The organism is Paenarthrobacter sp. PAE-2 (assembly GCF_026013155.1).
In the GTDB taxonomy this organism is placed as follows: Bacteria; Actinomycetota; Actinomycetes; order Actinomycetales; family Micrococcaceae; genus Arthrobacter; species Arthrobacter ureafaciens.
The window spans coordinates 57672-113696 of the sequence record NZ_JAPDNV010000010.1; the positions used below are offsets into that span (position 1 = coordinate 57672).

Below are 56025 nucleotides of genomic sequence, written 5' to 3' on the forward strand. Positions count from 1 at the left end.
ATGGTGTTGCTCCCGCGCTCGTAGCCGGTGTCTGTTGCCGTGACCAGGTCCCGGGCCTTGAGGATCAGCCTGCCCTCCGGGTTCCACGGCATGCGGCGGCCCAAGGTGGTCTCGAAAATATCCAGGGTGTGCATGGCCACCCCGTAAACGTGCTGGGCCAGGAAGCGGGTGTCATCCAGGAGTTCGCGAAGGTCCGACGGCGGAGGCTGGGACAACAGCTGCCATGGATCGCCTTTGCTGGTCAGGGTCACCGGGGAAACGGTCGTGCCCCGCCATTTACGGATGTGGACGGCGTAGCGATTGCCTGTCGGACCGCGGCGAAGACGTTCTACGGGTATCCGGACCTGGGCGGTCAGCGGCGGCGATCCCGCTGCGCCTATGGGCCCTTCCGCGAGGACGGTCACTGAGACCGTCTGCCCCGCCTTGATGTCACCAGGGCTCTTCTTCGGAAATGCCACTGCCATCGCCGTCCCCATTGCGGACCCCACCGCAGCGGATACGCTGCTGAGGCAAGTATGGGCGTCCGCCCGCCTGTCAGGCAACCAGCTAGAGGGCGGCCCTCTGCAGTGAGCGGGCGGCGTCGATGGTTGCCTGTCCGAGAACGCGGCTGCCCTGGTACAGGACCACCGTCTGCCCGGGCGCGACTCCGCGCAAGGAATCGGTCAAGGTGACCACAAGTTCAGTCCGTTCAACACCGGCATCGTCCTGAACCGACTCGACCCGGGCCGTTGCCGAAACCGGATCACCGTGGGCCCTGACCTGGGCGTGGCACGGGAACTGCTCGCCTGTCGCGACCTCCGCGATCGGCAGGCCTGCCCACGACACCTTGATCCCCCGGATCTCATCGATGGCCAGCAACGCCTCCGGGCCAACCACAACCTTATTTTCCTTGGGGCGGATTTCAAGGACGAACCGCGGCTTGCCGTCGGCGGCCGGGGTACCCAGCTTCAAACCACGGCGCTGCCCCACTGTGAAGGCGTTGGCCCCCGGGTGCTCGCCGACCTTCTTGCCGGTTTCATCAACGATGTCTCCGGTGGTCATCTCGATTTTTTCGGCAAGCCAGCCCCGGGTGTCGCCGTCGGAGATGAAGCAGATGTCGTGGCTGTCCGGCTTGTTGGCCACGGAAAGGCCGCGCCGTTCCGCTTCGGCCCGCACCTCGGCCTTGGAGGGGGTGTCAGCCAGGGGGAACATGGAATGCTTCAACTGCTCATGGGTGAGGACGCCCAGGACGTAGCTCTGGTCCTTTGCCCAGTCCGCGGCACGATGCAACTCCCGGTTGCCGTCCGCGTCCTCAATGACCTTGGCATAATGGCCGGTGCACACGGCGTCAAAGCCCAGGGCGATGGCCTTCTCAAGGAGCGCAGCGAACTTGATGCGTTCGTTGCAGCGCATGCAGGGGTTCGGCGTCCGACCTGCCGCATACTCGTCAATGAAGTCCTGGACGACGTCTTCCTTGAAGCGTTCCGAGAAGTCCCAGACGTAGTACGGGATCCCCAGGACATCGCAGGCGCGCCAGGCATCGCGGGAGTCCTCGATGGTGCAGCAGCCACGGCTTCCCGTCCGGAGGGTTCCAGGCATGCGCGACAACGCCAGATGGACTCCGACGACGTCATGCCCGGCCTCGACTGCCCGGGCGGCTGCTACAGCGGAATCAACTCCGCCGCTCATTGCTGCAAGTACTCGCATGCTGGCTTTCTGTGATGGGGATTGGTGGCACGGATCCGGCTCAGGTCAGTCGGCGCGCCCATCTATTCTAGCCGATTCCCTTGAGCGGACAGTTTTCCTTGACTGCCGCCCCCAACGCTTCTAAAGTCAAAGAGACCAGTTTTAGAATCGGAGTTGACATGGCAACTGAACGAATGGTCATAGCCGGCGGAGGCCTGGCTGGCGCTACCGCCGCCAAGACACTGCGCGCCGAGGGGTTCGAAGGACCCATAACCCTCCTTGCGGCCGAATCCCGGAACCCCTACCTCCGCCCGCCGCTCTCCAAAGAGTTCCTCCTGGGAAAGGCCGATGAGGAATCGGTGCCGGTCATGCCCTCGCAGTGGTACGTGGAAAACGATGTGGAGCTCCTCACGGGCACTTCCGCGACAGCCATTGACACCAGGGAGCACTCGGTCGCCTTGGACGACGGGAGCTTCCGGCAGTACGCCAAGTTGCTGCTGGCAACAGGGGCCCAACCCCGTCGCATCCCCCTTCCGGGCTCAGAGCTTGAGGGGGTCATGACGTTCCGGACCTTCGACGACAGCATCCGCTTGCGTTCGCTCCTGGAGCAAGGCGGACGGCGGGTGGTCATGATCGGTTCAGGATGGGTCGGCATGGAACTCGCGGCGGCGGCACGCAGCTACGGCAACGAGGTCACCCTGCTTGGCCTGGAGGATATCCCGCTGGGCACAGCCATCGGCCCCGAACTGGGCACCTACTTCCGGAGGCTGCACGAGGACAACGGAGTCAGATTCCATCTGCCGGCCAGTGCGGTTTCCATCGAAGGACGCGGCGGGCACGCCTCGTCCGTCACCACCACCACCGGGGCTGAGATTCCAGCGGACCTGGCGATCATCGCCGTCGGCATCGTTCCCGACACGGCACTGGCCGAAGCGGCAGGCCTTAAGGTGCGCAACGGCGTCGTAGTGGATGCCTCACTGCGGACCAGCGCACCGGACGTCCTCGCAGCCGGAGACGTAGCCAATGCGCTGCACCCCTTTACCGGCGAGCACCACCGGAGCGAGCACTGGGCCAATGCCCTCAACGGCGGAAAGGTGGCGGCCAAGTCCATGCTGGGCCAGGACGCCGTCCTCGACGCGGTCCCGTACTTCTATACGGACCAGTTCACCCTCAGCATGGAATACTCCGGTTTTCCGTCGCTCACTACCGGCATCGAGCCCGCCATCAGGGGCTCAATGGAGGACGGGAGCTTTACGGCATTCTGGATCCGGAACGCCCAGGACGGCACGGGTCAGGTGGTCGCAGGGATGAGCGTTAACCAGAGGCGGGTCCAGAAACCGATCAAGGCGTTGATTTCAGGGCGCGTCCCCGTGGACGTATCGCGACTCCTGGATCCGGCCAACCCCTTGGAGGAGTTTGCGGCTGCTGCATAGCAGGAGATCCCGCAACCCATCCGCAGACCGCCCAAGCTAGGCCCGGATACCGTTCCGGGCTTCGGTGGCGGCCGTCTGGATGCTCGATTCATGGCCGGCCATACCCGCCTGGCGTGCCCGCGCGTACGCATCCGGCAGTGCTTTCAATAGGGCTTCCACGTCAGCGTCTGTGGACGAATGGCCCAGAGTGAACCGCTGCGCGCCCCGGGCGGTGTCTTCGTCCATGCCCATGGCGAGCAGGACATGGGAGGGCCGGGGAACTCCCGCGGTGCAGGCAGAACCGGTGGAGGACTCGACTCCGGCCAGGTCAAGCAGGAACAGCAACGAATCACCTTCGCAGCCGGGGAACGTGAAGTGGGCATTGCCGGGCAAGCGACCTTGAGCCGGAGCGCCGCGCAGCACTGCCTCAGGAATTGCCTTCTGCACGCCGGCAATGAGGCGGTCACGCAACGAGCTGAGCCGCCCGGCTTCGCCGTCCAGATTGGCGACGGCGGCCTCAGCGGCAGCAGCGAAGGCCGCGATGGCCGGGGTGTCCAGCGTCCCGGAGCGCACGTCGCGCTCCTGGCCGCCGCCGTGCTGCACGGGCGTCAGGGAGACGGCCCGGCCCAGGAAAAGGGCGCCCACACCTACGGGTCCGCCGATCTTGTGGCCGGAGACCGACATGGCGGCCAGGCCGGAGGAGCGAAAGTCCAAAGGCACGGCGCCGAACGCCTGGACGGCATCCGAATGAACCGGAATTCCGTGGCGGGCCGCGAGCCGGACGACGTCCGGGATGGGCTGGATGGACCCTACCTCGTTGTTGGCCCACATGACGGTCATCAAGGCCACAGAGCCGGGATCACGCTCAATTTCGCTCTCAACGGCGTCCAACCGGATCACGCCTTGAGCGTCAACCGGAAGCCAGGCAACCTCGGCACCTTCGTGCCGCTCGAGCCATTCCACCGCGTCCATGACGGCGTGATGCTCGACGGCGGAGCAGAGTATCCGTGTCCGCTTCGGGTCCGCGTCCCGCCGGGACCAATACAAGCCCTTGACGGCCAGGTTGTCGGCCTCCGTACCGCCGGAGGTGAAGATGACTTCTGAAGGATGCGCACCCGCGGCAGCGGCAAGCGTTTCACGGGCCTCTTCCACCGTCCGTCGCGCCCGGCGTCCCGCACTGTGCAGGGAGGAAGGATTTCCCGTCCGGGCAAGTTCGCGGGTCATGACGGCGAGCGCTTCGGCCGACATGCTGGTGGTGGCGGCGTGGTCAAGGTATACGGGCACCCTGCAATTCTATCGAGCTGCGGTGATGCGGGCGCAGCAGTGGCCGGGCCCCGGATCGGGCACCACGGAGTCAGCCGGCAGCCCGGACGACTCCGCCGCCCCTTTGAGCAACGCTCCGTTCATGGCACACACCACGTCCGCATGGTCGCGGGACAGCCGATGAAAGGGACAATTGAGCAGCCTGTATCCACCGCTGCCGTCCTCCACGGGTTCGTACCCAAGATCGGCCAGGACGGCTGAAAATTCTCCGGGCCGTCCGGATTCGCGTCCCTTGCCGTGGGCAGCCGCCTCAAGAGCCTCCGCAACGGACCCGCCGTTGCCAAGAGATGTGGAGATGGCACGCGCCATGACGTCGCCGGCAAGGTCATAGTGCCGGTCCGGAACCGAAGCGCCCACTTCATCCACGGACGTCCGGTAGAACTTCGAAGGCCGCCCGGAACCCGGACCGCTTTTGGCCGAGGTTTTCCGGAACTCAACCTGCAGCACTCCGTCACGGACCAATCGATCCAGGTGGAAGGACGCGGTACTGCGCGGAATACCCAGTGCTTCTGCCGCCTGGTCCCGCCCCACTGCATCGGCCGCGTCGCCGACGTACCTGAAGAGGGCACGGCGGTTCGCGTCGTCCATGGACGCCAGCGCCGCAATCCTGGCCAGCCACGGGGCCTTCTGCTTGCTCATGGTTCAAGGCTATCTCTAAAAACAACATTCGTTGATTAATCATCCCGGCGATTCTAAAATCAAGATACCTATTTATAGAAGGGAGCATCGCCATGGAACCTTCAACTGCACACGCCGTCTCCACCACCACGGTGTTGAAGGACCGCACATCCCGTCAGGCGTTCGTCCTGCTGCGCACCATCTTTACGGTGGCGCCCATCCTGTTCGGCGTGGACAAGTTCACCAACCTGCTCACGGACTGGACCGCTTATCTGGCGCCCGCGGCGACCACCGTCATCCCGGTTCCGGCCCAGACCTTCATGTATGGCGTGGGCATCATCGAGGTCATTGCCGGCATCATTGTCGCCCTGCGGCCACGGATCGGTTCGGTCATTGTGGCCTTGTGGCTTCTGGGGATCATCGTCAACCTGCTGGTGTTGGGCAGCTTCTTCGACGTCGCCCTGCGGGACTTCGGCCTCCTGGTTGGCGCCCTGGCCTTGAACCGGCTTGCTTCAAGGCACGGGAAGTAGGCCGGCAGCTGCTCAGGCGGGTGGTACCAGTACCACGCCGGTTTCGACGTCGGCCCTCGCCTTGGCCAGGGCGGCGTCATCGGGGCACGTGATGGACACGTAAACGGACGCGGCCGGGCCGCTGAACAACCGACCCAAAACCACTGCGGAAGCAGCACCATTTGCCGCTGAGGATTCCAGCGCCAGCAGTTCCACTTTCCTCAGCGGCTTGTCCGTATCCTGCCCCCAACGAAGTGTCACAGGCGTCAGCCGGCCGGGGTCGATCGCGGGATTCATGTACTGGAACATGGCCTTTGTGGAGGCCTCGTCATTTCCGGCTTCGACAAGGGGCCCTTGATTGATCGAGACGCGGGTGACCGCCACGCAACCATCGGACTTCTTATATTCGTCCTCGCCCTGCTTGGCTGCATGGACCAATGACCACCCCGGGACTTCCTGCAACTTGGACTCCATGGTCACCGGATCCCCCGGTACCAGGCTGGCCCCGGCGCTCAACGGCAGATCCTTCGCCGCGACAGCAGCTGCATCGTGGCCGGGCGTAATAGTCGGTGTCGATAACGTGGATTCCACCGGCGACGGCTTCGGAGCGGCCGGGTCAGGCACGTTGACGCTACAGGCGCCGAGGACTGCGGCTGATGCCACGGCACCCAAGCCAAGCAGCCGTCGTCGAACATTGCGTACCACTGTTGCTCCTCACTCGCCGTCCTGCCCGACTGAGTCTAGCCGCCCGGCCGGGAACCGGAGCCACCACTGCGAACGTTCAACTGTTGGCTGGATAAACTGGCCGGAACCGCGCCCCTCCCCTGTGGATGCAAAGAGGGACGCACCAGACTAGAGAAGGGCCCGTGCTTGGCCGACGGCAACAGTTCGCATTACCAGGTCCTTCGCGTGTCCGTCACCGCGACGGACAAGGAGATCAAACAGGCCTACCGCAAGGCCGCCAGGAAGGCACACCCGGACCATGGCGGAGACGCTGAGATCTTCCGCCGGGTTACCTTGGCCTACGAAACCCTGATCGACCCGCGCCGCCGGGCGGAGTACGACCGCAGGTACGCCGCCAATACCCCGGCCCCGGGCCGCTCCGGAGCAGCAGCTTACGAGGGACCTGCCAGCGGGTCCACCACTTCCGCAGGAGTCAGGCGCCCGCAGTCCCCCCGCAACACCGCCGGGGACGCCCCGGTGTACGTTCCCGCGTTCGATGACCCCAACGAAGTTCCCCTCATTTCCCGGGCAGAGGCCGTGCAGCAAATGCATGGCATGCCCCGCAGGCGGGGCATCTTCGGGGCAGAAGCCCGTATCCAGCGGGAAACGCGGACAGTCCAGCTCATCAGCAAACAGGTCCTGTCAGCTATTCCTGCGGCCAGGCTCATCAACGGGCTGCGGTCCCCGTCGGACAACAACCACATTGACCACGCCGTGCTGTCCGGATACCGGCTCGCCCTGGTCGGCTCGATGCTGCTCCCCAAGGGTGCCTATGCCTGGGACGGCCAATCGTTACGCCACGGCGGCCGCTCCATCGCTCCCCCGCAACTGGCCCACATCGTCAGGCACATGCAGGACCTTTTTCCCGAGCTCAACGTCACCGGGTGGGTTGTCCTGCACAGCCCCGACGGCAATCTGCACGAGCCCGTGATCGACCACTACGGCAAATCCCGTTCCGGAGGTGGAGTGGAAATAGTCAACGGTGCAGGCCTGGCCCGGGGGCTCAAGCAGTTCCTCAGTTCCGGGCCCGCGCCGAACACCGTGGTTGTGCCGGTCCTGGCACGCTTGCTGCGGGGCATGCACTGACCTGCAGCCGCTCCAGGCATCGCTAGGATGGGACGGTGTTCCGCATCCTCTTCCACACTCCCGAAATTCCCGGCAATACCGGAAATGCCATCCGCCTTGCCGCCATCACCGGCGCTGAGCTCCACCTGGTTGAGCCGCTGGGCTTCGACTTCTCGGACGCAAAACTTCGCCGTGCCGGCCTCGATTACCATGACCTCGCCGTCGTGACCGTTCATCAGGACATTGACGCCGCTTGGGCGGCACTCCAGCCGCAACGCGTCTTCGCATTCACGTCCGACGGCGACACCACCTACACCGATATCGCCTACCAAGAGGGCGACGTACTGCTCTTCGGGCCCGAATCCGTCGGCTTGCCTGAGTGGTTGAAGCAGGACCCGCACGTCACCGCACGCGTCCGGCTGCCCATGCTTCCTTCCCTGCGCTCACTCAACCTGGCCAACGCAGCGTCCATCGCCGTGTTCGAGGCATGGCGCCAGAACGGCTTCGCCGGAGCCAAACTGTAGCCATCCGGACCGGCTGCGGCTCCGAATACCTGATGCGGGAAAGAGCCGCCGAAGGCCGGGAAGGAGACGCATGTGAGTACGCTGGAGAGGGGCATGCCGCCACGCAATGTTCCAGCGACAGTATCTGGGCCCGGTTGGCCTGCACGTCAGCCCCTGGACAACATATGCTGGACAGTGATGGACACCCCCAACAACCCCGCTCCCCCGGTTTTTGAAACCGCCCCGGCAACTGACGTGGGTTCGCAGCTGGCCGGTTTGCTTGAGTTGGTTGCCAACGGCGACCAGCAGGCCTTTGCGGATTTTTACCGGCTCACCTCCCGACGCGTTTACGGGATGGCCAAACGCGTCCTGATCGACCCGGACCTCAGCGAGGATGCCACCCAGGAAGTTTTCATGCAGGTGTGGCAGGGCGCTGCCAAGTTCGATTCCTCGGCGGGAAGCCCCATGGCCTGGCTGATGACCATCGCCCACCGCCGGGCCATTGACCGCGTTCGGGCGGTCCAGGCCGCCTCGGACCGCGAAGCCAGGTACGGTGCGGCAAGCCAGGATCCCGACCATGACGTCGTGGCCGAGGAAGTTGGAACCAACCTCGAAGCCGAAGCTGTGAGCCGCTGCCTGGGAACACTGACCGAAACCCAGCAGGAGTCTGTCCGGCTGGCCTATTACGGCGGCCTCACGTATCGGGAAGTCGCAGAAAAACTCGGCGCAGCCGTGCCGACCATCAAGTCCCGGATCCGGGACGGCCTCCTGCGCCTCAAGACGTGCTTGGGGGTGGGCTGACTTGAGCGAAAGCAGTGGAGGATTCATCCGCAAAATGTTCGCGAACGACATCGCAACCGACCTGGCCGAAGGCCGCGTCCTGGAGTTGGCAGAACTCTATGCCCTGGACGCCGTTACCGATTCCGAACGTGCCTTGATCGATGACTACATCAAGGACGCTCCCGAAGGACCTGAGTTCCTTGAGCGCGTCCGGCAGGCCCGGGAAACATTGGCCATCAGTTTTACCGCCGAAGAAGAGCCCCCGGCCCGCCTGTTCCACGACTTGATGGAGAAGATCGCCCACGAGCCCCGCGCCCAGGGAGTTGACGCCGAACAGGGGCCGGGCGCACCTGTGGTGGCTGACAAACCTGCAGCACCGGCCGCCGTCGCGGATCTTGACGGAGCACGGACCAAACGCGCCGAAAGGCGTCGCCTTGGCGGTGCCCGTGGCTGGTTGATCGGAGCTGCGGCCGCCGCCGTCATCGCCGTGGCCGGCGTCGGCATCGGCGGCTACATGGCAGGCCAGAACGATCCCGTCGCCCAGGTCCTCCAAGCCCAGGACGTGCGGAAGAAGACGGCCGACGTTCCCGGCGGCGGCACCGCCACGATCTCGGCGTCGTCGGCGAAGGACTCGTTCGTGGTCCTTATGGACGGCGTAGCCCCTGCCCCATCAGGCAAGGTGTATCAGCTGTGGACCCTCCCCAAGGACGGTTCGGCACCTGTCCCGCAAGGCACCATGGATGCCGAAACCCTCTCAAAGCCTGCTGTGGTGAAGGGACTGTCCGCGGCGTCTTCCGTGGCAATTACGGTGGAGCCCACCGGCGGATCGCAGGCCCCCACCAGCGACCCTGTCCTGGTGGTACCGCTCGGCTCCGCTTGATGGCAGGCACCCGCCCGGGTCAGCCCGCGCCGGCGCCAACCGGGTGGAGACCAAGGCGTTCGATGACCTCGTCCGCCTCTTCGGCGGGCGAGGCCGAAACACACAGCGAAACGTAGTTCTCGTCCTCGGTCGGTTCTTCGAGCGCTTCGAACTGCGACTCAAGGAGGGACGCCGGCATGAAGTGACCGTGCCGGGAAGCAAGCCGGTCCGAGATCCTGTCCTTGCTGCCTTGCAGGAAGACGAAGACCACGCCCTCGCCCCGGAGGACGTCCCGGTACTTCTTCTTCAGGGCGGAGCACGTAATGATGGCCGGAGTGCCTGCGGCAGTGTGCGCTTTGATCCAGTCCGCGATGGTGCCGAGCCACGGCCAGCGGTCCTCATCGGTGAGCGCCTGTCCCGCGTGCATCTTTGCCACATTTGCTTCCGGATGCAGGTCGTCGCCCTCGGCCAGGTCCCAGCCAAGCTTGCCTGCGAGTACGCCCGCTACCGTCGACTTGCCGGAACCGGAGACCCCCATGATCACCAGAACGGGCTGTTGTGCAGTCTTCGCCATCAAAGTCCGCCTTCCTCAAATAAATATGATTTAACCGAGGTCAAGCATATGGCAGGGGTTACATCAGGGCAATATCAGAACCCTGCTATGGTGCTGTTTCCGTTGACGGCCACCACGTGGAACGCCTCAGCACTCCGGCCTTCAGGGAAGCCCGCGCGTCCTCCGTTCGCGATCAGGTTGTTCCGCACCACGCGTTCCATGTGCGCCACGTCGGGATGCTGGCTCGCATGGATCCGGATGGCCGCCAGCTTCGAGTCCACGTGGTCCGTGACGTCAACAAAGTGGTTTTCCAGTGATCCGGGGCTGGAGATGAACCATAGCCAGGGCAGCTTGTAAGCCTGAAGGCCGGCCTCGGCGAGTTCCGGGTAGGCGAACGGGTTCTCTACTGCAGGATAGATTGCCCGTGTCACGGCCTCACCCGCTGCCAGATGGTCGGGGTGGCTTTTCTGGATCCGGTCCCAGTTCCGTTCAGGGTGCATCGTCAGGACAATCTGGGGACGGATCCGGCGGATCAGTTCCACCACCCGCTTGATGACCTCGTGTGTCGGCTCCAAGTACCCGTCGCGCTCATGCAGGTAGTGGATATCCTGCACTCCCACCAGGGAAGCCGCGTGCCGTTGTTCCTCGGCCCGGAGCTCAATGATGCGCTCACGGTCCACGGGATCAAACCCGCCGGCGTCACCGTCGGTCATGATGCAGTAACTTACCTGGACGCCCGCAGCGGTCCAGGCAGCAATGGTGCCGGCAGCACCGAAGTCGATGTCGTCCGGGTGGGCAGTAAAACAAAGCACCCGCTCAACGCGCTCCGTGGAGGCATTGAACGGGCTCTTCGATGACGAAACGTCAAAAGCCAAGGAACTAGCCCTTCCGCTTCTTGATCTCGGCTGTAGCCTGGGGCAGGACCTTGAAGAGGTCTCCAACGATCCCGAAGTCGGCGATCTCGAACACCGGAGATTCGGCATCCTTGTTGATGGCCACGATCACCTTGGAGGTCTGCATGCCGGCCTTCTGCTGGATCGCTCCGGAAATACCCGCAGAGATGTAGAGCTGTGGCGAGACGGTGACGCCGGTCTGGCCCACTTGGGCGTCGTGGCCGATCCAACCGGCATCCGTTGCGGCTCGTGAAGCGCCAACGGCAGCCCCCAGGACGTCCGCCAGTTCCTCCAGCGGTCCGAAGTCGCCATCAACACCGCGGCCACCTGCCACCACGATCCGGGCCTCGCTCAGGTCCGGACGGCCGGAGGCAGGCTTGGCCTCGCGGGATGAGATGCGCGCTGCCGCCGCGGTAGCGTCGGCCGGAACTTCCACCTTGGCAACCTCCGGCGTGGTAGCGGTATCTGCAGGCTGCGGTTCAATCAAGTTCGCCTTGACAGTCAGCACGGCAACTGGCGTCGTGGCCTTGGCGGAGGTGTTGTACGAGCCGGCGAGGACAGACTTATGGGCTGTCCCATCGGCTTCCACCCCAACAACATCCGTGATGACTCCGGCGCTGAGCTTGATGCCCAGCCGCCCGGCGATCTCCTTGCCCTCGGGCGAGTTTTCGAGGAGCACGCGGGTTGCTCCCGAGGCCGCCACAGCGGCGGCAAGGTAAGCGGCCTTGGGCCCCACAAGGTAATCGCCCAGATCGTTCGACGACGGCTGGTACACGGCAGTGACGCCATAGGCGCCCAGGGTCGCCGCGGCGTCGTCGTTCAGTTCACCGTTGACCGCCACGGCGGTCTCCCCCAGCTGGCGGGCGAGGGTCAGGAGTTCCAGGCTGCTCTTCTTGAGCGATGCTCCCGGGTTGTCAATGAAAACAAGTGCGTTTGCCATGTGTGCAGTCCTCTTAGAGCAGCTTCTGTGCGGCCAGGAAGTCGACCAGCTTGATGCCGGCGTCGCCTTCGTCATTGATGATGGTGCCTGCTGTCCGCGGCGGCCGGGCCTCTGCCGTTTCCACCACGGTCCAGGATCCGGCGAGACCCACCTGGGAGGCATCAACTCCAACGTCGGCCAGCGTCAGGGACGCGATCTTCTTCTTCTTGGCTGCCAGGATGCCCTTGAAGTTGGGGTACCGGGGCTCGTTGATCTGATCGGTGACAGAGACGAGCGCGGGCAGCTGCGCTTCCACTGTTTCCGAGTGCGTCCCCGCATCCCGGCGTGCCACGGCAGTGCGGCCGTTGACCTCCAATGTGGAGGCGAAGGTGAGCTGCGGGAGGCCGAGGCGCTCGGCCAGCTGCGCGGGAACCAAGGACGTCTCCCCGTCCGTGGAAGCCATGCCCGTCAGGACCAGGTCCACGGGACGTCCGTCGGAGGAGATGTGGCGGATGGCGGCGGCAAGGGCCAAGGACGTGGCAGCGGCGTCGGATCCTGCCAACGCGTCATCGCTCAGGTGCACTCCGGAGTAGGCACCGATCTGCAGCGACTTCTTGACCGAGTTCACGGCCCCGGAGGGACCCATGCTCAGTGCGATGACCTCGTTGCCGGCCTTGGCGCCGCCGCGTTCTTCAGCAAGTTGCAGCGCGGCCTCGAGGGCGTATTCATCCAGTTCGGACAAGATACTTTCGTCACGGTCCGTGGTGTTGCCCGGTCCTGTGATGTGCCGGTCGAACTGGGCGTCCGGGACGTGCTTGACCAGAACGACAATCTTCAATGTCTCTTCCACTGTCTTCGAAGCAGCCTTCCATGCTTGTGGACGGCCAACCGCAGTAAACGTGGCCGTGAAACGCCCAACGCGTGGGCTCCCCCTAGCTAAGCATATTGCCCGCAAAAAACCATTGCGGGGTTAACTCCTGTTTCAGGATCGGTCCTCGCCCGCGGCGGACGCCCGACGGCGGGAGGGCACCATGGGTTGGTTGCCAACCGCAGGTGCCTCCCGCCGTCGTACTTTACGTTGGGTCCAGCTTTACGTTGGGTCCGGCCTACTTGGCGGCGTCGAGCGTGACGTCGACTTCCTGTGACTGGCCGTTGCGTTCGATGGTGACCTTGACCTTGGCACCGGCAGGCTGTTCGCGGACGGCGGCAGTCAACTGGTTGGGGTCGCTGATGGCGTAGTCGCCGAACTTGGTGACGACGTCCCCTACCTTGATGCCGGCCTTGGCGGCCGCCGAGTCCGCTGTCACTGACGCGACTTCAGCGCCCACCGAGAAACCGGAATTGCCGCCCGTGGACGACTTTGACCTGACCGACACGCCAAACTGTCCGTGGCTGGCCTTCCCGTTGTCGATGATTTCCTGGGCAATCCGCTTCGCGTGGTTGATCGGCACACTGAACCCAACGCCGATGTTGCCGGTCGAAGAATCGGAATTGCCGCTGCCAGCCGAGGCGATGGCGACGTTGACGCCGATGATCTCGCCCTTGCTGTTGACCAAGGCGCCGCCGGAGTTGCCCGGATTGATGGCGGCGTCCGTCTGGATCACGTTGATGGCAATCGATCCCTCGTTCGCCGAGCGCTGGCTCTGGCCGCCGTTCGGCGGAGCGAACTGGAAGCCCTCGTCGTTGCCCTGGCTGTTGTCCGGCCCATCCTCGGGAACGGCTGACGAGGCAACGCTGATGGTCCGGTTGAGCGTTGAGACAATACCGTCGGTCACCGTGCCGGTGAGTCCAAGCGGCGAACCGATCGCGACGGCGGTGTCCCCCACGTTGATCTTGGAGGAATCACCCAGCGTGGCCGGCACCAGCCCGGAGGCGTCGGATACCTTGATGACCGCGAGATCGGACAGCGGGTCAGTGCCCACGATCGTGGCCTTCATGACCTTGCCGTCACTGGTACGGACTTCGATCGCGGCGTTGGACGTAGCGCCGTCCAGCGTCACCACGTGGGTGTTGGTCAGGATGTGGCCTTGGTCATCAATGATGATGCCTGAGCCCGTGCCACCTTCACTTCCGCTGGTGGCCTTGATGGTGACAACGCTGGGTGACGCCTTTGCGGCAGCAGCCGTAATGACGTTGACGTCGTCCTTGTTGTTCACGATCAGGGTGCTGGACTGGCCGCTGCTGGAGGACGCCGTGGCAGGCTCATCCATCAGCGCACTGGTACCAGCCACCACTCCGCCGCCCACGAGGCCCGCTGCCAGGATGCTGGCAACCAGTGTCCCGACGCCGAAGACCGGCTTGGCCTTCGTTTTCCCGGAGGGCTGCTGGCCGGGGGCGTGGTAAGTGCCTTGGCCCTGCCGTGCGTGGCTGCTGTTCGGGTCGTGGCCGCCGGTGGATTGTGCGCCGTAGAACGGGTGGCGCTGGGGGTACTCCGGCCGCTGCCCGGCAGCTGGGTAGCCTCCGCCGTACGGGGCCCGGTCCGGCTGCTGGTAGCCTCCGGGCTGCGCTTGGCCGTGTTGGGGTTGGCCGGGCTGTGACTGGCTTGTTTGGGGCTGGCTGTGCTGAGCCTGTCCGTATTGGGGTTGGGCGAACTGCGGGCCTACGGCGGGGCGGCCTCCCTCGGCGCCCGGCTGGAACGCCGGCAAGGGGGCAGTGGGCTGGGCAGGAGCTCCGTAGCCGGAGCCGGCTGCGGGTTGCTGCCGGGTGGGGTTGGCATCGGAAGTGCCCGTACCGTCCCGTGGCGCCGAAGGCTCGCGGTTCTCCGGTGCATTTCCCTGAGCTGGGTTCTCCGTCATGGGGGTGTCCTTTCGTTCTGACCTACCTCAACTATGGACCCGTTGACTGGAACAATTTCGGACGTTTGCTGGGAGCTTACTGAAAGGCCCCTTTCCTGCCCGGGAACACGCTGTCCCCACCGGCGCTGAAGGCTTCAACGCGCGGAACTTCGGGGTTTCTCCTGTATTTCGCTGGTGGCATATTCAGCCCTGTGGACGGGGTATGGGGTGCACCATAGAATCAAGAGGAATTGCCACAGCGACCTGCGGCTTTACACCATGCGTGGGGGCGCTGAGCATTCTGTGACGATTGGTTCGCCCTGTTCCAGTCGCAGACGTGCTGAAGGGTTGCACATGCGGTCAATAGTGAAACGTGTACTCGCCGTGATTGGCGTGGCTGGAGTGCTGGCCCTCCCGGCCGGCTCGGCCTGGGCTGCGGACCCGGTCACCATTCCATCCGGCACAAACATCGTCGATGACGCCAACGTCCTTGGCAGCCGGAAGGGCGAGGTCCAGGACGCCATTCAGAAGACGCTCAAGGACCACAAGTACAACCTCTACGTGGTGACGGTTAACTCCTTCGAGAACCCCTCCGATCCCAAGGCTTGGGGCGAGGCCGTGGCCGAGAAGAAGCAGATGGGCAAGGCGGACGTCATCCTGGCGATATCGACTGCCGGCCAGTACTACTTCGCCCCGAATTCCCAGAGCTCTATCTACTCCAAGCGCACCAACATCACACAGAATGCCATTGTCGCGAACCTTGCCGGCGGCAAGAAGGACTACGCCCAGGCAGCCATTGACACCGCAGCCGCCATTGGCGACGCCGCCGGCGGCGGAAGCGGCACCGTACCCAGTGGCAACAGCGGAGCCGGCGTCCTGGTGGGAGTCGGCGCTGTGGCCGTCGCCGGTGCTGGAACCTACCTGTTCCTGCGGAATCGGCGCAAGAAGGCCGGCCAGACTTCCGACGCCGGGTATGGTCCCCAGAGCGGGCAGCTGGACCCCTTGGCCGGCCTCAGCATTCCCGAGCTTCGCCAAAGGAGCGGATCGCTGCTGATCGAGGCGGATGACGCCATCAAGTCCAGCGAGCAGGAACTCGGTTTCGCGCAGGCACAGTACGGCGATGCAGCCATCGGCAACTTCACCAAGGCCTTGCAGGAAGCCAAGAACCACATGACGGAGTCGTTCAAGCTGCAGCAGCAGCTCGACGACCATATCCCCGACACCGAGGAACAGCAGCGGAGCTGGCTCGGCGAGATCATCCGTCGTTCCGAGGCCGCGCTGGCCTCCCTCCGTGACCAGAAAGCCGATTTCGATTCACTGCGCGAACTGGAGAAGAACGCTCCCCAGGCACTCGCGGCAGTAACGAACGGGGCACGGGAAGCGGACGCACGAATTGCCAGCGCCGAACAGTCTCTCGAGGCTCTTCGGACAAAGTACGCGGACTCCGCGTCGGCGCAGGTTTCCGACAACATCCTGCAGGCCAAGGAGCGGCTCGCGTTCGTCCAGAACGCGGCGGCAACAGCCCGGGAGAAACTCGCTTCCGGCGAAAACAGCCTTGCTGCTGTTGCGGTGCGCGCCGCCGAAGAGAGCCTTCATCAGACCAACGTGCTGATCGACGCGATCTCCAAGACCGCCGGCAGCCTGGACGAAGCCCGGAACTCGCTCGAAAGCGCCGTGGCCGAAACCAGCCAGGACCTGGCGCAGGCAAGGGCAATGATCCAGTCCGGACAGCACCCCGAGCTCGCCGGACCGGTAGCTGGCGTTGAAGCAGCCCTGGCGCAGGTCAAGAATGAAATCAGCAGCGGAAAGATCGATCCCATCGCAACCCTGACGCGGGTGGAAACGGCGCATCAGGCCCTGGACCAGGCCCTCTCCGGCATCCGGGACCAACAGGAACAGGCGCGCCGCGCACAGTCCTCGTTGCAGCAGACCATCATGGCTGCCCAAGCCCAGATCAGTGCAACCAGCGACTACATCACCGCACGCCGCGGTGGGGTTGGCACCGAGGCACGCACCCGGCTGGCAGAGGCCCAACGGAACCTGGATTACGCATTGTCCATCTCCCGCAATGATCCCGTCACTGCACTGACCTACGCACAGCAGGCACACTCGCTCGCGGCGCAGGCGGCACAGTTGGCACAGGCCGACGTCGACCACTTCGGCTACGCCGACCAGGGCTATGGCCGTGGCGGCATGTTCGGAGGCGGCGGAGGCGGCGGCGGACTTGGCGGCGCCATCCTGGGTGGCATCCTGATCAACTCCATCCTCAACGGCGGAGGCGGCGGATGGGGCGGTGGCCACAGCGACGGCGGCGGAGGAGGCTTCTTCGGTGGCGACTCCGGCGGCGGATGGGGCGGCGGAGGCGACTTCGGCGGTGGCGACTTTGGCGGAGGCGACTCCGGCAGCTTCTAGGCAACACAAACTGGTTCCCGCCACCACGAACCAGGTGGGCCCCTGGCCCCATTCACCTAAGCGGTACAACAACTGATCACTGATTTCAGTGGCTTCCACTGAGCAGGACGAAAGGCAACACCATGGTTAAGCAGTCCATTTTCGGTCGGATCGCACAGCTCGCGAAGGCAAACATCAACTCTTTGCTGGACCAGGCCGAGGATCCGCAGAAAATGCTGGACCAGATGGTCCGCGACTACACGAACAATATTGCCGAGGCCGAGTCCGCAGTGGCACAAACCATCGGCAATCTCCGGATGCTGCAGGCCGACTACAACGAGGACGTCAAGAACGCCCAGGACTGGGGCAACAAGGCGCTGGCTGCCTCCCGCAAGGCCGACGAATACCGCGCTTCCGGTGACACCGTGGATGCCGAGAAGTTTGACAACCTCGCCAAGGTTGCCATCCAGCGTCAGATGGCAGCCGAGTCCGAGGCCAAGGCAGCGGAGCCGAGCATCGCTTCGCAGACCGAAGTGGTGGACAAGCTCAAGAGCGGCCTTGACCAGATGAAGAACAAGCTGAACCAGCTCACCGCCAAGCGCAACGAGTTGGTAGCCCGCTCCAAAACCGCAGCTGCACAGTCCCAGGTCCACGACGCCCTCAAGAGCATCGACATCATGGACCCCACCAGCGAAGTGGGCCGTTTCGAAGAGAAGATCCGCCGCGAAGAGGCCAAGGTCCTCGGCCAGCAGGAACTGGCTGCCTCCAGCCTCGACGCACAGTTCAACCAGCTCGAAGATCTGGGCGAGCAGACGGAGATTGAAGCACGCCTGGCAGCCCTCAAGTCCGGTGGCAGCAAGCCTGCCATTGGAAGCGGCGCCCCCGCCTCCAGCGGTGTAACCATCGACGAAGCAGATTTCGACAAGCTCTGATCACTGCCTCGGGTCACTGATCACTGAGTCGAGTAACTGGCCGGTCCTCCAAGGGCCGGCCAGTTTTGCTTAACGCCGGGATGATTGGGCTCCCTACCCGCCGCGCCTGCTCAGGGAACCGGAAACGCTGCCGGGTCCGTCGTGGGCCGGGCCGGAGCCGCTTCGGTGGCCACCTCGGCCCGGATCTCAAAACCGTTGGGATGGAAGTACGTCACAGTGCACTCCAGGACTTCGTCATCGGCACCCAGGGTGGTCCTCTCAAGCCGCGGCACTACCGGGAACTCCCGCACATTCAGGGCGTCAGCAAGGTGCTCAGGCGGTGCGTGCATGGTCACGGTAATCTCGGCCCGTTGCAGGGGTTTCAAGGTCCTGTCCTGGATCACCTGGTAGATGGAGTTCCGTTCTGCGTCAGCAAGGCTGATGTGCCGGCCGATATGGGACGGGATGAAGATTTCCGCTATGGCGTAGGGCCATCCTCCGCTGGAGTAGGAACGGCGGATGACCAGGACAAGGTTGTCCGCGGAAACGAGCTTGGCAGGGACGGTGTTGTCTTTTTCCATCCACTTGTACTCGATCAACCCCTTGACCGTTTTCATCCCGGCAGCCGTGAAGGTCTCCATGAAGGGGGCCAGCCGGTTGAGCATGCGGGCAGGGCGCTGCGCCATGACGAATGTTCCCTTGCCTTGGCGGCGCACAAGGAGCCCCTTGGCTACGAGGGTTTCCATGGCCTTCCTGACGGTGGTGCGGCTGATTCCGTACTCTTCCATCAGCGACTCCTCCGTGGGAATCCTCGCACCCGGTTCCAGGCGGCTGACGTGGTCCGCCAGGACATCGGCCACCTGTTGGTACACGGCCACGGGACTGTTCCGCTGCAGGACCTGGCCCTCAAGCTTTTGTGTGAAGTCTTCTTCGACCATTGGCCCTTCCCGGCGATCGGCGTGCCCAGCTGTTCGGGAATCGATGCTAGCACCGCATCAGGACGGTGCTGGATACGCATAAACAAAAGATCCGGACCAGTGATTACTGATCCGGATCTTTTCTCCAGTTGCGGGGACAGGATTTGAACCTGTGACCTCTGGGTTATGAGCCCAGCGAGCTACCGAACTGCTCCACCCCGCGTCGCTCCAACAACATTACCGTCCGCGGACCGGCAGTCCAAATCCTGGAGCCGTGATGTGCGTCTCCCCTGACCGGGAGCCCAGCGCCGGCCTCCTGTAAAGGCTTCGGCACCGGCTTCCTTAAGAATCGGCACAGGCTTCCTTAAAAAGCGGTGCCCGCTCCTGGTGGGAGCGGGCACCGGCCTTGCTATAAGGACTAGCTACTTGGGGAGGGCGACGGCGTAGCGCTGGGCGTCGCCGCCGGTGCGGGAGTTGCTCCCAGCCTGGCCTCGGCGTCGAGTGCCTTCTTCAAGGCCTCCGACAACTTGGTCTGCTGGGTTCCGTAAGCGGCGAAGTCGCCCTTGGCGAGAGCGGCCTGGCCGTCCGTGATGGCCTTGTTGGCTTCATCCAGTGCCGCCTTGAGTTCGGCCTTGGCGTCCGCCGGAGCCTCAGGCGTGGTGGTACCCGGCGGAGTTGCAGGAGTCTGGCCATTGTTATCGGAGTCCCCGGCCTTCGCACCGGAATTGCCGCCGAACAATTGGTCCAGCGCCTCATCCAGCGTTGGCGCGAAGCCGATCTTGTCGCCGAAGGCCACCAGGACGCGCTGCAGCGTCGGGTACGACGTCTCACCCGTCGACTTCAGGTAGACCGGCTGCACATACAGCAGGCCACCGCCCACGGGGAGCGTCAGCAGGTTGCCGTTCAATACATCCGAGGCTCCTTGTCGCAGGAGGTTCAATGCCTGGGACACGGTGGGATCGGAGTTGAACTTGTTCTGCGCCTGGCCGGGGCCCGGCACCTGCGTGTCAGTGGGAAGTTGCAACAGCCTCAACTTGCCGTAGCTGTCCGCCTTCACACCCTTGACGTTGCCGGCGTCGGAATCAGCAGCCAGGAAGCCATACAGGATGTTCCTCGCATTTCCGTTGACGGTCTGCGGAATGAAGGACGAGGTGAGCTGGAACGCTGGCTTGTCCTGATCGGGCATTTGCAGCGACATGTAGAACGGCGGCTGCTTGACCGGCTCCGAGACCGTTGGATCGTTCGGAACGCTCCAGGCATCGTTGTTCTGGTAGAAGCTGTCAGCGTCGGTCACGTGGTAACGGCCCAGGAGTTCACGCTGGACCTTGAACAGGTCCTCCGGGTAGCGGACGTGGCTCATAAGGTCACCGGACATCTCCGTGTACGGCTTCAGCGTGGTCGGGAAGACCTTCTGCCATGCCTTCAGGAGCGGATCCTGTTCATCCCATGCGTAGAGAGTCACCGAGCCGTCGTAGGCATCAACAGTCGCCTTGACCGAGTTACGGATGTAGTTGACCGAGCTGTTTGGCAAGGCAACCGTTCGTCCGGCAGTCGTTTGGGAGTCGGCGGTGGCGTTCTGCAGCTGCTGCGGCTGGGAATACGGGAAGTACTGGCTCGTGGTGTAACCGTCCACGATCCACTTCACGCGACCATCCACCACAGCCGGGTAGGCATTGCCGTCCACCGTGAGGTAAGGCGCCAGCTTCTCTACACGTTCGCGCGGGTTGCGGTCGTACAGGATCTGGGATTTCTCGTTGACGCCGTCGGACAGAAGCAGGTCCGAGGACTGGAACTTGATGGAGTAGAGAATCCGGTTAAGCCAGTTGCCAACATTCGGTCCACCGTTTCCAGTGAAGGTGTACTGGGTTTCCCCGGTGCCTTCACGCCCGGCCGGCCGGTCCTGCTCACGGTGGGGTGAGCCCTCCGGAGCGCCCACAATGGAGTATTCAGGCGAATTCTCGCCGAAATAGATGCGCGGCTGGTAGGAAGTGTCGTTGCCGAGGACACCACTGGACGGGATACCGGACTGCAGGAACTCCGGCTTGCCGTCGACCGTGAACTTGTTGCCCTTGGCTGCTACTACGCCGTAACCGTGGGTGTAGACGATGTGCCGGTTCACCCAGGTTTGCTGGTTGGCGCTGAGACCATCGGGGTTGAGTTCGCGCACGGCAATCACCGTGTCCTGAACCTTTCCGTCCACCGTGTAACGGTCCACGTTCAACGTCTGCGGGAACTGGTAATACGGACGGTACTGTTCCAGCTGGGAGAACGCCGAGGACACAAGGTTGGGGTCCAGGAGGCGGATGTTCGCGGCCGTTTGGGCGTCCTTGGCAAGCGCACCGCTCTGCGCCGTCGTCGTGGCATTGTAGGCCGATACCTCGATCTTGTCCAGACCGTAGGCGGAACGGGTCATATTGATATTGCGGGAAATGAATTCCCGTTCCAGCGTGTTCTCCGACGGGCGTACCTGGAACTGCTGGATCACCCAAGGGTAGACGCCGCCGGCCAGGATCGCGGTGATGATCAGCATGGCGGTGCCGATGACCGGCAGGCGCCAACGGCCGATGACTGCGGCGACGATGAACAGGATAGCTACCAGGCCTGCCGCCACGGCCAGGATGGCCTTGGTTGGCACCACGGCGTTGACGTCCGTGTAGAGCGCACCGGCCCAACGGCCGGAGGCACTCTGAACCGTCGTGTAACGGTCCAGCCAGAAGTTGACACCAAGCAGCAGCAGGAACAGTGCGCCTGTGACGGCGATGTGGATCTGGGCTGCACGGCTGGTGAAGACCCCACGCTCCATGAGCCGGATGCTGCCGTAGAGGTAATGGGTCAGGATGCCGGCAATACCCGCAACTACGGCGATGCTGATCAGGAATCCCGTGACGAAACCAAGGAATGGCAATGACATCAGGTAGAAGCTGATGTCAAGGTTAAACAGGGGATCCGCCTGTCCGAAGGGTTCCTGGTTGAAGAACAGAAGAATCTTCTGCCACTGGCTGGCGGCAGCGCTGCCGGCGAAGAGCCCAAAAAGGATAGGCAGGCCGACCATGACCACCCGGCGCACAGGTTCCAGCTGCGCCTGGTAGCGGTTGAGGTTGTCGCGGGCTTCGGCGTCCGGGGCATACACCGGCCTGGACCGGTAGGCGATCCGGATTGCGAAGAAGACGGCGGCGAACATCATGGCAAAGCCGACGATGAACGTGATGATCCTGGCGAGGTTCTCGCGGATGTAGACCTCGAAGAAGCCCAACTGCTGATACCACAGGACATCTGTCCACACATTGGCGAAGAAAATGAACCCGACGACCGCCACGGCCACGACAATGAGCGTCGGGGTCAGGGCACCTCGTCTCAGCGGCGATCTTCCGGGTGGGCTGGAGCTGGCGGGACGGGACAAACTCTGTACCTCATTGGTCGTCAGTTAAAAGTCGGTATGCGGGTGTCGACGGCCGTCCCAGCTGGGTGCAGGTGAAGCCGTCATATATGCCACGAGTGGCGGCGGAGCTAAGTTCCACGGCCAGTCTAGTTGTTTGCGCAGGTGGGGAGGCCCGATGTGTCCTGGCCCGAGCCGAGCCGCTCCACGGCGGCCTTGGCATCCGCCAAGGTCTCCACCTTCACCACTTGAAGACCATCCGGGACGTTTCCCACGACGTCTGCACAGTTCGCTGCGGGGGCGAGGAACATCGTCGCTCCATGCTGCCTGGCCCCGATCATCTTCTGCGCTACTCCCCCGATGGGCCCCACAGCCCCGTCCGCAGTGATGGTGCCGGTTCCGGCCACATGCCGTCCGCCGGTGAGGTCACCGGGAGTAAGGGTGTCGACGATGCCCAGTGCGAACATCATGCCCGCGCTGGGGCCACCCACGTTGTCCAGGGAAATCTTCACGTCGAAAGGGAAGGTGAAATCGCTGGACAGCAAAATTCCCAGGACGTAACGGTCGTTGGCATTCTTGGTTGGCGTCACCGTGACCGACGTCGTGGATCCGTTCCTGTCTATCCCGACGACCACCGGTGCCCCGGCCCCGGCGGAGAGTTCGGCCTGGACCACGCTCATGGACGTGATGGCTTTGCCATTGATGGCAAGGAGGCGATCGCCCTCCTGCAGTTTGCCTGATGAAGGAGAATCATCGGAGAGCCCCGCGACCGTCAACCGTTGCTCAAAGGGAATGTCCAGCTCACGCAGTGCCGCCGCAACAGCATTCTCCTGCGAAGTTTCCATAGCGATCTCGCCCTGCTGAACGGTTTGTTCCGCGGTGGTGCCCTTGGGATAAATCAGTTCTTCCGGATAGACAGCCTTCGATTTATCCAGCCAGGCACGGAAAAGATCGTAGATGCTTGCCGGGCTCTTCGGACCACCGGCCATCAGGACAGTGGTCAGATCGAGGTTGCCTTTGGCCGGGTAGGTTTCATGGCCGGACACAGTGATGACAGGTTTATCGCCGTCCTGGCCAAGGGTATTGAACGTCGGGCCTGCGGACTCCACCACGTAAGGAACCGGAAGGGCAGCGGCTCCCAGGCCGAGGCCCAGCGCAACCAGGCCCGAAACAACCATCATCATGTATCGGCTGGAGCCGCCCGGAGGCGCGGGCGCCGCGGACGTGGGATCGGCGTCGGGCGTTTGACGCGGGTCAACCGAACCTTCGGGGCTGGGCGAAGTAAGCATTGGTGCCTCTCTATGCCGCCACTGCCTGACGGCCAATTTTCTCTCCTGCCGCTACGGCGGCAGAGGGAACATACCAAGCATCCACACTACGCGTTCGTAAAGCCGGAAGGCCTCTTTGCCTACAGCGAACGGCGCACCACGCAGGCAGACAGCCCCTCCGGCGCGCGGTACGGTGAAAGTGATCACCAGCCAGTTCGACGATCGGCGGCACCATGTCTTCAAACCCCAGCAATCCGTCAAACGACGACGAAACCCCCAAGGATCCGCTAGCGGAAATGTTGCAGAACCTGATGGGCGGCCAGGGAATGGGAAACATCGATCCGGCCGAACTGGCAAAGGCCGCCGGGCTGCCCAACGACCCCAACCTGCTGCAGCAGATGTTTGCACAGGTCCAGGCCATGATGAGTTCCACCTCGGACGGTCCTGTCAACTGGCAACTCGCCCACGATAATGCCCGGCGGGTGGCGGCTGCCGGCGGCGATCCGTCGGTGAACTCCCAGCAGGCGCGCGAGATCGATGAAGCCCTCCGACTGGCGGAACTGTGGCTGGATCCCGTGACCGACCTTCCCTCAACCGGACTGATCGGCCGCGCGTGGTCCCGTGCCGAATGGGTCGAGGCGACGTTGGGGACGTGGAAGCGCCTTACGGAACCTGTTGCCAACAGCGTCGCAAACGCCCTGTCGAACGCCCTCAGCCAGCAAATGCCCGAGGAAATGAAGTCAATGATGGGCGGCGCTTCCTCGATGCTGCAGAACATGGGTGGAGCGATCTTCGGCATGCAGCTTGGACAGGCAATCGGCGCGCTCTCCGCCGAAGTCGTCAGCTCAACGGACATCGGCGTTCCTTTGGCGGACCTGGAAATGGCGCTCCTGCCTGCCAACGTAGCGAAGTTCGGCGAAGGACTGAGCCTGCCGGAGAACGACATCCGGCTGTTCCTCGCCGTCCGCGAAGCTGCCCACGCCCGGCTCTTCGTCCAGGTACCGTGGCTTCGCGGACACCTCTTGGGGGCCATCGAGGCCTACGCCCGCGGCATCCACATTGACATGTCCCGGGTCGAAGACCTCGCCAGGGACTTGGATCCGAGCAACCCGGAGGGTATCCAGGAAGCCCTGTCGCAAGGCGTCTTCACTCCCGAACGGACCCCGGCGCAGACGGCAGCCCTGGAGAAACTGGAAACCGCACTGGCGTTGGTCGAGGGCTGGGTGGACGAGCTCACCGCCGAGGCCACAGAGAAGGTCCTGCCTTCAGCGACGGCGCTGCGCGAGATGGTTCGGCGACGCCGCGCAACCGGCGGCCCTGCCGAACACGCCTTCTCTTCCCTTGTGGGGCTGGAGCTGCGGCCCCGGCGTCTTCGGGATGCCGCAACGCTGTGGGCAACCCTCAAGCAAGAGCGCGGCATCGAGGGCCGGGACGCCATCTGGCACCACCCGGACCTCCTGCCCACCGGCGAGGACCTGGACGATCCCAATGGGTTCTCCGAACGGCGCCGGCTTGCTGAGGCAAGCGACAGCGAAGTGGACGATGCCCTGCAGAAACTGCTCAGCGGCGGCTACGACACCCCGGATGATGCCGCGGCCCCGGACGAGCCCAAGGCCCCTGAGGATGCCCCGGACGAGCCCAAGGCCCCAGAGGATGGAGACCCGGACTCCGAATCCGGACCAACGAAGTAACGGCTCCGCGAAGAAACCCCTGAGCCAACAGCTACGGCAGTGGCCGCCTACGTAGGCGGCCACTGCTTTTGCTTGTCCGGCGTCGGGACTCTTTAGATCACTCCGGGTTCAAGCCACGCGAGGTGGCAAAGGCGACTCCTTCGAGAAAACCCTTGGCTTGCTGGGTTTGCGGATAGGCTTCCAGGAGACGCCAGAAATCCGCCGTGTGCCCGGCCACCAAGAGGTGCGCCAGCTCGTGAAGCAGGACGTAATCGATGACCCACTGGGGCATGGGCTGCAACTTGTGGGAAAGGCGGATGGTTCCATCGGCCGGCGTCGCCGATCCCCACCGGGAGTTCTGGTTGGTAACCCAGCGGACCGACGTCGGGACTGCCCTGCCGTCCAGGTAGGTCCGGGATAGATAGTCCGCCTGCTGGGCAAGCGCCTCATCGGTGGCCGGACGGCGTTTGCCCGAGCCGCCCGCACGGCGCTCCCCCTGCGTCTTCAACTTGGCCAGCATGCGGCGCACCCACTCACGTTCCTGGGCTTTGCTGAAGGAGGCGGGAATGGCCACCACCGCATTGCCGTCTTCCCAGAACGCCGCTACGGTCCTTCGCCGACGTGCGGAGCGCCTCACGAGCACCGGGGCGCCTTCCTCTGTGCGCAGCGGGATGTCGTCAGCCATCAGTGTCCGGAACTCTGTTCAATAACCTGCAGTACTGCTTCCCCATACCGCTCCAGCTTCGATGGCCCCACGCCTGCCAGCCCGGCCAACTGCTCCAAGGACCCGGGCCGGGCCTCGGCGATAGCTGTCAAGGTGGCGTCGGTGAAGACGACGTATGCAGGCACATCGGCTGATTGTGCCTCCTCGCGGCGCCACTGGCGCAATGCTTCGAAGGTCTGTTCCTCGTACGACGGCGGGCACTGGTTGCAGCGTCCGACCTTCCGTTCCGCCCCGGTTGCAAGCATGCTGCCGCAAACCCTGCACGACGCCGGGGCAGCCGCTTTTCGCCGCGGCTTACCGGCGCTGCTCCGGGCGTTGGCAGTTGACACCGAGTCAGGACGAAGGCCGTCAAGGAACCGCGACGGCTTGCGGTTTGCCCTGCCGCCGGGCGTCCGGGCAGTGGACCAGGACAAGTTGAGGTGTTCGCGGGCCCGGGTGATCCCGACATACAGCAGCCGGCGTTCCTCGTCCACGTCCTCAGGTGAATCGGCAAAAGAAATGGGCATGAGGCCTTCACTAAGCCCTACCAGGAAAACGGCATCCCATTCCAAGCCTTTCGCGGCATGCAGGGAGGCAAGGGTGACGCCCTGCACCGTGGGAGCGTGTTGGGCCACGGAACGTTCCTGGAGCTCATTGACAAACTCAGCGAGGGTGAAGCTCTCTCCCCTGGTGGCGGAAAGCTCATCCGCCAATGCCACCAGCGCCGCCAAGGACTCCCACCGTTCGCGCAACGCCCCTCCGCTGTGCGGGGCATTCTCCGTATAACCCAGGGAAGCGATGATGTCCCGCACAACTTGGCCGAGGGACTCCTGCGGGCCTTCCGCCACTGCCCGGGTAGCCGCCCTCAACTGGAGGATGGCGTCGCGGACTTCCTTGCGTGCAAAGAACCGCTCTCCGCCGCGCAGTTGATAGCCGATTCCTGCGGAGGCCAACGCTTGTTCATAGGCTTCGGATTGGCCGTTGGTGCGGAACAGGATAGCGATCTCGCTGGCCTTGACTCCGGCGTTGAGCAGCTCCTGGATCTTCCCTGCCACGACTGCTGCTTCTGCCTCGTCATCAGGGCACTCCACGAACCGGGGATCGGGTCCGGCAGGCCGCTGGGCCACAAGTTTGAGCGGCGGTGCCCAGGCTGCATCGGCTGCCGGGCCACCGCTGCGGCGCGAGCCAAGGAGGTCATTGGCCAGCTTGACCACTTGGGGCGTTGACCGGTAGTCGCGGATGAGCTTGACCACCGTGGCTTTGGGGTACCGCGCCTTGAAGCCCAGGAGGTGCTGGGGGGAAGCACCGGTGAAGGAGTAGATGGTCTGGCTGGCATCGCCCACCACGCACAGTTCGTCGCGTTCGCCGAGCCAGAGATCCAGAAGCCGTTGTTGCAGCGGTGAGACGTCCTGGTACTCATCCACCACGAAGTGGCGGTACTGTTCCCGCACCGTAGCGGCCACCTTGGGATCTTCCTGCAGGATCCCAACGGTAATCAGCAGGACGTCCTCGAAGTCAATGACGTTCCGGTCCGTTTTGATGTCCTCATAGGCCTGGAACACGCGCGAGACGGCCGTGAGGTCCATGCCGCCCGGAGTACCGCGGCCCTGCGCGTTTTCCAGGTAATTGGCTGGCGTCAGCATGGAGACCTTCGCCCATTCGATTTCCGCGGCGATGTCCCTGATGGATGCGCGGTCGGTGCTCAGGCGAAGGCGGCGGGAGGCCTCCGCAATCATGTTCGCCTTGTGGTCGAGGAGGCTGGGCAGCGTGCCCCCGATGGCTTGTGGCCAAAAGAACTGAAGCTGCCGCAGCGCCGCAGCGTGGAACGTGCGTGCCTGTACGTTGGGTACGCCAAGGTCCCTGAGCCTGCTGCGCATTTCAGCAGCAGCGCGGGCGGTGAAGGTGACAGCCAGCAGCCGCTGTGGTGAGTAGACGCCCGAATGCACCCCGTACGCGATGCGGTGCGTAATGGCACGGGTCTTTCCGGTGCCGGCGCCGGCCAGGACACAGAGCGGCCCCGTCAGGGTGCTGGCTACCTCGCGTTGTTCCTCGTCCAGGCCGCCAAGGATTCTGTCCTCAAGTGTCCCGTCGGCCGGCGTCATTCCTTCGATCACGGTTGGAGGTCTTCGATCACTCCGCCGTACCAGTGCTCTATCAGGGAACGGGCAATGGACAGCCGCGTGGAAATGGTGATCTCGCCGCGCAGCACGGCATCCTGCAGTTCTTCGCGACTGAACCAGCGGGCGCGGGTAACCTCAACGCCGTCGGGCCGGGCAACGGCGTCGTCCGTGGTGGCAGTGAACCCCAGCATCAAGGACGCCGGGAACGGCCATGACTGCGACCCCAGGTACTGGCAGGCGGTGACCCGGACGCCAACCTCTTCGCCGATCTCCCGGACAACCGCCTGTTCCAACGACTCACCCGGTTCAACGAAACCGGCCAAGGTTGAATAGTTCTTTGCATCCGCCGGACCGCCGCCGCCCAGGAGCAAGCGGCCATCAGGCCCGACCACCGTGACAATGATCGCCGGATCCGTACGCGGGTAGTGTTCCGAGTTATCGGCGGGGCAACGCCTGACCCAACCGCCGGCCTCAACGTCGGTGGGTGTGCCGCACTGCGGACAATGCGTATGCGTAGCATGCCAGTTGCTGATGGCACTGGCCTCAACAAAAAGCGCGGTGTCGCTTGCATCCAGCCGTCCTGCGACATCCCGGAAACCTGCCCACTGCGTATCCGCCGGAGCCAGTGAACCGAGGGTCAGCTGTTCACGCACGGAGAAGAGGACAACGGGGGTGCCTTCCGGAACCGACGACGGGCCCAAGGTGGTGCCCAGGTAGATCGGGAGGACGTTCCCCGGCCCGGACTGGTTCAACCCCTGCCATAGAGTGAGGGCATGGCCGAACCACAAGCCTTGGCCGTTTACCAAGGCTTGGCGTTGTGAAATCACTATGGCCTTGGCCGTCCCCGAGGCAATAAGCTCCTCCACCATTCCCGGCTTGAGCCGGGCTGCGGAGCCGCGATCCACCAGGGCAGGGCGCACCGGAAGAACAGTGTCCATAAGGTGGTTGGCCAGGGCTGGAGACTCCGTATAGCTCATGTATCTACCGTACTGACTCGCACCGACAAATAACATTTCAAGCATCCCGATGTGGACGCCCGACGGACGCAGCCCGCGTACGGCCCCGATTCGTCGTTGATTTCCGGAAGATCTGGAGACTCGCCGCAGTGCATCATGGCCATGGGCGCGACTCAATCTACCGTTGAAGACGTGAGAAGAACACCGCTTGAATTGGCCGCCATTGCAACCGCGGCGGTGCCCGGGCTGGCGCCGACGGCCACAGCCCCCTCCCCTGACGACGCCGACTTCGACTCCGCGTTGCTGATGGATGGCGAGGGCAAGCGCTGGCGCGTCAGGTGTCCCCGCCACCCGGAGGCCAGCACGCGGCTCGAGACGGAGTTCATGATCCTGCGCGCTTTCGCGCCTGCCATCCGGGCCGAGCTGCCGTTCCATGTGCCTACCGTGGCAGGGACGGTCCGCCAAGGCGACCTCACGACCTTCGTTTATGCGCATTTGCAGGGTTCCACCCTCTCCATCGAGGAACTCTCCGAAGGCAGTCCGGACCTGGCACGCGAGATCGGTTCGGCACTTGCGGCGATCCACGATCTTCCCTTGGCGCTGGTCACCAATGCCGACCTCCCCAGCTATTCGGCCAATGAGTTCCGGCAACGCAAACTCAACGAACTGGACCAGGCGGCGACGACGGGAAAGATTCCGGCCGTCCTCCTGCGGCGTTGGGAACATGCGCTCGAAGACGTGGCATTGTGGCGGTTCAATACCTCGGTGGTGCACGGCGATCTCCACGAAGACAACCTCATGGTGCAGCACGACGCCGTCACTGCTGTCACCGGGTGGACCGACCTCCGCATCGGCGACCCCGCCGACGACTTCGCCTGGTTGGTTGCTTCCAATGAGGCATCGTTCATTGATGCGGTTCTGGCCCGGTACACGCAGGTCCGCCGCGAGAATCCTGATCCCCACCTGCTTCGGCGGGCGGCTCTCCTGGCCGAATTCGCCCTTGCGCAGTACTTGGTCAAGGCGATGGCCGTCGGGCACCAGAACATGACGGCGGAAGCCGAATCCATGCTGCAATCGCTCGCCGATGACATCGAAGAGCAAGCACGGAAGGATGAAGCAGCCCGCGCCGAGGAAGGCACCGCGGACGAGCGCGTGGATGCCGCTGCTCCGGCGGACGCCGGCACAAGTGCAGGGGCCGCTCAGCTGCAGGGACCGGCGCTTCCCGCCGTGAGTGTGGCGGCCATCCCTGACGCCGAAGCAGAGGCCGCTTCATCCGGTGCCGGGGACGTCGAGTCCGAACAGGACCCCGATGCCACGGGGACAATCCCCGTTGTCGCAGCAGGGCCTGCCACCGGGACCTCGGAGCAGGAAGACACCTCCACTACGGCCATCAACGTCGTCAAGCTGGCGCCGGTGCACGCGGCGGACAGGGCCTAAGCCCCACCGCCACGATTATTGCCCTCTCCCGCCACCGTTGTGGAGCAGGGCCTTGGCGATGATGCCTTCAAGCTCTTCAGCCGTTCCGAGGTCATGCGGACGCACAACGGCGTCCTCAGCGACGTAATAAAAGGCAGCGCTGACATCCTCCAGCGGAACCTGCTGGAGCCTCGCCCAGGCCAGGCGGTAAACAGCCAACTGGACCGCCCGTGCCTCCAATTGCTTTCCTGAGGGGCGCCGACCCGTTTTCCAGTCAATCAACTGCCAGCGGCCGTCTGCGTCGCGGAAGACGGCGTCGATCCTGCCGCGAACTACGACGTCCCCGATCTTCGTCTCCACGGGTACTTCCACGAAGGCAGGTGCCCTGTGTGCCCACTCAGACTGTTTAAAGGCGTCAGCCATTTCCTTGAGCCCGTAGGCGTCGTCGATGTGGGCGTCCGCTCCCGGGGCCTCGTCGAGGTCCAGCATTCCGGTGGTTCCGAAGTACTCTTCCACCCAGGCGTGGAAGGCAGTTCCCTTCCGTGCGGACATTCCCGGTTCCCGTGGCACGGGTCTACGCAACTGTGCCAGAACTGCCGCGGGATTGGTTCCCAAGTCGACAAACAGCGAGGCCGAGATATGGCTGGGCAGATGGACGGCTTGCTCCGAAGAGTGCCGGCCATGGCGCGCGAGCAGAAGTGCGGCTTCTTCCGACCATCGCAGGAACCGCCCGTGCGTCGCTGTGTTTTCCTGTGGCAAGGGTGGCTCTGACCCGTGATCCCCGATGAACCCGCGAACCAGTTCCGCTGCCCTGTCCATTGCCGCACGACGACCGGGGGCCAACCGCAGGCGGTTGCCGTTCCGGGGATCCGACGGCCCTTCCAAGGGATCATAAGGAAAGAGCGCTACCTCAACTGTGGTTGTCAGCGGACTCGACTGCGGCAGTGCTTCCTCGGACACTGATTCCGGGTGGATCCCCGCTGCGCCGTGGTCTGCGAGTTGGGCCAATTCCGATAAGAAGGGCGACATCTCTGCAATACCCGCCCTGGAACCGTTCCAGGCGGCGCTTGAGACCCACAGCACGAACTTTGCCCGCGTGTAGGCAACATAGGCGAGGCGCCGCTCCTCGGCCTCGCCATGGTGCTGAACGTCGGCTTTGAAGGCCTTCTCTGCGTCGAGCCATCCCTTCTGGTCAGGCTGGTCAAGATCCCACTGTGGAAGGTCCGCGTGGTCCCCCCGCAGCGGCCACGGCAGGGCGGACGAGCCACTGCTCCAGCGCGAGTCACGGTTGCTGGGGAAAGACCCGGAATTCAGGCCCGGCACGAAGACCACGTCCCACTCCAGGCCCTTGGAAGCATGGACTGTCAGCAGCTGTATCGCTTCCCGGTTCGCCTCTACCGGAGCTGCATCCAAGCCGCCTTCCTCCGAGGCCGCGGCTTCCAACCACGACAGGAAAGCCAGCAGATCGATCCGCTGCGACGTCTGCAGGAATCCTGCGGCGGCGTCCTGGAACGCGTCCAGGTTGCGCCGGGCCTGATGAATGCTGACGCCCGGCTTGGCCGCTACTTCGATGTCCAGGAGCATGGCCCGTTCCACCTCACCCAAAAGCGTCGTGAGGTCGTCACCGATGTAGCTGCGCAGCACACGCAACTCCGCGGACAGCTTTGCGAGGCGGCCCAGGGCCTCCCCGCTGATAGTCCTTCCCTGCGCCGAGGTCCACCCGGCCTGAGGCAGGTAGTCCAGGGCTTCGACGAGACTGGCCGAGTCCGTGAGATCGCTCTCCACCACGACGGCCTGCGGGTCCTCATGGTCATCAGGGAAGGCCGTCTGCACCCCGGGGGTTGACCGGCGACGCGCCAGGTAGCGTGACCAGTCACCGAATGCCATGAGGTCTGCCGGACCGATCCGCCAGCGTGCCCCCGCCAACAACCGCATCAATGCATCGGAGCGTCCGGGATCGGCCAGTACGCGGAGCGTAGCCACCAGGTCCACGATCTCCGGTGTATCAAGCAGGCCTCCGAGGCCCACGATCTGGTAATCGATGCCCTGGACCTCGAACTCCCGGCGCAGGCACTCCATCTGGGCTCGACGACGGCAAAGTACTGCCATGGTGGGCCTGACCGGCGTTCCGTCTTTCTCCTCCTCAAAGATGGTTCGCTGGTACCGGCGGACATCCCTGGCCAAGGCTGCGGCCTCCTGTTCGTCCGTCTGGAAACGGCCCATGACGACAGCGCCCTCCACCGCCGCCGGGCTGGGGACCAACGGCGGCACCTGCACTCCGCCGGACCTGGTACGGTCACCGGCCGGGCCGTCGGTGGAGGCTTCCTGATTCAACGGTGCGGCAATGGTGTTGGCAGCCGTGAGGATGTTCCGACCATTCCGCCACGCCGTAGTGAGGTAGGAGGTGGGCGCCGGAGCCAAGCCAGGCTCTCCGCGTCCCGGGCCTGTGAGGCGCACCGGGAACTCGTGCACGAAATGGAACAACTGCCCGGCCGAAGCTCCCCGGAACCCGTAAATGGACTGGTTGGGATCGCCCACGGCGGTCACGGCATGGCCGTCCCCGAAAAGCCGGGAGAAGAGCACCAATTGGGCGTGTGAGGTGTCCTGGAACTCGTCCAGGAGGACCACCTTGTACCGTGCCCGTTCAGTGGCCGCTGCCAACGGAATATCGCGGGCAATCCGTGCGGCCAGCGCTACGAGGTCCCCGAAGTCCAGGACGCCCCTCTGCCGCTTGGCTTCCTGGTAGCGGACCACCATATCAGCCACGCTGGCCCGCGTGCGCAGCATCGCTGCCATGTCCAAGGCGCCTTGGGTTGGATTCTTTTTGGAACCGGCAACGTAAGGCAACCGGGTCAGGACCCCGACCTTTTCCAGGATCCATTCCCGCACCGCGTCCGGCTCCCGGAGATGCTCGGCACATTCACCCGCGAGCTGGATGACGGCATTGACAAGAGTGGACTTAGCGGCCGTGAAATGCTCGAAGGTACCGTCGTAAGCCTCAACGATCTGGCTGGCCAATTGCCACGACTGGGCGCTCCCCAGCAGGACGACGTCCCGTTCGATGCCCAGGCGCAATCCGTAATCGGACACGATGCTGCTCGCATAAGAGTGGTAGGTGGATACCTTGGGCTCGAGGTCGTCGGCGTTGGCCAGGCTCTCCGGAAAGCCAAGCCGGCCATCATCTTCGGCAGCAATGCGTTGAAGCGTAGCGAGCTTGGCCCGGATCCGGCTGGCCAACTCACCGGCAGCCTTGCGGGTAAACGTAACCCCCAAAACCTCTTCAGGACGCACCCAGCCGTTGGCGACCAGCCACACCACCCGGTCCGCCATGGTGGCGGTCTTGCCGGAACCCGCGCCGGCGATGACCAGCCGGGGAGTCAGCGGGGATTCAATGATGCTTGCTTGTTCCGGAGTTGGCCTGTTCTTTTCGCCAAGGATGCCCGCAAGCTCAGAAGGCGTAAACCGGACCGGGAGCGGTTCATGGGAGCGGGGATCGGTTGCAGCAGTTGTGCCCATCCCGTCCAGAAGATCGATCGTCATTCCGTGACCTGCTTTCCTCTGGCACACAACGGGCAAACATCGGGCAGGCGGCAGCCGTGTCCGCCGAACCCGCTCTTGCCGGGATCGTGCCGGGCTTCGAATGTTGCTCCTGCCATCAAACGTGCGGCTTCGTTGACAAGGGGCCCAGCCCAATTGTCCTCTGCCTCCAGCGCATCCTGTTGTTGAATGACGGGCGTTTTGGTCTTGGTTCCCAACTGGGCGAGGGCGGCGCCCCCCGGGGCGCGGGCGGATGCAGCATCCGTGGAGGAGCCGGCGTCGACATTCGGTCCAACCACGCCGGCATCCTCAAATGCCCCTTCGAGGACGGCGACCTGGTAAGCCCCGAGCTGCGGGTGGCGGGCAACGTCCGCCTTGCCGGGCTGGCGCTTGCCGGTTTTGAGGTCCACGATCACCAATCTCCCTTCGGCATCAATTTCCAAGCGGTCCACCTGTCCGCGCAGGACTGCGTGGCGGGCGCCGTCGTCGGTTCCGGACTCACCGTGTTCGAGGTCCGGGAGGCGGACTTCGAAATCGTGTTCCACTGCCAACAGGCTTCGGCCTTCGCTGCGCATCTCCACTACGTACTGGGCCAGCTTGCGGACCATCAGTTCAGCACGCTGGAAATCGAGCTTGCCTTCCCAGTTGTCCTTCATGCCCAAGGTGGGCCAGCGCTTGACGAGTTCGGCAACATACTCGGCTCCCGAGGCCTCCGGCAACTCCTGGGCAATGCCGTGGACCAGGGTCCCCAGGCTTCGGGCAAAGTCCGTTGCTGCTTCTCCGCCGGCGGCCTGGACAAACCAATCAAGAGGCGATTTGTGAACGGTCTCCACCTTGGACGGCGACACGCTGACCGTTCCGCCGGGCGGTACGATGGCGGCCTCCGAACTCAGGGGCGCCAACCCCCACCAGGAGTCCGGGTGGGCTCCGGGAACGGGTGGCTCGGCCATGGCGAGGCGGGCAAGCACACGCGCTGCAACGGCCGCGACATCGGGTTCTCCCGGAGCTGCCGGCTCTCCGGACTGTGCATGCTGACGGAGCTCGGCAACCAACGCACGCAGCGTCATGGGCCGGTCCACGGGGGTGTACTCCCGCTGGTACTCCCCCGGCGGCAAAGGTGCCGCATAGTCCAGGAACGAGGAGGGCTGTTCGTCCTCGGACGATACTGCCGTGCAGATCAGCACCTCGCGGGCCCGCGAAACCGCCGTGGAAAAGCTACGGAGCTCGTCATAACGGATGTCCCTCAGGCGGCTCAGTGGTCCGCGCCCCAGCGCGTATTCCACGCCATGCTCTACGGCATCGGCGAACAGGGTGCTTCCCAGCAACTCACCGCGAAGCCGGGTGTTGGGCCAGACCCCTTCCTGGAGCCCGGCTACTATGACGACGGGCCACTCCCGGCCTGCCGCGCTGGCGGGCGTCATCAGTTCGACGCATTCTTCCAGTTGTGCCCGCGCCGCCAGGGTGTCCATGGGAAGTTCCTGGTTCAGCAGGTACTCCAGGAATTGCTCGGGCCCGGAGCCCGGCAACTGGTCCACGTAGCGTTCGGCCGTATGGAACAGGGCCATCATCGCATCAAGGTCGCGGTCGGCCCGCGCACCCGCATTGCCGCCTTCGAGGGCTGCTTCCGCCCACCGTGATGCCAGTCCGGTGGCGTTCCAGAGCGCCCAAAGGACCGATTCGGCGTTGGCCCCGGGCTCATTCGCAGCTGCGGAGCCGGCCGCAAGCATTCGGGAAAGCCTCCGTGCAGCGCTTCCCTCGATACCCAGGGTTGCAAGGGCACCAGGCTGCAGGAGCGCTTCTACCAGGAGGGCATCACTGGACCTGCCTCCGCCTCCTTGGAGCTCCTCGCGCCGCAGGGATTGCCGCAGCCTGCGCAGTTCAATGGCCGATGCGCCACCAATCCGCGAAGTCAGGAGGGAGACTGCGGTTTCCGGTGTGAGTTTCTCCGGATCGAGGACGACCGCGAAAGCCTCCAGCAGGGGCCGAACTGCTACCTCGTCCCGGACTGCGGAGTCGGCAACGGGAACGCGGACGGGAATTCCTTGGCCGCTCAGGTACCGCTCCAATTGGGAAATCTGGCCACCGTTGCGGACGATGACGGCGATCTCGCTGAGTTCCCGGCCCTCCCGTAGCTGCGCCAGGAGGATGCGCTGCGCTATGTAGCGCATCTCGTGGACGGAAGAGGGCAGTATGTGGCCCTCAGCCGTACCCTGCACGCCGGGGACGGAATGGCCGTTGCGCGGCTTGCCTGTTTCCGGCTGCGCTGGAACATCCGGCTGCGCAAGTACATCCGGCTGCGCCAGTACTTCCGGCGGCGCTAAAACACGGGCCAGCTGTCCGCCCGCACGTTGCGAAATCCGTGACGCCACCCTGGTCCACGCCTCGGCGACCTGCGGAGCGTGGCGATGCGTGACTGACAACGGGCGGACGAGGACATCTTCCTCCCGCCCGCCCCGCAGCAGGGATGGAAGGTCCGCCACCAAGTCCGGGCGCGCGCCCCGGAAGCCCTGGACTACGGTGTCCGGCGAGTATGTGACCAGGACATCCTTGCCTTCGGCAATGTCTGCCAACAGTTCAAAGATGGCCGGGTTTGATTCCTGTGCATCATCAACCAGGATCAATTGAAGCCGTTCCCGTTCGGATGCCAGGAAGGCCGGCGAATCCTGGAAGATCTGGCGGGCCGTGGTAAGGATTCCGGCGGGATCGAAGGCCTCCGGCATACGCAGGTCCAGGACGTCCCTGTACTCACGGTAGAGCTCGGCCGCAGCCATCCAGTCCGGCCGCCCGCATTCCCACGCGAGCGCCACCAGGTCCTCGGCCGTGCGTCCGGATTCGATAATACGGTCGAACAACTGACGGATCTCGTGCCGGAAACCCCGGGTGGGCAGAGCCGCCGACAGATCGTCAGGCCACGGCAACTCGAAGCCCGGCGCGGCGTGGCCCTCCAACAGTTCCTTGATGATGAGGTCCTGCTCAGGTCCGGAAAGCAGTTTGGGTGGCCGCGGCAGCGGCAGGACGCCTTCTGCCTTGGCACGCCGGATGACATCGAAAGCGTACGACGCCCAGGTGCGTGCCGGCGTCGTACTCAAGCTCCTGTCCAACCGCCCTGTGAAGGTGTCCCGCAAAGCAGCTGCGGCGTGGCGGCCAGGGGCAAGGATTAGGATATTCTCCGGATCCACTCCGCCCCCGGTGACGCGGCGTACGGCCGATTCAACCAGGACAGTTGACTTGCCCGTGCCCGGCCCGCCAGGGATCAGAACCGGGCCGCTGCCCTGCCCAAGGGTCACGATTGCTTCCTGGTCCGGCGACAACACGGGTGCCTCGTAATGCGTTTCCTTCGGAGGAAGCAGGCGCAGCGCGGCCGGGGCTTGGCGGTTCTTGGCGGCAGTTACGGTCACACAGTCATTTCATCATCGGGCACTGACAAAATATGGAGCTGACGCTCCAACTGGTCGGAGATCACATCCAGTTGGTCAAATTCCTCGTCCGAAGGTGCCCAACGGGCAGACACCAGGTCCACCCTCCAGCGCCCCTCCCCCGTTCGCAGGAAAGCGTCATACGCACCGTGGAGCGGCGTCTCTTCCTGGAGGTAGTGCCGCAATGCTTCGGCTTCATGCCCGGGCGGCGCTTCGCCGCTGGCACGGAGGACGCGCCACCAGGGAACAGCGCTGCCATAGTGGCTCATCACGGAGCCGACCTGCCTCGGTCCGCCGGAGCCAAGGAGCTCCGCAACGTCGCCATAGGACACCGCGGCGCCCGACGGGATGAGGTCAACAACGGCCAGCACCGCAGTTACATACTCCATCCGCATGTGATCAGCGTAGCTGCAGAGTGTCGCTCCCAATAGTGTCGGTGCCGGCCGGTAGCTTGAAACCATGAGTTCCTGGAATACCCTTCCCCGTGCTGCCTTCGACCTCGAGACCACCGGAAAGAATTCCCGCTCCGCCCGGATAGTCACGGCGTCAATCACTGTTGTGGACTCCCGCGGCGAGCTGGTCCAGGAACATGAATGGCTCGCTGACCCCGGTGTTGAGATTCCCCTGGAGGCAAGCGAGGTCCACGGCGTCACCACAGCCAAGGCCCGGGCCGAAGGCCGTCCGGCGGCTGACGTGACGCGCGAGGTCGCAGGCGTCCTCCAGGGACTTTTCGATGACGGCACGCCCGTCATCGCTTTCAACGCCAGTTACGACTTCACGGTGCTTGCGGCAGAGTCGGCCAGGCACGGCGTGCCGCAGCTCACCCGTTTCCCCGTCCTGGACCCCTACATCATGAACAAGCAGGTGGACCGGTACCGCAAGGGAAAGCGGACGCTGACAGCCCTTTGCGAAGAGTACGGTGTCCTTCTGGACAACGCCCACACTTCTGCTGCGGATGCGCTGGCCACCCTTCGCGTCCTGGACGCCATGGCGGGAAAGTTTCCCAAGTTGCACATGCCTGCATCCCAGTTGCATCATTTGCAGGTGGACTGGGCAGCTTCCCAGGCTGCCGACTTCCAGGAATACCTCCGCCGGAGCAAGCCTGCTGCAGTCATCGAAGGCCAGTGGCCAGTGCTCCCTCCGGAGGATGCCAGCCGCGGAGGTTTCTGACCTCCACCCTGCGGGCCTGTGACGGAGTGCGATGCAACTCACAGGAATTCAGGGAACTCCTTTGCGGGCCGTGATGCGCCCACTGATTTCCCAAGCCCGGCTACTGACGGAACCTAGGAGGGCTACGCAGGCCCCACGCCTTTCGATAATTCGGTATTTGAGGGTCTCATCGGTCACCTGTTCGATTCACAAGGCCTCCGGGCGCTGGTGACATAATTAAGTTTGGCGGGTCGAAGTCTGCTAGGACAGCCGGAAACCTGGTGCTGTTACGTTCCCCGCCCACCACAAACGTCTGACGTGACCTTCGATGAAAGTGATTTCTTGATGAAATTCAAAGCGCCCAAGTGGCTCGCTGCTGCTCCCGTTGCAGCAGCCCTGGTGATCTCCCTCGCGGCCTGCGGCGGAGGGACCTCAGAGTCGAGCAGCTCAGCGACGGATGCACTCGCGGGCAGCGACCAGCAGACGCTGGACAAATACACCACCGCGGATGTCACTCCGATCGACCAGATCGATAAGTCGAAGCTTGGCCTCATCACCGAAGGTACGCTCCGCGTCGGCACGCTCAGCGACGCTCCGCCGAACATCTTCATCGATGGCTCCGGCAAATTCACCGGCTATGACAACGAGCTCCTGCGCGCGGTCGGCGACAAGCTGGGCCTGAAGGTCGAGTTCGCTTCCACCGACTTCTCCGCACTCCTGTCGCAGGTAGCGAACAAGCAGTTCGACGTCGGATCCTCCTCGATCTCCACCACGGACGCCCGCCGCAAGACGGTCGGCTTCACCAATGGCTACGACTTCGGCTACATGGCGGTCGTGACCAAGAATGACGCCAAGGTCACCGGGTTCGCCGACCTCAAGGAAGGCGTTCGGATCGGCGTCGTCCAGGGCACCGTGCAGGATGACTACGTCACCAACACCCTCAAGCTTGAGCCCGTCCGTTTCCCTGACTACAACACTGTCTACGGCAACGTGAAGAACGGCCAGATCGATGCTTGGGTTGCTCCCTCGCAGCAGGCCACCGGCCAGGTAAAGGAAGGCGACAACACCAAGATCGCCGAAAAGGTTGTCAACACCCAGAACTTCACCGCGTACGCCGTGAACAAGGACAACCAGCCCCTGATCGACGCGCTGAACGCCGGCCTGGACGCTGTCATCGCTGACGGCACGTGGACCAAACTCACTGCCGAATGGTACGAGGACCGTCCGACGGCGGCCGAGCAGACCCCGCAGGGCTGGAAGCCGGGCAGCAAGGCCGTCCAGATTCCCGCCAAGTAACCCGGGGGTTCCATGGATATCCTCAAGCAACTCGCAGACACCTTCCTTGACTGGGAGGCGATGGGCGAAGTCATTCCCAAGATGTTCGCCGTAGGCCTGCCGAATACCCTCGTTTTGGCAATCATCTCGGGGATCATCGGGACGGTGCTGGGCATGGCCCTTGCACTGATGGGGATTTCCCGGAACCCTGTGGCCCGGTGGATTGCCCGTGTGTACACGGACATCCTCCGCGGCCTGCCCCCGGTGCTGACCATCCTGGTGATCGGGTTCGGCTTCGGACCCATCATCCGGGAACTGACCGGCTCCACCAGCCCGTACCCCATGGCAATCGCTGCGTTGTCCTTGATGTCCGGCGCCTACATCGGTGAGATTTTCCGATCGGGCATCCAGAGTGTAGACAAGGGCCAGCTGGAAGCCTCCCGCGCCCTTGGCTTTGGCTACGGCGCTTCCATGCGGCTCGTGGTGGTACCCCAAGGTATCCGCCGCGTGCTTCCGGCGCTGGTGAACCAGTTCATTGCACTGATCAAGGAATCCTCGCTGGTGTTCCTCCTGGGTCTTCTGGCCTCGGAACGCGAAATCTTCCAGATCGGCAAGGACGCAGCGGCGAACACAGGAAACCTGTCGCCATACGTCGCTGCGGCTGTGTTCTACCTCGCGTTGACCATTCCGCTGACGCACTTCGTGAACTGGATCGACGCCAGGATGCGCTCAGGACGCCCTGAGAAGAAAGAACCTGACGATGCCGCGGCAGTCGTCGGAAAGGGAGCCCAGGCATGAGCGAGTTCACTTCGGGGTCATTGACGGCCAAGAACATTCACCTTTCCTTCGGCAGCAACCATGTCCTGAGGGGCATCGACCTGCACGTACCGCAGGGCACCACGGCATCCGTGATCGGTCCTTCCGGTTCCGGCAAGTCAACCCTGCTCAGGGTCATGAACCGGCTCATCGAACCCGACCAGGGGGACATCCTCCTGGACGGCAAGTCGGTACTGAAGGACAACCCGGATGAGCTCCGGCGCCGCATCGGCATGGTGTTCCAGCAGTTCAACCTGTTCCCGCACAAGACAGTTGCGGAGAACGTGACGCTGGCCCTGCGCAAGCTGCGCGGCATGTCCAAGGACCAGGCCCGCGAGGAGGCCCTGGCCCAACTCGATCTGGTGGGACTGAAGCACAAAGCGGACGTCCGGCCGGCCAATCTCTCCGGTGGACAGCAGCAGCGCGTGGCTATTGCCCGCGCACTGGCCATGAAGCCGGAAGTCATGTTCTTCGACGAAGCAACATCGGCTTTGGACCCGGAGCTCGTCAAGGGCGTCCTGGCCCTGATGACGGACTTGGCCAAAGGCGGCATGACCATGGTTGTGGTCACGCACGAGATGGGTTTCTCAAGGAACGTCTCGGACACGGTGACCTTCATGGACGCCGGTGTGGTGGTGGAGTCCGGTCCGCCGGAGGAACTGTTTACCAGCCCCCGCACCGAACGGCTGCAAGGATTCCTTTCGGACGTCCTTTAAGGCACGTTCCCTCACGGCCGCCATCCCGGGCCGGCCGCTGAGGTGAAAAGCCCCGTTTTGTTCCGCTAACCAGCGGAGCAAGACGGGGCTTTCCTTTTGGGTCCTGGTCTCCGTTGATCCTCAAGCGCCCACGAAGACCGGGATGGGCCCTTAAGACGCGCCCGCTCTAAAGGGCTGCCCCGGCTTTGACCCGCAGAATCGTCAGGACTGCATCGTCGATCTTCCGCATGAAGGCAGGATCCGACTGCGCCTTGTCGACGACGGCCCGGTGCATGGCAGGAATTCGGGAAGGGTCTGCGCAGACCATCATGGTTCCCCCGGCCCCGAAGAAGTTCAGCGCCCGGTCAGCACTCCCCCAGGGCTCCAGTTGGGCGGCACTGCACAGGTCATCCGAGACAATGATCCCGTCGAATGCCAGGTCCTCGCGGAGCATTGACGTGATCACGGGCGAGAACGGTGCAATGGTGGCGGGGTCAATCTTGTCGTAGTACGCGTTGGAGAGCATGACCCAGCGGGTTCCATTCTTGATCGCCGCACGGAAAGGCGCCAAGGCGGGATCGGTCCGGGTTGTTTCCTTATCCCGCACGTCCTTGCTGACGTCCGTGTTGGGCACTACCCTCCCCAAGCCCGGGAAATGCTTCACCACCGGTGCCACGCCTGCGTCGGCCATGCCCAAGGCGAAGGCGTTACCCAGTTCGGACACCGTTCCGGGTGAATAGCCGTACTGACGCTGGAACCGTCCGATAGGGCCGTTGGACGGTGCGAACTCCGGGCTGGCAACGGTGTCCAGGACCGGCGCGAGGTTCACGTTGACACCTGCGCTCCGCAATTCCTTGCCCCACACGGCTGCCTCGGAACGTAACCGGGTTCCGCCCAGCCCGGCCTGTGCTGTTGCCGCAGGAATGGTTGTGAATCCGGGACCGGAAAGGACCTGCACGTTGCCGCCCTCTTGGTCCGTCCCGACGAACAGCGGAAGGTTCCCGGTGGTGCCCGGGCTGACGGTTCCGGTCAGGGAGGCCACGACCTTGGCCGTTGCCTCGGAGCCTGCTTTGCTGCGGCCGCTCAGGTAGACATTTCCTGTGTGGTAGGTAGTCAGGGCCGTCATGGTGCCCGGATCCGCGCCCGTTGCCTTGGCTGCGACCATGAACAACTGGCCAACCCGCTGATCCAGGCTGAGCCGGGACAATTGTTGGGACGCAGTATCAGCAGGTGCGGCCGAAGTAGGCGGCGCAGCGCTCAAGCTGGGCCCCGCGTCCGGGGAGGCTGAGGCGGTGCCAGGACTTTGCGTCGCGGCCGGCGGGGAGGACGCCGACGGCGGAGCGGGGCTTGAGTGCGGGGCAGTCGGGGTGGCGGACCCGGGAGCTCCGCTGTTGGAGCACCCGGTTGCCAGAACTGCGGTGAGACCAAGAGCCATGACGGTCTTGCTGACAGCCGTGACGGACTTGCTGGGGAAGGCAAAGGACGTGGTGGTGCGCATGGTAAACCGTGGATTCGTTGGGGTTGGGTTCCCCTACGACACTACCCCCGTTAAGCAAACAGCGCCCCATCAGCATCATGGAAGCCGATGGGGCGCCGGTGGTTGGCGCCGGCCCTTAGGCGGTTGCTCCGGCGGCGGCCTTGGCTGCTGCCGGCAGTGCGTCGTAGATCCGGTTCATGGCAGCGTCGTCGTGGGCTGCGGAGAGGAACCATGCTTCGTAGACGGACGGCGGAAGGTAGACGCCGGAGTCCAGCATGGAGTGGAAGAACGGGGCGTACCGGAATGCTTCCTGGGCCTGGGCGTCCTGATAGTTGTGCACGCCGTTGGCTGACGTGCCAAAGGCCACCGAGAACAGGTTTCCGGCGCGCTGAATGGAGTGGTCCACGCCCTCGGCATCCAAGGCGGACGACAGGACCGCGGAGAGTTCCAAGGACCGGGCATCGACGTGCGCGTAGACCTCCGGCGTGGCGTGCGTCAGGGTGGCGACACCTGCGGCCATGGCAACGGGATTCCCGGACAGCGTTCCCGCCTGGTACACCGGTCCCACCGGGGCCAGGTTATCCATGACGTCGGCACGGCCGCCGAGGGCCGCCGTCGGCATTCCGCCGCCAATCACCTTTCCGAAAGTCAGCAGGTCCGGAGCCCAACCTTCCTGCTGACCGGTCAAACCCCAGTAACCGGCGTAGCCCGTACGGAATCCGGTCAGCACCTCGTCAAGGATGAGCAGTGCGCCGTGTTCCTTGGTGATGCGTGAGAGGCCTGCGTTGAAGCCCTCTCCCGGGGTGACAACGCCCATGTTCGCCGGCGCTGCTTCCGTGATGACCGCAGCGATGTCCTTGCCGTGGGCGGCGAAAGCCTCTTCCACGGCGGCCAGATCGTTGTACGGCAAGACCATGGTTTCGGCGGCCGCCGCTGCCGTCACGCCGGCGGAGCCCGGAAGTGCAAGGGTGGCAACGCCCGAACCTGCGGATGCAAGCAAACCGTCGAGGTGGCCGTGGTAGCAGCCGGCGAACTTGATGATGAGGTTCCGGCCGGTGAAGCCGCGGGCGAGACGGACTGCGGTCATCGTGGCTTCCGTGCCCGTGGAAACCATGCGGATCCGCTCCACGGCGGAAACGCGCTCTGTAACCAGTGCGGCAAGGTTGGCTTCGTCCGGAGTGGACGCGCCGAAAGAGAGGCCCCGGTCAACTGCCGCGTGGACAGCCTCGAGGACGGCGGGGTGGGCGTGGCCCAGGAGGGCCGGGCCCCAGGAGCAGACGAGGTCCACGTAATCGCGGCCGTCAGCATCGGTGAGGTAGGCACCCTTGGCGGAGACCATGAACTTCGGTGTACCGCCCACTGAACCGAACGCACGAACAGGCGAATTGACACCACCGGGCATCAGGGATTGGGCCCGATCGAACAGTTGGTCGGACACAGGGGTGTTTGAGGTCATGGTTCCTATTCTTCCAGTGATTCCAGCGCCGCTATGACGCTTGCTTAGGCCTGTTCGGCGAGGAGCTCCGCCACGCGCGGGGCCACCTCGGTGCCGTAGAGCTCGATGCAACGCATCATGGACCCGTGCGGCAGCGTTCCGTTGCTGTATTTGAGATCGAAGCGGTCAACCCCGAGGTTCCGTTTGAGGAGGGCTATTTTCCGGGCTACTGTCTCGGGTGAGCCCACGTAGAGGGCGCCCTGGAGACCGCACATGGCCTCGAACTCGCCGCGGTTACCCGGACCCCAGCCGCGCTCGGACCCTATCCGGTTGCGCTGCTCCAACCAATGCGGAAAGAGTTCTTCGCGCGCGGCTTCATCAGTTTCGGCGATGTATCCCGGTGAGTGCGTGGCGATCTGGCGCATGGGGTGCCCGTACTTCCCCATCGCCTCCCGGTAGAGATTGACCAGGGGCGCGAAGCGTCGGGGCTCTCCCCCGATGATGGCGAAAATAATGGGGTATCCGTACTCCGCACACCGCAGCACGGATTCCGGTGTCCCGCCTACGCCGATCCAGGCGGGCAACAAGTGGTGCTGGAGCCGCGGGTAGACCTGCAGCCCGTTGACGTTGGGCCTTGTCCGGCCTTCCCAGTGAACGGGCTTCTGGGCCCGGACCTTGTGGAACAGGTCCAGTTTCTCCTCGAACAGCACCTCGTAGTCAGCCAGGTCCAGGCCGAAGAGAGGGAAGGATTCCACAAAGGAACCCCTGCCCAGCATCACCTCGGCGCGCCCGTTGGACAACGCATCAACGGTAGCGAAGCGCTGGAAAACCCTGATGGGGTCATCGGAGCTCAGGACCGTCACCGCAGTTCCCAGTCGGATACGTGAGGTCACGGCGGCAGCGGCGCCGAGGAACACTTCGGGCGCGGATACCGCAAAATCGCGGCGGTGGTGCTCCCCGACACCAAAGGCGTGGATTCCGACGGCGTCCGCCAGTTTTGCTTCTTCCAGCAACTCGCGCAGGACTTGCGCGTGTTCCTTGGGGTTCCCGTCGGCATCCAGCCCCGCGTCACCGAAAGTATTGAGGCCGAGCAGAATCTCCCCGGGGCCCACAGGGGCCGTGGGATCGGACGATACAGGGGTCATCAGGACTCCTTAAGCCAGCCTGCAAGTTCGGAAGCCCAGTAGGTGAGGATGGTATCGGCACCTGCCCGTTTGATACCCAGGACGGACTCCGTGATGGCACCCCGACGATCGATCCAACCGTTCGCGGCAGCCGCTTCGATCATGGCGTATTCGCCGGAGATTTGGTAGGCGGAGACCGGCACCGGACTCATCGCCGCGACGTCGGCCAGGATGTCGAGGTAGCTCATGGCGGGCTTGACCATGACCATGTCAGCCCCCTCTTCGAGGTCCAGTTCCACTTCCAGGATCGCTTCGCGGCGGTTGGCAGCGTCCATCTGGTAGGTCCGGCGGTCGCCCTGCAACTGGGAATCCACGGCTTCACGGAACGGGCCGTAGAAGGCCGAAGCGTATTTTGCGGCGTAGGCCAGCACGGCCGTGTTCTTGTGCCCGGATTCTTCCAAGGCCTGGCGGATGACGGCAATCTGGCCATCCATCATGCCCGAGGGCCCCAGCACGTGCGCACCCGCCTCGGCTTGGGCCACGGCCATCTGACCGTAGATTTCCAGGGTGGCGTCGTTGTCGACGTAACCCTTGGAGTCCAGGACTCCACAGTGCCCGTGGTCGGTGAATTCGTCGAGGCAGACGTCGCCCATGATCACGAGGTCGTCACCCACTTCTGCTTTGACATCGCGGATGGCCTTGTTCAGGACGCCCTCGGGATCAAGTGACGCGGTCCCCCGGGCATCGCGAACCTCGGGAACTCCGAACAGCATGATGCCGCCAACGCCCAGTTCCACAGCCTCCGCAGCGGCACGCTTGAGCGTGTCCGTAGTGTGCTGGACGACGCCGGGCATGGAAGTGATGGGGCTTGGCTCCGTCAGGCCCTCGCGAATGAAGGCGGGCAGGATCAGGTCTGCGGGCGCCAAGCGGTTCTCTGCGGTGAGGCGTCGCATGGCCGGCGTCGTGCGAAGGCGGCGTGGACGGTGGTTCGGAAAGCTCATCTTGTGTTCCCTTCATTGGCGAATACGGATTCCAAGGCGGTCGCGATGCCGTCCGGGGTAGGTTCCTGGGCTGTGGCCGCAACTGTCAGGCCGAGCCGCGCTGCTTCCGCGGCGGTGGGGCGTCCAATGGCCACGAGGCGGCAGTTTCCCAGCGGCAGGAGGTTGCCGGCGATGCGCTTAGCGCCGCTGGGTGAGGCGGCCACAACGGCATCGAGCGTGCCGTGGTCGAGCGCGGCGCGTACATCCTGGACGGTCACTTCACGGCCTGCTTCCTGGCCTGAGGCCACGACGGCGGACGGCAGTTCACCGGCAAGGCGCCGTTCCCGCCGGGCCGGGTAGTCGACCGTGTGATAGGCGGTGACAACGGATACGGTCGCACCTTTTGCCTGCAGCCCCTCGGCCAAGGTGCGTGCGGCGATGTCCGCCTGGGGAAGGAACGCACGGTCCCCGCCAGCGGCCCACAGGGACACCAGGCCTTCGGCGGACTGCTGGCCTACCGGGGCCAGGTCCACGGCGATTCCCAGTGCCTCAAGGACGTTCCGGGACGAAGTGCCGACAGCGGCAACCCGGGTAGTCCCGGGTACCAATTGGCGGGGCTGGATTCCCCGTTCGGCGGCCTTTTCAATCAGCACGCGGATGGTTGTGACGCTGCTGATGACCAACCAATCGAAGGAGCCGCCCTGGAGTTCATCCAAAGCGGCGTCCATCGGCCCTTGGTCCTCGACCCGCTCAAAGTCGATGAGCGGGAGCACCAAGGCTTCCGCCCCCTTGCCCTGCAGAATGGCAGCAAGGGGCCGGGCCCTGTCCGCGCTCCTGGTGATCAGGATGCGGCGGCCCTGCAGGGCGTGGAAGTCCGGCTGGTCAGGAAGCGGCAAGGTCCGCGATCTCCGCGGCGCCGGCGGCGAGCAACTGCTCTGCCACTTCGATGCCGAGCAGGGTGGCTCCAACTTCCGTCAGCCCGTCCGTGGCCTTCTTTTCCCTGACTGTCCGGGTCCCATCCACGGCGCACACCACTGCTTCAAGGTGCAGCATGCTGCCTTTCCGGAACGCGTAGGCACCCACGGGGGCTGCGCAGCCTGCCTCGAGCCTGGCCAGCACAGCACGCTCTGCAGTCACCGCAAGCCGGGTGTCGTCGTCGTTGAGTGCGCTCAGGGCCTGGGCAAGCACTCCTTCTCCCCCACCCGCTTGGCCGCGTTGCGGCGCATCGGATGTCCGGCATTCGATGGCAAGCGCTCCTTGCCCGGGAGCGGGGAGCATCACTGACGTTTCGAAGTATTCGGTGACGGTGTCCAGCCGGCCCATGCGCTCGAGGCCGGCGGCGGCCAGGACTACGGCGTCGAGGTCGTTGGATTTGCCCTCCACGACGTCGTCCGTGGCGTTGCCGGGCAGCCCCGGGACGCGGCCAAGGCGGGTATCGACGTTTCCGCGGATATCCAGGACCTCGACGTCGGGACGGGCAGCACGCAGTTGAGCCGCGCGGCGCGGGGAGCCCGTGCCGATCTTCGCCCCGCCCGGCAGTTCGGCCAGGGTCAGGCCGTCGCGGGCACACAACACATCCCGGACGTCCACGCGCTTGGGCGTTGCCGCAATGGTCAGCCCGGGCTCGGCGCCTGTCGGCAGATCCTTCAAAGAGTGCACGGCGACGTCGCAGGTTTCTGCCAGCAACGAATCACGGAGCGCTGCAACGAACACGCCCGTGCCGCCCATTTGGGACAGCGAACCCGTCCGGACATCACCTTCGGTCCTGATGTGGACCAGCTCCACGGGAAAGCCCCCGACGGCGGCCAAGCGGTCCGCCGTCTGCTGGGTCTGGGTGAGGGCCAGTTTGCTGGCCCTGGTCCCGATGCGGACGCTCACTTGCTGCCCTCCGGCACCGGGTAGGGGTCATGTCCGCTACCGACAGTGGCGCCTTTCTCGGCTATCACGGGCTTGGCTCCCCGGAAGTTCTCGCAGCAGTTCGGGCGGCATACGTCGTACCACGGGCCGAGGTCCGTCACGTGCGGCCGCTCGGAGATGTTGTTCTCCACTGTGCGTTCGCAGATCAGGTCCACCAGGCCGGAGACAAACGCCGCGTGGGTGCCTGGGGTCGGGACCCGGGTAGCTTCGATTCCGAGGTTTCCGCACGTCTCCAGCGCCTCGGTGTCGAGGTCCCAGGCGACCTCCATATGGTCGCTCACGAATCCAAGCGGCACGATCACCACACCGCGGACGCCTTCGGGCGCGATCGCTTCAAGGTGGTCATTGATGTCCGGTTCCAGCCACGGAATGTGCGGCGCTCCGGAACGCGACTGGTACACGAGGTCCCAGGCAACGTCCGGTGCCACTTGGTCCATGATGGCCTTGGCGTTGGCGAGGTGCTGGGCTGCGTAGGCGGAACCTTCGGCGAATTCGCGGGGTTCGTCGACGGACCGGCCCGCAGCCTCGGCGTCCCGGGTAGGGATGGAGTGGGTTGCGAACAGGACACGGATCTTGGAGTCGGGGTCCGTTTCGCCTGCGGCCGTGAGCTTTCCGCGGATCTCTTCCAGTCCGGCCGCGGTCCCTTCCAGGAACGGCTGCACTACGCCGGGGTGGTCGAAGTACTGGCGGATCTTGTCCACTTCCAGTTTGCCGTCCAAACCCGTTTCCGTCAGCGCGACGCCGATGTCCTCGCGGTACTGGCGGCAGCTGGAGTAGCAGGAGTAGATGCTGGTGGTGAGCATCAGGATGCGGCGGTGGCCGGCGTCGTAGGCGTCCTGCAAAACCGGCGCAATGTACGGGTCCCAGTTACGGTTGCCCCACAGCACAGGCAACTCGATGCCGCGGCGGGCGAGCTCACCCTCAATGGCGGCTTTGAGCTCACGGTTCTGCTGGTTGATGGGGCTGATACCGCCAAAGGCGCGGTAGTGGTGCGATACCTCTTCAAGGCGTTCGTCCGGAATGCCCCGGCCCCTGGTCACATTCCGCAGGAACGGGATGACGTCTTCCTGGCCTTCCGGACCACCGAAGGAGGCCAGCAGCACGGCGTCGTAGTTCTTCGGCTCCAGCCTTCCGCGCTCGGTCACCTGGTTCGGTTCAGTGGAGATGGGGAAAGTGCTCATGCAAGGACCTCTGCAATCTCAGCGGCGGTGACCCGGCGCCCGGTGTAGAACGGAATTTCTTCACGAACATGGTTGCGGGCCTCGGTGGCGCGCAGGTGGCGCATCAAGTCCACGAGGTCCACGAGCTCAGGTGCCTCGAGGCCGAGGATCCACTCCCAGTCACCCAAGGCAAAGGATGACACGGTGTTGGAAATGACCTGGGGGAAGTCCCGGCCCAGGAGGCCGTGGTCCCGCAGCATCTTGCCGCGCTCTTCAGCCGGCAGGATGTACCACTCGTAGGAGCGGACGAACGGGTAGACGCAGAGCCAGGTGCTGGGCTCGACGCCACGGGCGTAAGCAGGCACGTGGTTCTTGGCGAACTCCGCTTCGCGATGGACGCCCATGGCCGACCAAACGATTTCCGTTCCTGCGAAGAGCTTGCTCCGGCGGATGGCGCGGACAGCGGACTGCAGGTCTTCGGGCTTGGAGCCATGCAACCACACCATGATGTCAGCGTCGGCACGCATGGCGGACACGTCATAGCACCCCCGCACCGTCACGCCGTCCGCAGCCAGTTTCCCGGTCAGGGCTTCAAATTCCTGGGCAGCTTCGCCGCTGCGCAGGACGTCGGCAGAGCGCTTGAAAACGGTCCACAGCGTAAAAAACTGTTCTTCGTTTTCGGCAGTTTTAGTGACAGATTCGGCGGAAGTGTGGCTCATGGTTCAAGTTTGCCCCGTGCTGGCCCCTAAGTCGAAACGGATCAGTTCTACAAGACGTAGAAGTGATGCAAATCACATACTGGCGGCGTCGTGGGCCAGCTTCTTCGCTTGGGTCCGGGTGTCGGCAACCACGGCAGCAAGGCCGTTCCCGGCCAGCCATCCCCCCACGACAGCCAGGCCCTCCACAGCCCCGCAGACCCGGCGAACCTCGGCCACGCGCTGTTTGTGACCCACGGCGGCAAACGGCAGGGCACCTTCCCATCGCACGACGTCCCAGTCCACGACGTCCGCACGGGTGATGGGAACCGTGAGGAGGTTCGAGGCGTCTTCCACTGCAGCCGAAAGCAGGGACTGGTCGTCCATGACCGATGCAGACTGCCCGTCAGAGCCATCGACGCCGACCAGCCGTCCGTAGGAAAGGCGGACCACGTGGGTGCCGGGACCGGCTTCCCCGGCAAGCCAATCCCACTTGGAAGTGGCATGCGTCAGGGCCTTGGCCCTGACTCCCGGAGTTTGGGGGGCAACGAGGATTCCGGTACCGCGTGGCCGGCTGTCCAATTCGGGAAGATCCACTACCAGCGTCACCAAGCTGACCAGCGGGCCTGCTTCCGGGCGGAGTCCAGCCAGCGCCGGCACCGACTCCGCAAGCAGTCCGACGGCGGCCGGGCCGTCGAGCGCAACCACCAGCCGCCCGGCGTCGTACGTGGAATCACCAGCCGAAACCTGCCAACCGGTTCCGGCCTTGCCTATGCCGTCCACCCGCTGGCGGGTCAGCAGCACTGCCCCGCGGTCCTGCAGGTCCTTGACCAGGGCTCCGACCAAGGTGTGCATGCCGCCCTTCAGCCCCGCGACGGCGGAGCCGGCTTTGGCAGGCGCGGACCCCGCACCGCGCGCAGCCTTTCGTTGTGCTGCGACGGCAGCGGCAAGCGAGCCGTTGGCGCGGACGCCATCGCGAAGCCCGGGCGCCACCATGTCAACGTCCAACAGGGCGGGGTCGGCCGAATGGACGCCGCCCACCACGGGCTCCACCAGGCGCTCAAGGACCCGCTTGCCCATTCTCGTCCGGACCAATTGGGAAACGCTCGTCAGCTCGGCAGAGGTGCCGAGCCCGGCCGGCAGGATCCGGTCCATGGATGCGCGCAGGGCACCAAGGAAGCCCAGCGAGCGCCGGACTTCGGGGTCCCACGGGTTGGCCGGGATGCCCAGGATTCCGGTTTTCGGAAGTTCCCTGGCGCCCTCGGGCAATTGCACCCATGCGCCCCCGGGCCGCGGTGCGACAATCTGCCCGCCGATTCCCAGCTCACGGACCAGGTCGGCAACAGCGGAAGAACGGGTGGCGAATGACTCAGCCCCGCTGTCAAGGGACAAACCTGCCACGACGTGGCTTCCCACACAGCCACCCCAGGACTCCGAGGCCTCGAGAACCGTCACGGCGATGCCCGCCATCGCCAGTTCGCGGGCGGCCACCAGGCCTGAGACGCCGCCGCCTACAACCACCGCCGTAGGGCTTTGGGGCGCGGCACCTCGCGAGCGCACGACGACTACTCCGAGGGGATGGAGTGGATAAGTTCAACAACCCTGGTCAACACGGTGGGATCCGTCTCGGGCGGAACACCATGGCCGAGGTTCACTACATGTCCGGGTGCCGCGGAACCGGCCGCGATGACTTCCCGAACGTGGGCCTCCAACACCTCCCAGGGAGCAGAAAGGAGCGCGGGGTCGATGTTGCCCTGCAACGGCACGCTTCCGCCCAACCGGCGGTTGGCCTCGTCCAGGGGCAGCCGGTAGTCGACGCCGACGACATCCACGCCGACATCCCGCATGGCCACCAGGAGCTCGGAGGTGCCGGTACCGAAATGCACCAACGGCGCACCCAGTCCGCGAACGTGGCTGAGGGCCCGCGATGAGGCCGGCGCCACGAACCTGGTGTAATCAGCCAGGCCGAGGGAACCCGCCCAGGAATCGAAGAGCTGGCCGGCCGACGCGCCGGCTTCCAACTGAGCCTGCAGGAACAGGCCCGAGGCGTCGGCAGCCCAGTTGGCCAACGCCGTCCAGGTTTCAGGGTCTGCGTGCATCATGGTCCGGGGGCCCAGATGGTCCCGGGAAGGACGGCCTTCCACCATGTAGGCAGCCAGGGTGAAGGGTGCGCCCGCAAAGCCGATGAGCGGGGTCTTGCCAAGCTCTGCCACCGTGAGGCGGACGGCTTCGCGGATGGGCTCCAGCGCTTCCCAGGTCAACTCGGGCAGCGCGGCTACGTCGTCGGCAGTCCGTACCGGCTTGTCCAACACCGGCCCGACACCGGGAACGATGTCCACCCCGACGCCGGCGAGCTTGAGGGGAATGACGATGTCGGAGAAGAAGATACCGGCGTCTACATCATGGCGACGCACGGGCTGCAGCGTGATCTCTGCGGCGAGTTCAGGACGCAGGCATGAATCGAGCATGGCAACGCCCTCACGTAGCTTGAGGTACTCGGGCAGGGAACGGCCGGCCTGACGCATGAACCAGACGGGCCTGCGCGAAGGCGTACTGCCGCGGTAGGCGGTGATCAGCGGCGAGTCCGCAGTGCGGCCATCATTGAGGGGGTGGCCCGGCCCAAGCTTGCCTGCCGGGGCGTTGATGGCCGTATTGTTGGAGGGTGCCGCGCTAGAAGTCATGCCTTCGATTGTGCCGAAAATCCGGTGCAAAAGATAACGACAGGCTGTCACGTTGCACCCGCCGCCATACCCATGTGGCAGGGATCACTCCAGCTGGTGGTCATTGCCACGGCGGCACGTTGTTCTACCGCGCTACGAAAAAGCTATGATTGGTTTGCTGTGGTTCTTTTCTCATTGGTGGCTACACACGCCGACATCGACCTCGAAACCGTCGCTCAGTTGAGCAACGGTTCCTCCGAGCTGGCCTCCACCGCCCTGACGGGCTCACCGGTCGTCTCCGGAGCCGTGGTCCTGGCTACGTGCAACCGCTACGAAATCTATGGCGAAACAGCGAACGGCGCCGACGTCGAAGCCGCCCGCTCCGCCCTGGTTTCCCAGATCAGCGAACTCAGTGGACTCAATGAGCAACTCGTGTCGCGTTCCTTCAACACCCACGCGGGTCCGGACGTAACACGCCACCTCTTCGCGGTGAGCGCCGGGTTGGATTCCGCCGTCGTGGGCGAACGTGAGATCGCGGGGCAGGTCCGCCGCGCCCTGATCACCGCTCAGCAGGAAGGCACCGCAAGTCCGGGGCTGGTCCGGCTCTTCCAAGCGGCTTCCAAGACCGCCAAGGACGTTGGCGCGCAGACGGCACTCGGTTCCCGTGGCCTTTCCATTGTCTCCGTGGCACTGGACCTGGCCACCGATCTTTCGGACAATCCGGACTGGTCCACCAAGAAGGTAGTGATCTTCGGTACCGGCGCCTATGCGGGAGCCACCATGTCCCTGCTGCGCGAACGGGGCTGCTCGGACATCTCCGTCTATTCCTCCTCCGGCCGCGCGGAAACATTCGTTGCCACCCGCGGCGGAACAGCCCTCGATGCCGATTCGCTGCCCGGGGCCGTGGCAGCCGCCGACGTGATGATCGGCTGCAGCGGTTCCGACAACCGGGTTGAGGCAGAGGATCTCGCCCGCGTCAGGACCAATTCGGGAAAGCCGTTGATTGCGATCGACCTTGCACTGACCCACGACTTCGATCCCGCCGTCGGCGAACTCGACGGCGTGGAACTCCTTACCCTCGAATCAGTCCGCCTGGCTGCGCCGCAGGAGCAGGCCGAGTCGCTGTCCCAAGCCAGTGCGATCGTCAGCGGCGCCGCCACGGCTTTCGAATCAGAGCGCGAATCGCGCTCGGTGGATTCGGCCATCGTTGCCCTGCGACGCCACACCATGAACGTCCTCGACTCCGAAATGGAGAAAGTCCGCGCCCGGCACGGGTGCACTGCAGCGGCCGAGGAAGTCGAATTCGCACTTCGCCGGATGGTGAAGCAGCTGCTGCACATCCCCACCGTACGTGCCCGCGAACTGGCCTCCGACGGCCGTCAGGAAGACTACGTGGCAGCGTTGGAAGCGCTCTACGGTATCCAGGTGGAGCAGCCCCAGGCAGCTCCCGCAGCGGAGTGCCCGGTAGACCACCAGCAACTTCGCTCCGAAAGCGCCTAGCGCAAGCTTCGCCGGCTGAACCCTGCTGCCGCCCACCGCACCCGGTAGGCGGCTGTTTTCTGCCTACATGTCAGTAGACGGGCTTCTCCGGTTCCACCTCCCGCACCCAGGCGAGGATACCGCCGTCGAGATGGCTGACACGCGTGTACCCCGCCTTCCGTGCGGCCTCCAGCACTGCGGCCGAACGCGTCCCTGCCTTGCAGTGGAACACGATGTCCCGGTTCTGCGGCAGGTCAACCCAGGCCTCACCGGCCAGGATCCTTCCCTGCGGAATCAGCACGGAGCCATCGATATTCACGATGCTGTACTCGCCTGATTCCCTCACGTCCACCAGGTCAAAATCGCGCTCCCCCGCTGCACGTTCGGCCAGCATCGCGGCGAGTTCCTTGGCTGTGACGGTATGTTCGCCGTCGGTCGGGGGCGGCGGCGTAACCCCGCAGAATGCCTCGTAGTCCGTCAGTTCCGTGATGGGTTGGGCTTCGGGATCCTTGGACACCTTGATTTCGCGCCAGCTGCCGCCCAACGCGTCGAAAAGGGCAACCCGCCCCAGCAAGGAACGCCCGACGCCGGTAATCAGCTTCACTGCCTCGGTCACCATCAGCGAGCCCACTGCGGCGCACAGCATGCCGAAGACACCGCCCTCGCCGCAGGAGGGCACCGAGCCGGCGGGCGGGGCTTCGGGGTACAGGTCGCGGTAGGTGGGGCCGTGTTCTGCCCAGAACACGCTGACCTGGCCGTCAAAACGGAAGATGGAGCCCCAGACGTACGGCTTGCCGAGGATCGCTGCGGCATCGTTGACCAGGTAGCGCGTGGCGAAGTTGTCCGCACCGTCGAGGATGAGGTCATAGCCCGCAAAAAGCTCCAGCGCGTTGGACGCATCCAGCCGCTGGTTGTGCAGGACTACGGTGACCAGCGGATTGAGCTCGGCGATGGCCTTGCGTGCGGACTCGATCTTGGGTGTGCCCACATCGTGAACACCGTGGATGACCTGGCGCTGGAGGTTGCTCAGGTCAACGGCGTCATCGTCCACGATGCCCAGAGTCCCGACGCCGGCCGCGGCCAGGTACAAAAGCGCCGGAGAGCCCAGGCCACCGGCACCTATGACAAGGACTTTCGCATTCTTAAGCCTGCGTTGGCCCACCGCGCCGATTTCGGGAATGATGAGATGCCGGGAGTACCGTTCCACCTCGGCCGGCGTCAGTCCGTCGGCCGGTTCAACGAGTGGCGGCAGGACCGCGGGCGCAGTGGGGGCAGCAAGAATTGAGGCCATACCCCAATGTATGCCTGCCGATGCCGCCCGGTCATATTACCCACCGGTACAGTGGTCATAACTGCAAAGGAAAGGCGGCAGACTGTGGCTGACGGCGCACGGGCAAACGATGGGGCAGCAGCAAAGCAGGAACGGTCCGGTTCCACCCGCTCAGCAAGGTTGCCGCGGGACGAGCGCCGGGCACAATTACTGAACGCGGCATTGGAGGTTTTCGTTTCCAATGGCTTCCATGGAGCAGCCATGGATGAGATCGCCGAGACAGCCCACGTCAGCAAACCGGTCCTCTACCAGCACTTTCCCTCCAAACGGGACCTCTACATGGCGTTGCTGGACAGCCATCTGGCCGCACTGACGGAACTGATGCTCAGCGCGCTGAACTCCACCACGGACAACAAGGAACGCGTCAAGGCGGTAATGCGCGCCTATTACAAGTTCATTGCCGATGACGACCAGGCCCACCGCCTCGTCTTCGAATCGGACCTCATCAACGATCCCGACGTCAGCTCACGCCTGGAGACGTTCAACAAGACGTTCGCGGACGCAGTAGCCCATGTGATCGCCGAAGACACCAAGCTGCCGCCCCTTGAAGCTCAGT

At 64.3% G+C, this 56025-nt stretch carries 46 protein-coding genes and 1 tRNA gene (1 of these 47 cut by a window edge); 16 read left to right on the forward strand and 31 right to left on the reverse strand.

Annotated features, from left to right (window positions below; all coding sequences use genetic code 11):
- A protein-coding gene (locus OCL88_RS08625; RefSeq protein ID WP_166183364.1) for a hypothetical protein crosses the window boundary here: on the reverse strand, positions 1–464 show its 5' portion. 1168 nt of this gene lie to the left of the window's left edge; 464 of the gene's 1632 nt are visible here — the first part of the coding sequence; its start codon is at positions 462–464; its stop codon lies beyond the left edge, outside the window.
- An 82-nt stretch (positions 465–546) separates the two neighbouring features.
- Positions 547–1668, reverse strand: coding sequence for a tRNA 2-thiouridine(34) synthase MnmA (gene mnmA, locus OCL88_RS08630; protein WP_410868467.1), 1122 nt, complete (start codon positions 1666–1668; stop codon positions 547–549).
- Positions 1669–1844: 176 nt separating this feature from the next.
- Between mnmA and OCL88_RS08635 the strand changes: the two genes are divergently transcribed.
- Positions 1845–3098: an NAD(P)/FAD-dependent oxidoreductase gene (locus tag OCL88_RS08635; RefSeq protein WP_264962237.1), complete on the forward strand. Its 1254-nt coding sequence runs from the start codon at positions 1845–1847 to the stop codon at positions 3096–3098.
- 36 nt (positions 3099–3134) lie between these two features.
- Here the strand turns inward: OCL88_RS08635 and OCL88_RS08640 are convergent, their stop codons facing one another.
- A complete protein-coding gene (locus OCL88_RS08640) occupies positions 3135–4361 on the reverse strand; it encodes a cysteine desulfurase family protein (RefSeq protein WP_264962238.1) in 1227 nt (408 codons plus the stop codon).
- 9 nt (positions 4362–4370) lie between these two features.
- Positions 4371–5039 carry a helix-turn-helix transcriptional regulator gene (locus tag OCL88_RS08645; protein ID WP_264962239.1) on the reverse strand — a complete coding sequence of 223 codons (669 nt, stop codon included), beginning with the start codon at positions 5037–5039 and terminating at the stop codon, positions 4371–4373.
- Positions 5040–5131: 92 nt separating this feature from the next.
- Between OCL88_RS08645 and OCL88_RS08650 the strand changes: the two genes are divergently transcribed.
- A complete protein-coding gene (locus OCL88_RS08650; protein WP_264962240.1) occupies positions 5132–5548 on the forward strand; it encodes a hypothetical protein in 417 nt (138 codons plus the stop codon).
- 12 nt (positions 5549–5560) lie between these two features.
- Here OCL88_RS08650 and OCL88_RS08655 read toward each other — a convergent pair whose 3' ends face one another.
- Positions 5561–6232 carry a hypothetical protein gene (locus tag OCL88_RS08655; RefSeq protein WP_264962241.1) on the reverse strand — a complete coding sequence of 224 codons (672 nt, stop codon included), beginning with the start codon at positions 6230–6232 and terminating at the stop codon, positions 5561–5563.
- 165 nt (positions 6233–6397) lie between these two features.
- Here OCL88_RS08655 and OCL88_RS08660 point away from each other — a divergent pair, with 165 nt between their 5' ends.
- The 4 genes from OCL88_RS08660 (at position 6398) to OCL88_RS08675 (ending at position 9478) form a co-directional block, all read left to right on the forward strand.
- Positions 6398–7336 (forward strand): J domain-containing protein, encoded by a 939-nt coding sequence (locus tag OCL88_RS08660; RefSeq protein WP_264962242.1) that lies wholly within the window; start codon positions 6398–6400, stop codon positions 7334–7336.
- Positions 7337–7371: 35 nt separating this feature from the next.
- Positions 7372–7839 (forward strand): tRNA (cytidine(34)-2'-O)-methyltransferase, encoded by a 468-nt coding sequence (locus tag OCL88_RS08665; protein ID WP_021471842.1) that lies wholly within the window; start codon positions 7372–7374, stop codon positions 7837–7839.
- A gap of 177 nt (positions 7840–8016) precedes the next feature.
- Complete coding sequence (gene sigK / locus OCL88_RS08670; protein ID WP_166183379.1) at positions 8017–8619, forward strand: ECF RNA polymerase sigma factor SigK; 603 nt, start codon at positions 8017–8019, stop codon at positions 8617–8619.
- A gap of 34 nt (positions 8620–8653) precedes the next feature.
- Positions 8654–9478, forward strand: a complete 825-nt coding sequence (locus OCL88_RS08675) for an anti-sigma factor (RefSeq protein ID WP_264962243.1) — start codon at positions 8654–8656, stop codon at positions 9476–9478.
- A 19-nt stretch (positions 9479–9497) separates the two neighbouring features.
- Here the strand turns inward: OCL88_RS08675 and OCL88_RS08680 are convergent, their stop codons facing one another.
- From OCL88_RS08680 to OCL88_RS08700, 5 genes are all read right to left on the reverse strand, one after another.
- On the reverse strand, positions 9498–10031 hold the full coding sequence (locus OCL88_RS08680; protein ID WP_193593221.1) for a gluconokinase: 534 nt from the start codon (positions 10029–10031) through the stop codon (positions 9498–9500).
- A gap of 74 nt (positions 10032–10105) precedes the next feature.
- Positions 10106–10885, reverse strand: coding sequence for a PIG-L deacetylase family protein (locus tag OCL88_RS08685; RefSeq protein WP_264962244.1), 780 nt, complete (start codon positions 10883–10885; stop codon positions 10106–10108).
- A 4-nt stretch (positions 10886–10889) separates the two neighbouring features.
- Positions 10890–11843 (reverse strand): electron transfer flavoprotein subunit alpha/FixB family protein, encoded by a 954-nt coding sequence (locus OCL88_RS08690; RefSeq protein ID WP_069695179.1) that lies wholly within the window; start codon positions 11841–11843, stop codon positions 10890–10892.
- Between the two features lie 13 nt (positions 11844–11856).
- Positions 11857–12660: an electron transfer flavoprotein subunit beta/FixA family protein gene (locus OCL88_RS08695; protein WP_021471836.1), complete on the reverse strand. Its 804-nt coding sequence runs from the start codon at positions 12658–12660 to the stop codon at positions 11857–11859.
- 268 nt (positions 12661–12928) lie between these two features.
- Positions 12929–14617 (reverse strand): S1C family serine protease, encoded by a 1689-nt coding sequence (locus OCL88_RS08700; protein WP_166183388.1) that lies wholly within the window; start codon positions 14615–14617, stop codon positions 12929–12931.
- Between the two features lie 333 nt (positions 14618–14950).
- Here OCL88_RS08700 and OCL88_RS08705 point away from each other — a divergent pair, with 333 nt between their 5' ends.
- On the forward strand, positions 14951–17008 hold the full coding sequence (locus OCL88_RS08705) for a TPM domain-containing protein (protein ID WP_264962245.1): 2058 nt from the start codon (positions 14951–14953) through the stop codon (positions 17006–17008).
- Positions 17009–17130: 122 nt separating this feature from the next.
- Positions 17131–17919 (forward strand): PspA/IM30 family protein, encoded by a 789-nt coding sequence (locus tag OCL88_RS08710; protein WP_062097300.1) that lies wholly within the window; start codon positions 17131–17133, stop codon positions 17917–17919.
- 110 nt (positions 17920–18029) lie between these two features.
- Here the strand turns inward: OCL88_RS08710 and OCL88_RS08715 are convergent, their stop codons facing one another.
- The 4 genes from OCL88_RS08715 to OCL88_RS08730 all read right to left on the reverse strand — a co-directional run bounded on the left by OCL88_RS08715 (position 18030) and on the right by OCL88_RS08730 (position 23480).
- On the reverse strand, positions 18030–18836 hold the full coding sequence (locus OCL88_RS08715; RefSeq protein ID WP_193593218.1) for a GntR family transcriptional regulator: 807 nt from the start codon (positions 18834–18836) through the stop codon (positions 18030–18032).
- A 128-nt stretch (positions 18837–18964) separates the two neighbouring features.
- Positions 18965–19038, reverse strand: a tRNA-Met gene (locus OCL88_RS08720).
- A 195-nt stretch (positions 19039–19233) separates the two neighbouring features.
- Positions 19234–22215 carry a UPF0182 family protein gene (locus OCL88_RS08725; RefSeq protein ID WP_166183394.1) on the reverse strand — a complete coding sequence of 994 codons (2982 nt, stop codon included), beginning with the start codon at positions 22213–22215 and terminating at the stop codon, positions 19234–19236.
- 125 nt (positions 22216–22340) lie between these two features.
- Complete coding sequence (locus OCL88_RS08730; RefSeq protein WP_264962246.1) at positions 22341–23480, reverse strand: PDZ domain-containing protein; 1140 nt, start codon at positions 23478–23480, stop codon at positions 22341–22343.
- A 212-nt stretch (positions 23481–23692) separates the two neighbouring features.
- On the opposite strand from OCL88_RS08730, the gene OCL88_RS08735 reads away from it, so the two are divergent.
- Complete coding sequence (locus tag OCL88_RS08735) at positions 23693–25150, forward strand: zinc-dependent metalloprotease (RefSeq protein WP_264962247.1); 1458 nt, start codon at positions 23693–23695, stop codon at positions 25148–25150.
- Between the two features lie 97 nt (positions 25151–25247).
- On the opposite strand, the gene OCL88_RS08740 is transcribed toward OCL88_RS08735, so the two are convergent.
- From OCL88_RS08740 to nudC, 3 genes are read right to left on the reverse strand one after another with little or no spacing between them, the layout of a single operon-like run.
- Entirely contained in the window at positions 25248–25814 is a 567-nt protein-coding gene (locus OCL88_RS08740) for a M48 family metallopeptidase (RefSeq protein WP_021471828.1), read from the reverse strand.
- Positions 25814–27934 carry an ATP-dependent DNA helicase UvrD2 gene (locus OCL88_RS08745; protein ID WP_264962268.1) on the reverse strand — a complete coding sequence of 707 codons (2121 nt, stop codon included), beginning with the start codon at positions 27932–27934 and terminating at the stop codon, positions 25814–25816. Before OCL88_RS08745 ends, OCL88_RS08740 begins: the two co-directional genes overlap by 1 nt.
- An 8-nt stretch (positions 27935–27942) precedes the next feature.
- Positions 27943–28929 carry an NAD(+) diphosphatase gene (gene nudC / locus OCL88_RS08750; RefSeq protein ID WP_166183400.1) on the reverse strand — a complete coding sequence of 329 codons (987 nt, stop codon included), beginning with the start codon at positions 28927–28929 and terminating at the stop codon, positions 27943–27945.
- Between the two features lie 171 nt (positions 28930–29100).
- Here nudC and OCL88_RS08755 point away from each other — a divergent pair, with 171 nt between their 5' ends.
- Entirely contained in the window at positions 29101–30345 is a 1245-nt protein-coding gene (locus OCL88_RS08755; protein WP_264962248.1) for a macrolide 2'-phosphotransferase, read from the forward strand.
- 15 nt (positions 30346–30360) lie between these two features.
- Here OCL88_RS08755 and OCL88_RS08760 read toward each other — a convergent pair whose 3' ends face one another.
- Genes OCL88_RS08760 through OCL88_RS08770 form a run of 3 tightly spaced genes read right to left on the reverse strand, consistent with a single transcriptional unit; the run spans position 30361 to position 37672 of the window.
- Positions 30361–33864, reverse strand: a complete 3504-nt coding sequence (locus tag OCL88_RS08760) for an ATP-dependent helicase (RefSeq protein ID WP_193593215.1) — start codon at positions 33862–33864, stop codon at positions 30361–30363.
- Positions 33861–37259, reverse strand: coding sequence for an ATP-dependent helicase (locus OCL88_RS08765; RefSeq protein ID WP_264962249.1), 3399 nt, complete (start codon positions 37257–37259; stop codon positions 33861–33863). Before OCL88_RS08765 ends, OCL88_RS08760 begins: the two co-directional genes overlap by 4 nt.
- A complete protein-coding gene (locus tag OCL88_RS08770) occupies positions 37256–37672 on the reverse strand; it encodes an MGMT family protein (RefSeq protein ID WP_031216334.1) in 417 nt (138 codons plus the stop codon). The genes OCL88_RS08765 and OCL88_RS08770 overlap by 4 nt, the downstream gene beginning before the upstream one ends.
- Positions 37673–37736: 64 nt before the next feature.
- On the opposite strand from OCL88_RS08770, the gene OCL88_RS08775 reads away from it, so the two are divergent.
- From OCL88_RS08775 to OCL88_RS08790, 4 genes are all read left to right on the forward strand, one after another.
- Positions 37737–38447: a 3'-5' exonuclease gene (locus OCL88_RS08775; RefSeq protein ID WP_021471821.1), complete on the forward strand. Its 711-nt coding sequence runs from the start codon at positions 37737–37739 to the stop codon at positions 38445–38447.
- Positions 38448–38771: 324 nt separating this feature from the next.
- Positions 38772–39722, forward strand: a complete 951-nt coding sequence (locus OCL88_RS08780; RefSeq protein WP_021471820.1) for an ABC transporter substrate-binding protein — start codon at positions 38772–38774, stop codon at positions 39720–39722.
- 12 nt (positions 39723–39734) lie between these two features.
- The gene (locus tag OCL88_RS08785; protein ID WP_021471819.1) at positions 39735–40499 is read left to right on the forward strand and encodes an amino acid ABC transporter permease; all 765 of its coding nucleotides are present in this window, start codon (positions 39735–39737) and stop codon (positions 40497–40499) included.
- Positions 40496–41233, forward strand: coding sequence for an amino acid ABC transporter ATP-binding protein (locus OCL88_RS08790; RefSeq protein ID WP_021471818.1), 738 nt, complete (start codon positions 40496–40498; stop codon positions 41231–41233). Before OCL88_RS08785 ends, OCL88_RS08790 begins: the two co-directional genes overlap by 4 nt.
- 166 nt (positions 41234–41399) lie before the next feature.
- Here OCL88_RS08790 and OCL88_RS08795 read toward each other — a convergent pair whose 3' ends face one another.
- From OCL88_RS08795 to hemE, 10 genes are all read right to left on the reverse strand, one after another.
- Positions 41400–42710, reverse strand: a complete 1311-nt coding sequence (locus tag OCL88_RS08795; RefSeq protein ID WP_166183405.1) for a glycoside hydrolase family 3 protein — start codon at positions 42708–42710, stop codon at positions 41400–41402.
- A 115-nt stretch (positions 42711–42825) separates the two neighbouring features.
- Positions 42826–44145, reverse strand: coding sequence for a glutamate-1-semialdehyde 2,1-aminomutase (gene hemL, locus OCL88_RS08800; RefSeq protein ID WP_264962250.1), 1320 nt, complete (start codon positions 44143–44145; stop codon positions 42826–42828).
- Positions 44146–44189: 44 nt separating this feature from the next.
- On the reverse strand, positions 44190–45269 hold the full coding sequence (locus tag OCL88_RS08805; RefSeq protein ID WP_021471814.1) for an LLM class flavin-dependent oxidoreductase: 1080 nt from the start codon (positions 45267–45269) through the stop codon (positions 44190–44192).
- The gene (gene hemB, locus OCL88_RS08810; protein WP_264962251.1) at positions 45269–46249 is read right to left on the reverse strand and encodes a porphobilinogen synthase; all 981 of its coding nucleotides are present in this window, start codon (positions 46247–46249) and stop codon (positions 45269–45271) included. Before hemB ends, OCL88_RS08805 begins: the two co-directional genes overlap by 1 nt.
- The gene (locus OCL88_RS08815; RefSeq protein WP_264962252.1) at positions 46246–47124 is read right to left on the reverse strand and encodes a uroporphyrinogen-III synthase; all 879 of its coding nucleotides are present in this window, start codon (positions 47122–47124) and stop codon (positions 46246–46248) included. Before OCL88_RS08815 ends, hemB begins: the two co-directional genes overlap by 4 nt.
- Positions 47111–48106, reverse strand: coding sequence for a hydroxymethylbilane synthase (gene hemC / locus OCL88_RS08820; RefSeq protein ID WP_166183414.1), 996 nt, complete (start codon positions 48104–48106; stop codon positions 47111–47113). Before hemC ends, OCL88_RS08815 begins: the two co-directional genes overlap by 14 nt.
- Positions 48103–49326 (reverse strand): ferrochelatase, encoded by a 1224-nt coding sequence (locus OCL88_RS08825; protein ID WP_217376312.1) that lies wholly within the window; start codon positions 49324–49326, stop codon positions 48103–48105. The genes hemC and OCL88_RS08825 overlap by 4 nt, the downstream gene beginning before the upstream one ends.
- Positions 49323–50024 (reverse strand): hydrogen peroxide-dependent heme synthase, encoded by a 702-nt coding sequence (hemQ, locus tag OCL88_RS08830; protein ID WP_021471809.1) that lies wholly within the window; start codon positions 50022–50024, stop codon positions 49323–49325. The genes OCL88_RS08825 and hemQ overlap by 4 nt, the downstream gene beginning before the upstream one ends.
- A 72-nt stretch (positions 50025–50096) precedes the next feature.
- Entirely contained in the window at positions 50097–51560 is a 1464-nt protein-coding gene (hemG, locus tag OCL88_RS08835; RefSeq protein ID WP_264962253.1) for a protoporphyrinogen oxidase, read from the reverse strand.
- A 5-nt stretch (positions 51561–51565) separates the two neighbouring features.
- Positions 51566–52681, reverse strand: coding sequence for a uroporphyrinogen decarboxylase (hemE, locus tag OCL88_RS08840; protein WP_264962254.1), 1116 nt, complete (start codon positions 52679–52681; stop codon positions 51566–51568).
- A gap of 159 nt (positions 52682–52840) precedes the next feature.
- Here hemE and OCL88_RS08845 point away from each other — a divergent pair, with 159 nt between their 5' ends.
- On the forward strand, positions 52841–54160 hold the full coding sequence (locus OCL88_RS08845; protein WP_021471806.1) for a glutamyl-tRNA reductase: 1320 nt from the start codon (positions 52841–52843) through the stop codon (positions 54158–54160).
- 70 nt (positions 54161–54230) lie between these two features.
- Here the strand turns inward: OCL88_RS08845 and moeB are convergent, their stop codons facing one another.
- Positions 54231–55430 (reverse strand): molybdopterin-synthase adenylyltransferase MoeB, encoded by a 1200-nt coding sequence (gene moeB, locus OCL88_RS08850; protein ID WP_264962255.1) that lies wholly within the window; start codon positions 55428–55430, stop codon positions 54231–54233.
- Between the two features lie 84 nt (positions 55431–55514).
- On the opposite strand from moeB, the gene OCL88_RS08855 reads away from it, so the two are divergent.
- A partial coding sequence (locus tag OCL88_RS08855; protein WP_413775455.1) for a TetR/AcrR family transcriptional regulator occupies positions 55515–56025 on the forward strand: 511 nt, incomplete at its 3' end.

Excerpts from the sequence above, each read along its gene's own strand:
- mnmA (WP_410868467.1), bottom strand. The coding sequence starts at position 1,668 with ATGAGCGGCGGAGTTGATTCCGCTGTAGCAGCCGCCCGGGCAGTCGAG.
- OCL88_RS08635 (WP_264962237.1), top strand. The coding sequence starts at position 1,845 with ATGGCAACTGAACGAATGGTCATAGCCGGCGGAGGCCTGGCTGGCGCT.
- OCL88_RS08645 (WP_264962239.1), bottom strand. The coding sequence starts at position 5,039 with ATGAGCAAGCAGAAGGCCCCGTGGCTGGCCAGGATTGCGGCGCTGGCG.
- OCL88_RS08650 (WP_264962240.1), top strand. The coding sequence starts at position 5,132 with ATGGAACCTTCAACTGCACACGCCGTCTCCACCACCACGGTGTTGAAG.
- sigK (WP_166183379.1), top strand. The coding sequence starts at position 8,017 with ATGGACACCCCCAACAACCCCGCTCCCCCGGTTTTTGAAACCGCCCCG.
- OCL88_RS08675 (WP_264962243.1), top strand. The coding sequence starts at position 8,654 with ATGTTCGCGAACGACATCGCAACCGACCTGGCCGAAGGCCGCGTCCTG.
- OCL88_RS08680 (WP_193593221.1), bottom strand. The coding sequence starts at position 10,031 with ATGGCGAAGACTGCACAACAGCCCGTTCTGGTGATCATGGGGGTCTCC.
- OCL88_RS08690 (WP_069695179.1), bottom strand. The coding sequence starts at position 11,843 with ATGGCAAACGCACTTGTTTTCATTGACAACCCGGGAGCATCGCTCAAG.
- OCL88_RS08700 (WP_166183388.1), bottom strand. The coding sequence starts at position 14,617 with ATGACGGAGAACCCAGCTCAGGGAAATGCACCGGAGAACCGCGAGCCT.
- OCL88_RS08705 (WP_264962245.1), top strand. The coding sequence starts at position 14,951 with ATGCGGTCAATAGTGAAACGTGTACTCGCCGTGATTGGCGTGGCTGGA.
- OCL88_RS08710 (WP_062097300.1), top strand. The coding sequence starts at position 17,131 with ATGGTTAAGCAGTCCATTTTCGGTCGGATCGCACAGCTCGCGAAGGCA.
- OCL88_RS08715 (WP_193593218.1), bottom strand. The coding sequence starts at position 18,836 with ATGGTCGAAGAAGACTTCACACAAAAGCTTGAGGGCCAGGTCCTGCAG.
- OCL88_RS08730 (WP_264962246.1), bottom strand. The coding sequence starts at position 23,480 with ATGCTTACTTCGCCCAGCCCCGAAGGTTCGGTTGACCCGCGTCAAACG.
- OCL88_RS08735 (WP_264962247.1), top strand. The coding sequence starts at position 23,693 with ATGTCTTCAAACCCCAGCAATCCGTCAAACGACGACGAAACCCCCAAG.
- OCL88_RS08740 (WP_021471828.1), bottom strand. The coding sequence starts at position 25,814 with ATGGCTGACGACATCCCGCTGCGCACAGAGGAAGGCGCCCCGGTGCTC.
- OCL88_RS08745 (WP_264962268.1), bottom strand. The coding sequence starts at position 27,934 with ATGACGCCGGCCGACGGGACACTTGAGGACAGAATCCTTGGCGGCCTG.
- nudC (WP_166183400.1), bottom strand. The coding sequence starts at position 28,929 with ATGAGCTATACGGAGTCTCCAGCCCTGGCCAACCACCTTATGGACACT.
- OCL88_RS08760 (WP_193593215.1), bottom strand. The coding sequence starts at position 33,864 with ATGACGATCGATCTTCTGGACGGGATGGGCACAACTGCTGCAACCGAT.
- OCL88_RS08770 (WP_031216334.1), bottom strand. The coding sequence starts at position 37,672 with ATGCGGATGGAGTATGTAACTGCGGTGCTGGCCGTTGTTGACCTCATC.
- OCL88_RS08775 (WP_021471821.1), top strand. The coding sequence starts at position 37,737 with ATGAGTTCCTGGAATACCCTTCCCCGTGCTGCCTTCGACCTCGAGACC.
- OCL88_RS08780 (WP_021471820.1), top strand. The coding sequence starts at position 38,772 with ATGAAATTCAAAGCGCCCAAGTGGCTCGCTGCTGCTCCCGTTGCAGCA.
- OCL88_RS08785 (WP_021471819.1), top strand. The coding sequence starts at position 39,735 with ATGGATATCCTCAAGCAACTCGCAGACACCTTCCTTGACTGGGAGGCG.
- OCL88_RS08790 (WP_021471818.1), top strand. The coding sequence starts at position 40,496 with ATGAGCGAGTTCACTTCGGGGTCATTGACGGCCAAGAACATTCACCTT.
- OCL88_RS08795 (WP_166183405.1), bottom strand. The coding sequence starts at position 42,710 with ATGCGCACCACCACGTCCTTTGCCTTCCCCAGCAAGTCCGTCACGGCT.
- hemL (WP_264962250.1), bottom strand. The coding sequence starts at position 44,145 with ATGACCTCAAACACCCCTGTGTCCGACCAACTGTTCGATCGGGCCCAA.
- OCL88_RS08805 (WP_021471814.1), bottom strand. The coding sequence starts at position 45,269 with ATGACCCCTGTATCGTCCGATCCCACGGCCCCTGTGGGCCCCGGGGAG.
- hemB (WP_264962251.1), bottom strand. The coding sequence starts at position 46,249 with ATGAGCTTTCCGAACCACCGTCCACGCCGCCTTCGCACGACGCCGGCC.
- OCL88_RS08825 (WP_217376312.1), bottom strand. The coding sequence starts at position 49,326 with ATGAGCACTTTCCCCATCTCCACTGAACCGAACCAGGTGACCGAGCGC.
- hemQ (WP_021471809.1), bottom strand. The coding sequence starts at position 50,024 with ATGAGCCACACTTCCGCCGAATCTGTCACTAAAACTGCCGAAAACGAA.
- hemE (WP_264962254.1), bottom strand. The coding sequence starts at position 52,681 with ATGACTTCTAGCGCGGCACCCTCCAACAATACGGCCATCAACGCCCCG.
- moeB (WP_264962255.1), bottom strand. The coding sequence starts at position 55,430 with ATGGCCTCAATTCTTGCTGCCCCCACTGCGCCCGCGGTCCTGCCGCCA.